Source organism: Chitinophaga skermanii (assembly GCF_003259335.1).
In the GTDB taxonomy this organism is placed as follows: domain Bacteria; phylum Bacteroidota; class Bacteroidia; order Chitinophagales; family Chitinophagaceae; genus Chitinophaga; species Chitinophaga skermanii.
Window position 1 is genome coordinate 519,042 of the sequence record NZ_QLLL01000005.1, and the last position, 57,671, is coordinate 576,712.

General features: G+C 42.0%; 45 protein-coding genes and 2 tRNA genes (2 of these 47 cut by a window edge). 28 read left to right on the forward strand and 19 right to left on the reverse strand.

Annotation, left to right across the window (positions count from 1 at the left end; genetic code table 11):
• The 8 genes from ffh to LX64_RS15475 form a co-directional block, all read left to right on the forward strand.
• Positions 1-398: the end of a signal recognition particle protein gene (gene ffh, locus LX64_RS15440; RefSeq protein ID WP_111598562.1), read on the forward strand. The gene continues 928 nt to the left of window position 1, outside the view; 398 of the gene's 1,326 nt are visible here — the last part of the coding sequence; its start codon lies off the left edge, out of view; the stop codon is at positions 396-398.
• Between the two features lie 117 nt (positions 399-515).
• Entirely contained in the window at positions 516-965 is a 450-nt protein-coding gene (gene rpsP, locus LX64_RS26490; RefSeq protein WP_111598563.1) for a 30S ribosomal protein S16, read from the forward strand.
• Between the two features lie 153 nt (positions 966-1,118).
• Positions 1,119-1,637, forward strand: a complete 519-nt coding sequence (gene rimM / locus LX64_RS15450; protein ID WP_111598564.1) for a ribosome maturation factor RimM — start codon at positions 1,119-1,121, stop codon at positions 1,635-1,637.
• 17 nt (positions 1,638-1,654) lie between these two features.
• Positions 1,655-2,326 carry a tRNA (guanosine(37)-N1)-methyltransferase TrmD gene (gene trmD, locus LX64_RS15455; protein WP_111598565.1) on the forward strand — a complete coding sequence of 224 codons (672 nt, stop codon included), beginning with the start codon at positions 1,655-1,657 and terminating at the stop codon, positions 2,324-2,326.
• Between the two features lie 108 nt (positions 2,327-2,434).
• Entirely contained in the window at positions 2,435-2,782 is a 348-nt protein-coding gene (gene rplS / locus LX64_RS15460; RefSeq protein ID WP_111598566.1) for a 50S ribosomal protein L19, read from the forward strand.
• A 238-nt stretch (positions 2,783-3,020) separates the two neighbouring features.
• Positions 3,021-3,251, forward strand: coding sequence for a Sec-independent protein translocase subunit TatA/TatB (locus LX64_RS15465; RefSeq protein WP_111598567.1), 231 nt, complete (start codon positions 3,021-3,023; stop codon positions 3,249-3,251).
• Between the two features lie 111 nt (positions 3,252-3,362).
• Positions 3,363-4,808, forward strand: coding sequence for an Asp-tRNA(Asn)/Glu-tRNA(Gln) amidotransferase subunit GatA (gene gatA, locus LX64_RS15470; protein WP_111598568.1), 1,446 nt, complete (start codon positions 3,363-3,365; stop codon positions 4,806-4,808).
• 12 nt (positions 4,809-4,820) lie between these two features.
• Positions 4,821-6,107 carry a lytic transglycosylase domain-containing protein gene (locus LX64_RS15475; protein ID WP_158538635.1) on the forward strand — a complete coding sequence of 429 codons (1,287 nt, stop codon included), beginning with the start codon at positions 4,821-4,823 and terminating at the stop codon, positions 6,105-6,107.
• A gap of 316 nt (positions 6,108-6,423) precedes the next feature.
• Here the strand turns inward: LX64_RS15475 and LX64_RS15480 are convergent, their stop codons facing one another.
• Positions 6,424-7,365: an ADP-ribosylglycohydrolase family protein gene (locus LX64_RS15480; RefSeq protein WP_111598570.1), complete on the reverse strand. Its 942-nt coding sequence runs from the start codon at positions 7,363-7,365 to the stop codon at positions 6,424-6,426.
• Between the two features lie 11 nt (positions 7,366-7,376).
• The gene (locus LX64_RS15485) at positions 7,377-8,816 is read right to left on the reverse strand and encodes a cation:proton antiporter (RefSeq protein ID WP_111598571.1); all 1,440 of its coding nucleotides are present in this window, start codon (positions 8,814-8,816) and stop codon (positions 7,377-7,379) included.
• A gap of 136 nt (positions 8,817-8,952) precedes the next feature.
• Between LX64_RS15485 and LX64_RS15490 the strand changes: the two genes are divergently transcribed.
• From LX64_RS15490 to LX64_RS15500, 3 genes are all read left to right on the forward strand, one after another.
• Positions 8,953-9,351 (forward strand): RNA-binding S4 domain-containing protein, encoded by a 399-nt coding sequence (locus tag LX64_RS15490; protein ID WP_111598572.1) that lies wholly within the window; start codon positions 8,953-8,955, stop codon positions 9,349-9,351.
• Positions 9,352-9,405: 54 nt separating this feature from the next.
• The gene (gene lysA / locus LX64_RS15495) at positions 9,406-10,632 is read left to right on the forward strand and encodes a diaminopimelate decarboxylase (protein ID WP_111598573.1); all 1,227 of its coding nucleotides are present in this window, start codon (positions 9,406-9,408) and stop codon (positions 10,630-10,632) included.
• 255 nt (positions 10,633-10,887) lie between these two features.
• Positions 10,888-13,242 carry a GAF domain-containing protein gene (locus tag LX64_RS15500; protein ID WP_111598574.1) on the forward strand — a complete coding sequence of 785 codons (2,355 nt, stop codon included), beginning with the start codon at positions 10,888-10,890 and terminating at the stop codon, positions 13,240-13,242.
• Positions 13,243-13,325: 83 nt separating this feature from the next.
• Here the strand turns inward: LX64_RS15500 and LX64_RS15505 are convergent, their stop codons facing one another.
• Together LX64_RS15505 and LX64_RS15510 are read right to left on the reverse strand one after the other, a co-directional pair.
• The gene (locus tag LX64_RS15505; protein WP_111598575.1) at positions 13,326-16,976 is read right to left on the reverse strand and encodes a BamA/TamA family outer membrane protein; all 3,651 of its coding nucleotides are present in this window, start codon (positions 16,974-16,976) and stop codon (positions 13,326-13,328) included.
• Positions 16,977-16,980: 4 nt separating this feature from the next.
• Complete coding sequence (locus LX64_RS15510) at positions 16,981-17,829, reverse strand: hypothetical protein (RefSeq protein ID WP_148707339.1); 849 nt, start codon at positions 17,827-17,829, stop codon at positions 16,981-16,983.
• An 80-nt stretch (positions 17,830-17,909) separates the two neighbouring features.
• Between LX64_RS15510 and LX64_RS15515 the strand changes: the two genes are divergently transcribed.
• The 5 genes from LX64_RS15515 to LX64_RS15535 are packed head-to-tail and all read left to right on the forward strand — an operon-like array spanning position 17,910 to position 23,732.
• Positions 17,910-19,148 (forward strand): Pycsar system effector family protein, encoded by a 1,239-nt coding sequence (locus tag LX64_RS15515; protein WP_111598577.1) that lies wholly within the window; start codon positions 17,910-17,912, stop codon positions 19,146-19,148.
• Positions 19,148-21,226 carry a polyphosphate kinase 1 gene (ppk1, locus tag LX64_RS15520; RefSeq protein ID WP_111598578.1) on the forward strand — a complete coding sequence of 693 codons (2,079 nt, stop codon included), beginning with the start codon at positions 19,148-19,150 and terminating at the stop codon, positions 21,224-21,226. The genes LX64_RS15515 and ppk1 overlap by 1 nt, the downstream gene beginning before the upstream one ends.
• A 12-nt stretch (positions 21,227-21,238) precedes the next feature.
• Positions 21,239-21,751 carry a thioredoxin family protein gene (locus tag LX64_RS15525; RefSeq protein ID WP_111598579.1) on the forward strand — a complete coding sequence of 171 codons (513 nt, stop codon included), beginning with the start codon at positions 21,239-21,241 and terminating at the stop codon, positions 21,749-21,751.
• 7 nt (positions 21,752-21,758) lie between these two features.
• A complete protein-coding gene (locus tag LX64_RS15530) occupies positions 21,759-22,289 on the forward strand; it encodes a PaaI family thioesterase (RefSeq protein WP_245952696.1) in 531 nt (176 codons plus the stop codon).
• Between the two features lie 42 nt (positions 22,290-22,331).
• Entirely contained in the window at positions 22,332-23,732 is a 1,401-nt protein-coding gene (locus LX64_RS15535; protein ID WP_111598580.1) for an MBL fold metallo-hydrolase, read from the forward strand.
• On the opposite strand, the gene LX64_RS15540 is transcribed toward LX64_RS15535, so the two are convergent.
• Together LX64_RS15540 and dctA are read right to left on the reverse strand one after the other, a co-directional pair.
• Entirely contained in the window at positions 23,733-26,858 is a 3,126-nt protein-coding gene (locus LX64_RS15540; protein WP_158538636.1) for a sensor histidine kinase, read from the reverse strand.
• Positions 26,859-27,044: 186 nt separating this feature from the next.
• A complete protein-coding gene (dctA, locus tag LX64_RS15545; RefSeq protein WP_111598582.1) occupies positions 27,045-28,298 on the reverse strand; it encodes a C4-dicarboxylate transporter DctA in 1,254 nt (417 codons plus the stop codon).
• Between the two features lie 218 nt (positions 28,299-28,516).
• Between dctA and LX64_RS15550 the strand changes: the two genes are divergently transcribed.
• Positions 28,517-30,049 (forward strand): S10 family peptidase, encoded by a 1,533-nt coding sequence (locus tag LX64_RS15550; protein ID WP_111598583.1) that lies wholly within the window; start codon positions 28,517-28,519, stop codon positions 30,047-30,049.
• A 75-nt stretch (positions 30,050-30,124) separates the two neighbouring features.
• Here the strand turns inward: LX64_RS15550 and LX64_RS15555 are convergent, their stop codons facing one another.
• Positions 30,125-31,159 (reverse strand): helix-turn-helix transcriptional regulator, encoded by a 1,035-nt coding sequence (locus tag LX64_RS15555; RefSeq protein WP_111598584.1) that lies wholly within the window; start codon positions 31,157-31,159, stop codon positions 30,125-30,127.
• A 973-nt stretch (positions 31,160-32,132) separates the two neighbouring features.
• Here LX64_RS15555 and LX64_RS15560 point away from each other — a divergent pair.
• Positions 32,133-33,653: a slipin family protein gene (locus LX64_RS15560; protein ID WP_111598585.1), complete on the forward strand. Its 1,521-nt coding sequence runs from the start codon at positions 32,133-32,135 to the stop codon at positions 33,651-33,653.
• A gap of 199 nt (positions 33,654-33,852) precedes the next feature.
• Here the strand turns inward: LX64_RS15560 and LX64_RS15565 are convergent, their stop codons facing one another.
• The 4 genes from LX64_RS15565 to nirB are packed head-to-tail and all read right to left on the reverse strand — an operon-like array spanning position 33,853 to position 38,946.
• Positions 33,853-34,695 (reverse strand): formate/nitrite transporter family protein, encoded by an 843-nt coding sequence (locus tag LX64_RS15565; protein ID WP_111598586.1) that lies wholly within the window; start codon positions 34,693-34,695, stop codon positions 33,853-33,855.
• An 11-nt stretch (positions 34,696-34,706) separates the two neighbouring features.
• The gene (locus tag LX64_RS15570; protein ID WP_111598587.1) at positions 34,707-36,029 is read right to left on the reverse strand and encodes an alginate export family protein; all 1,323 of its coding nucleotides are present in this window, start codon (positions 36,027-36,029) and stop codon (positions 34,707-34,709) included.
• A gap of 20 nt (positions 36,030-36,049) precedes the next feature.
• Positions 36,050-36,424, reverse strand: coding sequence for a nitrite reductase small subunit NirD (gene nirD / locus LX64_RS15575; RefSeq protein ID WP_211324824.1), 375 nt, complete (start codon positions 36,422-36,424; stop codon positions 36,050-36,052).
• A gap of 26 nt (positions 36,425-36,450) precedes the next feature.
• A complete protein-coding gene (nirB, locus tag LX64_RS15580; RefSeq protein ID WP_111598589.1) occupies positions 36,451-38,946 on the reverse strand; it encodes a nitrite reductase large subunit NirB in 2,496 nt (831 codons plus the stop codon).
• Between the two features lie 178 nt (positions 38,947-39,124).
• On the opposite strand from nirB, the gene cobA reads away from it, so the two are divergent.
• The 3 genes from cobA to LX64_RS15595 all read left to right on the forward strand — a co-directional run bounded on the left by cobA (position 39,125) and on the right by LX64_RS15595 (position 43,685).
• A complete protein-coding gene (gene cobA, locus LX64_RS15585; RefSeq protein WP_111598590.1) occupies positions 39,125-39,889 on the forward strand; it encodes a uroporphyrinogen-III C-methyltransferase in 765 nt (254 codons plus the stop codon).
• Between the two features lie 14 nt (positions 39,890-39,903).
• On the forward strand, positions 39,904-40,599 hold the full coding sequence (locus LX64_RS15590; RefSeq protein ID WP_111598591.1) for a Crp/Fnr family transcriptional regulator: 696 nt from the start codon (positions 39,904-39,906) through the stop codon (positions 40,597-40,599).
• Positions 40,600-41,117: 518 nt separating this feature from the next.
• Positions 41,118-43,685: an outer membrane beta-barrel family protein gene (locus LX64_RS15595; RefSeq protein ID WP_111598592.1), complete on the forward strand. Its 2,568-nt coding sequence runs from the start codon at positions 41,118-41,120 to the stop codon at positions 43,683-43,685.
• 74 nt (positions 43,686-43,759) lie between these two features.
• Here LX64_RS15595 and LX64_RS15600 read toward each other — a convergent pair whose 3' ends face one another.
• Complete coding sequence (locus LX64_RS15600) at positions 43,760-44,344, reverse strand: TetR/AcrR family transcriptional regulator (protein WP_111598593.1); 585 nt, start codon at positions 44,342-44,344, stop codon at positions 43,760-43,762.
• Between the two features lie 116 nt (positions 44,345-44,460).
• Here LX64_RS15600 and LX64_RS15605 point away from each other — a divergent pair, with 116 nt between their 5' ends.
• Positions 44,461-46,314: a glycoside hydrolase family 130 protein gene (locus tag LX64_RS15605; RefSeq protein WP_111598594.1), complete on the forward strand. Its 1,854-nt coding sequence runs from the start codon at positions 44,461-44,463 to the stop codon at positions 46,312-46,314.
• Between the two features lie 100 nt (positions 46,315-46,414).
• Positions 46,415-47,557, forward strand: a complete 1,143-nt coding sequence (locus tag LX64_RS15610; protein ID WP_158538637.1) for a serine hydrolase domain-containing protein — start codon at positions 46,415-46,417, stop codon at positions 47,555-47,557.
• A 96-nt stretch (positions 47,558-47,653) separates the two neighbouring features.
• Here the strand turns inward: LX64_RS15610 and LX64_RS15615 are convergent, their stop codons facing one another.
• The 3 genes from LX64_RS15615 to LX64_RS15625 form a co-directional block, all read right to left on the reverse strand.
• On the reverse strand, positions 47,654-48,043 hold the full coding sequence (locus LX64_RS15615) for a hypothetical protein (RefSeq protein WP_111598596.1): 390 nt from the start codon (positions 48,041-48,043) through the stop codon (positions 47,654-47,656).
• Positions 48,044-48,048: 5 nt separating this feature from the next.
• The gene (locus LX64_RS15620; RefSeq protein ID WP_111598597.1) at positions 48,049-48,576 is read right to left on the reverse strand and encodes a hypothetical protein; all 528 of its coding nucleotides are present in this window, start codon (positions 48,574-48,576) and stop codon (positions 48,049-48,051) included.
• 178 nt (positions 48,577-48,754) lie between these two features.
• Entirely contained in the window at positions 48,755-50,155 is a 1,401-nt protein-coding gene (locus LX64_RS15625) for a Fic family protein (protein WP_111598598.1), read from the reverse strand.
• Positions 50,156-50,456: 301 nt separating this feature from the next.
• Between LX64_RS15625 and LX64_RS26495 the strand changes: the two genes are divergently transcribed.
• Positions 50,457-50,750 (forward strand): AAA family ATPase, encoded by a 294-nt coding sequence (locus tag LX64_RS26495; protein ID WP_158538638.1) that lies wholly within the window; start codon positions 50,457-50,459, stop codon positions 50,748-50,750.
• A 200-nt stretch (positions 50,751-50,950) separates the two neighbouring features.
• Here LX64_RS26495 and LX64_RS15635 read toward each other — a convergent pair.
• Positions 50,951-51,022, reverse strand: a tRNA-Glu gene (locus LX64_RS15635).
• A gap of 61 nt (positions 51,023-51,083) precedes the next feature.
• Positions 51,084-51,155 (reverse strand) — tRNA-Glu (locus LX64_RS15640).
• A gap of 144 nt (positions 51,156-51,299) precedes the next feature.
• On the opposite strand from LX64_RS15640, the gene gap reads away from it, so the two are divergent.
• Both gap and LX64_RS15650 read left to right on the forward strand, forming a co-directional pair.
• Complete coding sequence (gene gap, locus LX64_RS15645) at positions 51,300-52,316, forward strand: type I glyceraldehyde-3-phosphate dehydrogenase (RefSeq protein ID WP_111598600.1); 1,017 nt, start codon at positions 51,300-51,302, stop codon at positions 52,314-52,316.
• A gap of 182 nt (positions 52,317-52,498) precedes the next feature.
• Positions 52,499-53,698 (forward strand): phosphoglycerate kinase, encoded by a 1,200-nt coding sequence (locus LX64_RS15650; RefSeq protein ID WP_111598601.1) that lies wholly within the window; start codon positions 52,499-52,501, stop codon positions 53,696-53,698.
• Between the two features lie 968 nt (positions 53,699-54,666).
• Here LX64_RS15650 and LX64_RS15655 read toward each other — a convergent pair.
• Both LX64_RS15655 and LX64_RS15660 read right to left on the reverse strand, forming a co-directional pair.
• Entirely contained in the window at positions 54,667-56,037 is a 1,371-nt protein-coding gene (locus tag LX64_RS15655; protein WP_111598602.1) for a dipeptidase, read from the reverse strand.
• A 90-nt stretch (positions 56,038-56,127) separates the two neighbouring features.
• Positions 56,128-56,592 (reverse strand): response regulator, encoded by a 465-nt coding sequence (locus tag LX64_RS15660; protein WP_111598603.1) that lies wholly within the window; start codon positions 56,590-56,592, stop codon positions 56,128-56,130.
• Between the two features lie 330 nt (positions 56,593-56,922).
• Here LX64_RS15660 and LX64_RS15665 point away from each other — a divergent pair, with 330 nt between their 5' ends.
• Both LX64_RS15665 and LX64_RS15670 read left to right on the forward strand, forming a co-directional pair.
• Positions 56,923-57,507, forward strand: coding sequence for a LemA family protein (locus tag LX64_RS15665; protein ID WP_111598604.1), 585 nt, complete (start codon positions 56,923-56,925; stop codon positions 57,505-57,507).
• Between the two features lie 85 nt (positions 57,508-57,592).
• On the forward strand, positions 57,593-57,671 hold the 5' end (the start) of the coding sequence (locus LX64_RS15670) for a TPM domain-containing protein (RefSeq protein ID WP_111598605.1). The gene runs 383 nt beyond the window's last position; the window shows 79 of its 462 coding nt (coding positions 1-79); its start codon is at positions 57,593-57,595; its stop codon lies beyond the right edge, outside the window.

Here is a 57,671-nt window from a genome sequence, read left to right on the forward strand (position 1 = left end):
TCGACGAAGAGCAGGCGAAGAAATTAGAGAAAAAGATTCGCCAAAACCAGTTCGATTTCGACGATTTCAAGGAGCAATTGCAACAAATCAAGAAAATGGGTAGCCTTAAAGATTTGTTAGGAATGATCCCGGGGATTGGTAAAGCGGTGAAAGATATCGATATTAGCGACGATGCCTTTAAGGGTATTGAGGCGATGATTAACTCGATGACGCCGGAAGAAAGGGGCAACCCGGATCTCATTAATGGCAGTCGCAGGCAGCGTATTGCGAAAGGAAGCGGTAAAAACATTACAGATGTGAACCAATTCATGAAGCAATTCGACCAAATGCGCCAAATGATGAAATCTATGAATAAAATACCAGGAGGAGCCCGCGGTTTCAAAGGCTTAGGTAGATAATAAACAACTTTTTTAAAACTTTTGCTGCAAGAGTTTTGATTTTTGAAAATTGTGGAGTACATTTGCTGCCCAATTAAAAATTATTTTTTAACTCGCAACAAATAATTCGACTTATTTATGCCAGTAAAGATCCGTTTACAAAGACATGGCGCTAAAAAGAGACCGTTTTACTTTATCGTAGTAGCAGACGCTCGCGCCCCAAGAGATGGTAAGTTCATCCAAAAGATCGGTACTTACAATCCATTAACAGTTCCAGCTTCTATCAACATCGACACTGAAAAAGCGTTACGTTGGTTACAGAAAGGTGCACAACCTACTGATACTGTTAGAAGAATTTTATCATTCAAAGGTGTTCTTTACTTGAAACACTTGTTGAGAGGTGTACAATTAGGTTTGTTTGATGAGCCTACAGCGTACAAAAAATTCGAACAATGGCAAGCAGATCACGAACAAAAAGTATCTTCTCGTCGTGAAGCAAACAAAAGAGCAAGAGTAGCTACTCCGATCGTAAGAAAAGTTGAAGATGCTCCAGCAGCTCCAGCTCCATCTGAAGGCGAAGAAGCATAATTTTTTGCTTACAAATACTTCAAAAAGGGAAATTTGCTCGCAAAGTTCCCTTTTTGCTTTTTATCCAGGGCTTGCTATATGCACCCTTCCAGGTAATGGCCGGCGGTAATTTTTTACCATGCCATTGAATGTACAAGCACCCTCACTCGCATCATGAATAATTACTTTAGCATCGGGAAACTTACGGCCGCCTTTGGTATCAATGGCGAAGTAGTTTTGAAGCATAGCTTGGGAAAGAAGACTTCCTTGAAAGGCGTGGAAGCGATTTTCGTGGAAGAAAAGAAGAATAGTTTTATCCCTTATTTCGTTACAAGTGCCAAAGCCAAAGACCACGAAAACGTGTATCTCAAACTAGAAGGCATCGAATCGCGCGAACAGGCCCAAAAGATCGTTCCAAAGAATGTATACCTATCGGAAGACGATTTTAAACAACAAGCGGCCAGCAGTTCGCCGTTATCGCTACTAGGCTTTATGGCAAATGACGAAGAAAGGGGCGAATTGGGAAAGATTGAAGAAGTGATTGAAATGCCTATGCAAGTGCTGGCAAAAGTGATGATCAACGATAAAGAGGTACTGTTACCATTGAATGAGCAAACCTTGGTGAAGGTGAATAAGAAGGACCAGTCGGTACTTTTACGCCTCCCGGATGGTTTAATCGACCTTTACCTGTAATATAACTGACTGAAAAGATGAGAATCGATATCATTAGCGTAATGCCGGAGTTATTGGAGAGCCCGTTTTCTCACTCTATTTTAAAGAGAGCGAAAACAAAAGGCTTGTTGGAAGTGAATTTACATCACCTCCGCGATTACTCCACCCAAAAGCAAAAGCAGGTAGATGACTACCAGTTTGGCGGCGGGGCAGGTATGGTAATGATGGTAGAACCTTTGGTAAATGCCATCGAGAGCCTTCAAAAGGAGGTTACATACGATGAGATCATTTATTTAACCCCGGATGGTAAAACCTTGAACCAGCGGATTGCTAATACCTTGTCGCTCAAAGGCAATTTATTAATGATTTGCGGTCATTATAAAGGCATCGACGAGCGTATTCGCGAGCATTATGTGACGTTGGAGATTTCGATAGGAGATTACGTGTTATCTGGGGGAGAATTGGCGGCTGCGGTGTTGGTAGACAGCATTGGCAGGTTGTTGCCGGGGGTATTGAACGACGAAACGTCGGCATTATTTGATTCATTCCAGGATGATTTATTGGCGCCACCGGTGTACACTCGGCCGGAGGAGTTTAGGGGATGGAAGGTACCGGAAGTATTATTGAGTGGAGATCATAGAAAAATCGAGGATTGGCGGCACGAACAGGCACTGAAAAGAACGCAGGAACGTCGACCAGACTTATTATAAACCAATTTTTTAAACCGGGTGGCAAATTATTTTTTATCAATTAGATGAAAAATTTACTTGGATTCTGGATTTTCTTTCCTACCTTTGCCGTCCTTAAATAATAGAAAGATGAACGCAATTTCATTTGTTCACGAGCAATTGACAGCTAAAAAAGAGTATCCTAAGTTTAAAGCAGGTGATAACATCACTGTTAACTATAAAATCGTTGAAGGTAACAAGGAGCGTATCCAGTCCTTCAAAGGCGATGTAGTTAAGATCCAAGGTGTTGGTTTCACAGCTTCATTTACTGTAAGGAAAATTTCTGACGGTATTGGTGTTGAAAGGGTGTTTCCAATGTACTCTCCGAACATCGATTCTATCGTACTTCACAAAGTAGGTAAAGTTAGAAGAGCTAGATTGTTCTACTTGCGCGACCGTCAAGGTAAAGCAGCTCGTATTAAAGAAAAAAGGGTTTAGTATATATACAGGGAAAATTAGTGAGAACGGGAACCGTTGTTGGTTCCCGTTTTTCTTGTAAAGTACCGTTTGTATAATATTCAACCGAAATAGGAAAACTATGCCAGGGTTTAGGCCCGCACCAGGCGAGAATGGGCGATTAAAAAGGAATTAAAAGTCTACCAATGGTACATTGGTGGAATATGAAAAACCGAATTAATAGCTATCTTTGTTTGATGAACATTTAAACACTGAGAAAATGACTGCAATTTTTGTAAAAGCACCTTTTTTATTATTTCAAGAATTAGGCATGACAGAACTACTTTTGATCGCGTTGGTGGTATTGTTGCTGTTTGGTGGTAAGAAAATCCCTGAGTTGATGCGTGGCCTTGGTAAAGGTATCCGTGAATTCAACGATGCAAAAAACAACGTACGCCAAGAAATCGAAGATGGCATGAAAGAAAAGCCAGCTTCTGAGAAGAAAGCGTAATTAGGTTCTAAGACCTTTTTCTTTTTATCCTCTCTTTTTAGATTGATCGACGGGGGTGTGAGATAATGTGGAAAAATCTTCCATTGTTAGATTTTTAAACTGGTTTGGGTTTTGACTGAATACAGCACTATAGCGTTTTACCAAGAAGCGTTATATGCCGGTAAGGTATCCTGTGAAATTACCGTACAGCACTATTTGCAAAGAATAGAGCAGTTCCGGCATCTAAATGCATTTATTGAAGTATATGCCAACGAAGCTTTAGAGCGTGCGCGCGAATTGGATCGTAAGATCCAGGCGGGCGAGCAATTAGGAGCTTTGGGAGGTGTTGTTATTGGTATCAAAGATGTCCTCTGTTATAAAGATCACAAAGTAAGCGCAGCTTCTCACATTCTTGAAGGTTTCACCTCTCTTTATTCTGCAACAGCAATCGAACGGTTATTGGCTGCAGACGCCATTATCATAGGCAATCTCAATTGCGACGAGTTTGCCATGGGCTCTACTAACGAAAATTCAACTTACGGAAAAGTATTAAACGCCTTAGACACTACCCGCGTACCGGGAGGGTCTAGTGGCGGTTCTGCCGTTGCCGTACAAGCCGATTTATGCCAAGTTAGCCTCGGTAGTGATACCGGTGGTTCAGTAAGGCAGCCGGCTGATTTTTGTGGTATTGTGGGCCTAAAACCTACTTATGGGCGTATTTCTAGGCATGGATTAATCGCGTACGCGTCATCTTTTGATCAAATAGGAATATTTGGCAAGAATGTTGCTGATGTAGGGGCAGTATTGCAAGTAATAGCAGGGCCCGACGAATACGATAGTACAGCCTCTCAAAAAGAAGTGCCCAATTATTTAACCAACCTTTCTCACAATAAACCGCGCAAATACGCGTATTTATATGATGCACTGCATCATGACGGGTTGGATGCAGAAATGAAAGCAGGTTTTGAATCTCTCTTTGAAAAATTAAGCGACGAAGGTAATACCGTAACAGGTGTTCCTTTTGAGTATTTGGATTATATAGTACCCGCCTATTATGTATTAACTACGGCGGAGGCTTCCTCTAACTTATCGCGTTATGATGGTGTTAAATTTGGCCATCGCACAGCCTTAGAAAATTTGGAATTGAACGATTTTTATAAGAAAAGTCGCTCTGAAGGATTTGGCAAGGAAGTGAAAAAACGTATTTTGTTAGGGACCTTCGTGTTGAGTGCCGGATATTACGATGCGTATTATTCTAAGGCTCAGCAAGTTAGAAGACTGGTAGTGGAGAAGCTGCAAGCAATATTATCGGAATATGACGCGATATTGTTGCCAACAGTTCCTACGACAGCTTTTAAGATCGGGGAAAAAATGGACGACCCAATCGCGATGTATTTGGCTGACATCTATACCGTGTTGGCGAACTTGACCGGGGTTCCGGCAATTTCCGTACCTTTGCACCGGCATTCGAATGGGATGCCATATGGTGTTCAAATAATAACTAAAAAGTTTGATGAGGAACAATTGCTTCAAATAGCAAATAACGTGTTGCAAATGCAACCGGTAAGTATAGGTTAAAACAAAATGTGTATGACGAAATTCTTTTTAACGCTCTTAGTGCCGGCTATGATGGGTATGGAACGTGCGTCCGCTGCGGGCAGCATGGAGCTTCGTAAAGAGATGGAGGCTATTCACCAAGTAGCACCCGCCGATACAGCAATTTTGCTGAAAAAAGCTCAATTACCGAAAGACACTGCAGTGCGCACTAATCCTACAGCCTTGGCTGTAAGAAAAGGAGCACAAGCTATGCCAGCTTCTGTAGCGCCTTCACAAAAGGTATACGAACAATTGAATAATCATTATGTAAATGGCTACATTAACGACTTCGCAACTCGTTATAGCGGTCACTTACAACAAATGATTTCTAAAGGTGAACCATATTTCGTGATGGTTGAAAAAGTGTTCAAAGAACATGGTATCCCGGAAGAAATGAAATATTTAGCCGTGATCGAATCCGGCTTCAACACGAACGCTATTTCCCGTGTAGGTGCAGTAGGTGCTTGGCAGTTTATGTCGGGTACAGCTCGCATCTTCGGTTTGAACGTTGGTAAAAAAGTAGATGAAAGAAGAGATTTCTATAAGTCTACTATCGCAGCTGCTAAATACCTCAACGAATTGCATGATCAATTCGACGATTGGTTGTTAGTAGTAGCGGCTTACAACTGCGGCGCCGGCGGCGTGCAACGTGCACAACGTATGAGCGGTCGTAGCGATTTCTGGGGCATTCAATACTTTTTGCCACAAGAATCTAAAAACCACGTATATAAATTTATTGCTACCGGTTATATCTTAGATCGTTTCAACTCATTCTTCGGTGTGGATGGTGACTACAAAACAGCGAAAGCTGCTGCAGTACCAAACAACGCAGCTCCGGCTGTAGCGAAAGCAGATTTAACAGACGAGGAATTATATAACACTGTAGTATTTAGCGTATCTGGTAAGTACCGCCTAGAAGCCATTGCTAAGAAATTATCAATGGACATCGAAGAGCTCGATCGCATGAACCCAGGCTTTGATAAAGTTATGGCCAGCGTAGACAATGCTTACGATTTACGTATCCCGAAAGATAAAATGAAAGCTTTCCAATCTGAGAAAGAAGAAATCTTGAAGGAATCACTCCAAATCACATTAGACGACAAAGCAACTACCGCAGATAAATCTAAATTCCCACCACCGGTAAAACGTTCAGAAGCAACGGCCGCGAAAGCACCAGCGAAGAAATATACCGGCACAAAGGCGAAATCTTCCAAGGCTCCTGTTAAAAAGAAGTCTACAGCGAAGAAACCCGCGGTGAAGAATACAGCTGCGAAAGGTTAATTGCTTTCATAAAGTTTTTTTAAGACACCCTGGTCGTTTTGGCCAGGGTGTTTTTGTTTTTATGATTAGCAGCGGCCTATTTTAGTTAGGTTATATCCCATCGTTGTTACTTTCTTTGCTCGCCAAAGAAAGTAACCAAAGAAAGGCGAAAAACGCGCCGAAACGGCGGGCGCGTTTTATCGGAGCCATGATTAGGCGGTTGGGGTACTGTGGTGCCGGGCGGTGGTATTTCGGATGTGTGTTTTGTTGGCTTGGAGGGTATGGGGATAATGTATAAAAACAAAAAGGCCGTTTCTGTTGAGACGGCTTTTTTGTTTTATGCATATCGTTTGTGGAGGAGCCAGGCTAGGTTTTCGATGTCGGATTTGCGGGCTAGGGCGTTGAGCCAGTCGAGGGGGATGGTATCGTGGCCGTAGAGGAGGGCGGCTAGGCCGCCGGTGATGGCGGCGTTGGTGTCGGTGTCGTTGCCGAGGTTGATGGCTTGTAGGATGGCATCTTTATAGGAGGTGGTGGTGAGAAGGCTCCAAATGGCTACTTCGGTGGCGTATACTACGTAGCCGTGGCCGAGCATGGATTCGGTGCTGGCTTGGGTGATGTCTTCTTTTAAAATGCGTTTATAGGTGTCGATTTCTGAGGGCAGGATGCCTAGGGTGGCTAGGAATGGGGGAATTACTTGTTGCAGGTCGGTGTAGATTGCGAATTTGTCTTCGCCAAATAAAAGGCGGCGGGCAAATTCCAAGTAGTAGAAGCAGCCGATTACTGCGCGGATATGTCCATGGGTGATGGAAGATATGTCGCGGGTAATGGTGAAGCGTTCTTCGATGGGGAGGTTTTTGATGTAGAGAACGAGGGGTAAGATGCGCATGAGCGAGCCGTTACCGTTTTCGCGTTCGTCTAGGCCACCGGCAAGCGTGGCTGGGGTACCACGGGAAATGCGTTGTATGGCTTCGCGGGTGGTAATGCCCACGTCGAATACTTCGCCGTTGGCTGTCCAGTATGAGCGGTACAGCCAGCGGGTGAAATATTTGCCTACTAATTCAGGATCCAATGTTTGTTCTGTGAGCGCTTCGGCGAGGCAAAGGGTGAGCGACGTATCGTCCGACCAGGTACCTGGCGGTAAGTTATATGTGCCGTATCCTTTCAAGCCTGTTAAAGGGTTGGCTTGCATCTTTGAGCGGTCTAGGAACTCTACGGGTACACCGATGGCATCACCAACGGCTACGCCTAATAGGATATCTTTAGCTGGATTAGTTGGCATATGTGCATAATTTAGGATAGTACTACGGTGGATTTCTTTCGTGTTACGTAGTTGACGATGTCGAGGGCTGGGCCGGTCATGAACGTGGTGGCGAGGGCCATCAATACCAACATGGCGAACATTTGTGCACTGAGGATACCGAGATCGTAGCCGATGTTCAGTACAATAAGTTCCATTAAACCACGGGTATTCATTAAGGCACCGATGGAAATAGCGTCGGTCCAGTTTTGGCCCATTGCTTTGGCGGTGAGGGTGCTACCGGCGAATTTGCCGCCCACGGCTACTAACATAATCATACCAAATACGGCCCATAAATGGCCTTCATTTAATAAACCGATTTGGGTACGTAAACCTGTGAAGGCAAAGAATATAGGCAATAACATGAGCACGCTCACATCTTCTAATTTATCGGTGAGGATTGACTTGAAGTTGCCTGTTTGTGGCATAATTACACCTGCTAAGAAGGCACCAAACAATGCGTGGATGCCAATTACTTCGGCTACATAAGCAGAGCCGAGTAATACGAAGAAGGCTAGCGCAATGGTTTTTTTCGCGTCTTTCGCATGAGCGTATTTCCGTAAGCGTTTGCCAACCCAAGGTTGTACAACGTACAGCATGGCGGCAACAAATACAGCCGCTAAAATGATAGTTAGTAAAGCACTTACAATGCTGGCAGCTTTGGCGATCGCTACTACTACAGCTAAAATACACCAAGCGGTAACATCGTCGGCAGCGGCGCAGGTGATAGCGAGTGTACCTAAAGGCGTGCCTGTTAACTTCCTTTCTTGTACTATACGAGCTAATACGGGGAAGGCGGTAACACTCATAGCAATACCCATGAATAATGAGAAAGCCAAGAAGCTAATACCAACGGGGGCAAAATCTTCATAGATGAAATAAGCCAGGCTTACACCTAGGAAGAAGGGGATAATAATGCTGGCATGGCTGATAACCACGGCATCGTGCGCTTTATTTTTGATTTTCGCTATATCGAGTTCCATCCCTACGATGAACATAAAGAAGGCGAGGCCGATTTGTGAAAGGAATTGTAAGCTACTGAGCGTATTAGTGGGAAAGATGGATTTCATTACATCGGGCGCTATTAAGCCTAATAAAGAGGGGCCTAATACGATACCGGCGATAATTTCACCTACTACGGCAGGTTGACCAATTTTTCTAGCTGCCCAGCCAAAAGCGCGGGCTACGCTTAGTACCACTATAATTTGTAATAACAAGATGCTAATGGGCAACTGTGCATGGTGTAAAAGGCCAGATAGAAAGCCTTCTTGTTCTGCAGGAGCAGCTTTTGCTACTTGTTCGGGTGTGATGATTTTTTCGGCCGGTAGGCTATGGCGTAGCTGGCTCAACATCTCTCCTTTATAGATAATGAACCAAATTAAAGCAGAAAAAATGCAAATAATCAATGGGTAAATCCAATAATTTTTCTTCATACAACTTACTAGGATAAAGGATTTTAGTGATTTGTGTAAGATACAACCATTCCCTGGAAAATGCATGTAAAATGAATGTAAACACGCAGTGGTATTGCGCCCGGCGTGTTTATTTTTTGAATATTTTTGTAAGGATATGAGTAACGAGAAATTAAGAGTAGATAAATATTTATGGGCGATCCGGGTTTTTAAAACCCGCTCCCAAGCCGCTACTGCCTGTGATGGCGGTAAGGTGAAATTAAACGGTGCCCCGGTAAAGGCGGCGAAGTCGGTTACAGTGGGGGATAAGTACGAGATTAAGACAGATGCCCGTAAATGGGTGATCGAGGTGGTAGAATTGCTGCCGAACCGGGTACAATATTCCGAGGCAATCAAGTATTACGTGGATATTACACCGGAAGAAGATAAATTGTTGCAAAGGGCTGCAAGCGTGTTCCATACAGGGAAACGGCAGAGTAAAATTGGTCGTCCGACCAAGAAAGAAAGGCGTGATTTGGATGGTTTTATGCAGGAAGATGGAGAAGAGGAACTTTAATACTACCATCTTAACTACAATTCTGTTAATTTTGCATTCTCAATTTTAAATTACATGCCTAAGCAAAGTGATGTATTATCAGCCGACTTTCTTGTTAAAGTAGCACAGGAATTTGGAACACCGGTATATGTATACCATGCGGAAAAGATTAAAACCCAGTACGAGAAGCTGCAAAATGCTTTTAGTAAGGCCGACACACACTTTTTTTATGCATGTAAGGCGCTCACCAACATCAACATCTTAAAGTACATTCGTTCTTTAGGTGCGGGGTTGGATACGGTTTCCATCCAGGAAGTGCAGCTCGGTTTGAAAGCTGGTTTCGAACCTAAGAAGATTATTTTTACACCTAACTGCGTGGATTTATCAGAAATCATCGCGGCAAAGGAACTAGGTGTGAATATCAATATCGACAATATCTCTATTTTAGAGCAGTTCGGTAACCAATTTGGTGATTCTTACCCTATTAACATTCGCATTAACCCGCATATTATGGCGGGTGGTAACTATAAGATTTCTACTGGTCATATCGATTCTAAATTCGGTATCTCCATCCACCAATTGCGCCATATCGAGCGTATTGTGAAATCTACGAAGTTGAAAGTATCTGGTTTGCATATGCACACCGGTTCTGAAATTAAAGACGTAGACGTGTTTTTGCGCGGTGTGGAAATCATGTTCGAATTAACCGAGCATTTCCCCGACTTGGAATCGATCGATTTGGGTAGTGGCTTTAAAGTAGCTTACCAACCGGGTGATCCAGAAACGGATATCGAGCTGTTGGGCAAGAAATTAACAGAAACGTTTACCAATTTCAACAAGAAATTGAAACGCCCATTGCAATTGTGGTTCGAGCCAGGCAAATACTTGGTAAGCCAGTGTGGTTACTTCATTGTAAAAGCGAACGTAATCAAACAAACTACAGCCACTGTATTTGTGGGTGTGAACTCTGGTTTCAACCACTTAATTCGCCCGATGTTCTACGATGCATTCCATCTTATTAAAAATATCAGTAACGTAAAAGGTCCAGAACGTATTTACACGGTAGTGGGTAACATTTGCGAAACGGATACATTTGGTTGGGATCGTAAGATCAACGAGGTGAAAGAGGGTGATTTCCTCGTGTTTTACAACGCGGGCGCTTATGGCTTTGAAATGTCGTCGAACTTCAATAGCCGCTTAAAACCGGCGGAAGTATTGGTAAAAGACGGTAAAGCTACCTTGATCAGGAAACGTGATACAATTGATGATTTACTGAAAAACCAAATTGAGTTACCACTCTAATTAGGTTTATTAATAATATTACACCAAAACCTTTGCAGTAGCGATATTGCAAAGGTTTTGTGCATTTATATAACGGTGAATTGTAAAATTTTACTTGACATATCAAATACTTGCATTTTTGTCTTAAATATCCACTAACTTTGCCATAACTATACGCCCCCTATCTCTTTTAATCCTGCAATTTGCTTACGCTGAAGTGACCTTTTCAACTTACGCCATTGAATAGGTGTTAGGTTATTTACTGATGATACAAATATGAAAATGTTAACAGCACATCCTAAAGTATTTGAAGATGAGGAACAAGTGATCGAAAGCCACGTTTCTTTTGAGCCTTTTATACGATTTATGAAAGAAAAGGCGGAAACTACGCCGGGGATACGCTCTTCATTCTACAACTACATTATTAAAAAATTCGAGAGCATGCCTTCATTACTGGGCTCGTTCGACGAAAACAGTGATTTAGTACAATACCAGGAATATTTAGACCTGTTAATTGCTACTTTATTTCCTGTTACCACCGACGAAGAGAACCGTGTGTATGGAGTAGGCGTGCCATATAAATATTCCATTTTCTACTATTCCGAAGGGTTTAAACAAATATTCGCCATCAACGATAACGAATTGAAAGCTGTTCCGGCAGGTATTTCGATCGAGAAAGTGAAACGTGACAAGTTGATTTGGTTGTATAAGTTGATCTTGGAAAGAGTGTATAATGCGCCGATCAACTTCGAGTCGGATGTATTGCAAACCGTTATTAACCCTGAAACAGGATTGAAGCGGTATGTGAAGGTGGATATCGACGCCCGTTTTGTTGACGTGAAGGTAAAAGGGAAATTACCCGAGATGGATTGTTCCAACTTCTGTTCAAAACCCTTCAAGGATAATAACTTGAAAACGTTGCAGGAAGTACTGCCGTTGGAGTTGTTTGCCTTGGAAGGATTCGTTATTTGGACAATTCAAGATGTAACGAAAGACGAGGTGGTTACCAACATCAAGAACATCGTACTGAACACCAATAAAGAAAACGAGGAGAAAAGTTATACGAAGCTCCGCGAAGGTTTACATACGCTTATTGAGCTACCAGATGTAAACATCAACTTGATGCCGTTTTTGAAGGTGAATGGTAAGTACGTGTTGGAAAACAACTTTGCCTACAATAGCATCATCTTGAATAATACGAAAGCAGATGCACAGTTGTACCAGCAGTTATTGAACTACCTTACGCAGAACCAGCAGCCGTTGGTGATTCCGAATGTGAATAGCGAAACGACGATGATGTATAGCTTTTTGAAGTATTTACCTTTTAAAGGTGTGAAGAGCTATATATTGATCCCGGTACTGCACAACGGGGAGTTATTGGGTATTATTGAAATAGCGACTGGAACGGAAGGCGCTTTGGGTTGGCAAATCCTCACGAAGCTCCATGCCGCGTACAGCCTGTGTGCTATGATGTTACGACGCTCTTTGGAAATTAATACCGAGCGCATCAACGAGGTGATTAAACTGAAGTTTACAGCATTACAACCTGCTGTAGAATGGAAGTTTAACGAAGCAGCTTGGAACTTCTTGCATAAAGCCGATGAACCAGAAGGAGAGATTGAGCCCATTCAATTCACCAACGTATACCCATTATACGGTGCTGTGGATGTAAGGAACTCATCCGTGGAAAGAGGCAATGCTTTGAAAGAAGATTTGCGTGAACAGATGGAACTGATTGCCGGTACTTTGCAGAAAATCAGAACAGGTGATGGCCCTTATTTACCGTTGCTCGAGGAATTAGAGTATAAGAACAATATGCTTGTTCAATTCTTGCGTGATGATAACTTGGTAGCTGAAGAAGAAGCAAAGATCAATGATTTCTTTGATCATGAAATTGCACCTACGTTCCGTCATTTGTACGATGGTTATCCAGATTTGAAGCCTATTTTGGAAGATTACTTTACAGCAATCGATCCTAAAACAAGCCATATCTTCAATCACCGTAAATCGTACGAAGAAAGCTTACAACAAATTAACCATGTCATCAACCAATACTTGGAAAAGGAAAGAGAAACGATTCAATTATCGTTCCCTTGCTACTTCGAGAAGTATAGAACCGATGGTGTGGAGTACAATATCTATATCGGTCAATCTATTTCACCCGATAAGAAATACGATGCCTTGTATTTGCGCAATCTTAGTTTGTGGCAATTAACGTCTATGGCGGCTATTGCTAAGTTGACGAATAAGCTGATGCCTACTTTACAAGTACCATTGCAAACCACGCAATTGATACTTGTGCACAGTAACCCCATTGATATTTCATTCAGAAAAGATGAAAGACGGTTTGATGTAGAAGGGGCATACAATATTCGTTACGAAATCATGAAGAAACGTATCGATAAAGTGCATATCAATGGCTCTACGGAACGTTTAACACAACCGGGCACTATTGCACTTGTTTATTCTTATGCACGTGAAGCAGATGAATACTTAAAGTACATCAACTTCTTGCAAGACAAGAAAGTGTTGTTGCCAGGTGTTGAAATGCTCGACTTGGAAGAGTTGCAAGGTATTAGTGGTTTAAAAGCTTTACGTGTTAAAGTGAATTTAGAAGATGATAAAAAATAAGGAATGAATTGATTTTATACTCCTCATAAAAAAAGCGGTCTCTACATAGTAAAGACCGCTTTTTTGTTTTGTTGATATGTCAATTAAAACTTAAATCCGAACGTAATATAAGGTAAGGTGCCTTCTTTAGAATGGCCTAATACCGCTGTAAGTACGAATAAATTCACAGGCGTTACATAGATACCACCGCCATAGCCGTCGTGCCATACACCAGATTTTTCACCGGGTTGCCATACACGGCCAACATCGTTAAAAGCAATAATACCCACGCTGCCAGGAATAATATACGTAGCAAAGTCGAACAGTTTAGCACGTACTTCCATGTTATTGTACACCATGCTTTCGCCGGCAAAGCGGTAGTTGCGGTAACCGCGTAAGTTGGTATTGCCACCTAGGCTCATTGCTTGAAAGAATTCTGGGTTGCCCCAAGTAGTACCACCGCCGAAGCGCGCTACTAATACTACGGAAGCAGGATCACTGAAACTCATGTAGATACTCATATCTGATTTGAGTTGCAAAAGATCGCGGCTATTGTGGTTGAGACCTAAGTTACCTTGTAGTGAGGTTGACCAAATTACACCACGAGATGGGAGAATTGGGTTGTTCCTTGTATCTACAGTAGCAACGAGGCGACCGCCGGCATAATATTTATCGCGGAAGATGCTGGTGCTATCAAGACCGTTTTGGGAGAAATTAGTCACGAAGCGATCATCGTTTTCGTCTTTATCCAGTGCATAGTTCTCGAACGTTGGACCAAATGCAAGGTTGAATTTAGGACCGAAATCGTGGCGGAGTAAAGCTTGGAATGTGTAGATATTGAAGCGTGCCCGGTAATAACGAATAGCGGGATCACTGATCTCTTTATTGTATTCGGTTTCGTTACCGAAGCCAAAGAAGTTGATCGTATTATGTGGTGCACGTGCACGGGCCATAATTTCCAAATCGTTCTTCCCGATTAAATCGGTGAAAATACCTTCGTAGCGGAAGTTATAGGCTTTCGTCGCTAAGGCATGCGTGGCCGTTAAAGTGTGCTTCACTTTGAACGGCGATTTTCTAAAGCCTTGTTTCGTGATTTGGATACCTAAACCCAAGCTCAAACCATCGTCTAAATTATATCCTGCAGCCGCTAATGGCATTATTTTATCGTATTGGAATGCTTTACGATCGTAGGCAATAATATCGGCTTTATTAGAGCGGAATAGCTTTTCGTTATTATTAATCGCGAAGCTATCTGCAGGTGATTTTAAGTCGTATATTTTGATCTTCTTACCACGGTGTATAGTGGAAGAATCTATGTATGTGTCTTTTCCTGCACCCCCAATAACGCGGATTTGAATAGGCAAGCGGTGGTCGCCTTTCATGGTATACACATCTTCTCCACCTAAGCCGTAAATACGAATTTCTTTCGTGTGTTTAGCATCGAATACGCGGGAATAGAGGTTTTGTTGTACTTCACCTTTCTTGCTGATTTTATAGCTGTTTACGCCTACTTTTCCATCTCCCAATTTTTCGATAACGAACAGTTCGTTTTTCGCTGTACCGGTTACATCTACTTGTTTGGCGAGGAAACGATAGTATTTCATCATGGTAGATTCGTAGGTAGAGCGGCGCGCTTTCAAGGTTTCGGCGATGCGGCCGTTGTCTATTTTTTGAATAGGTTCGGGCAGGTGCTTAACAGCATTGTCGATCGCGGTGTCGGTCATAGTAAGGAGGAAGTCGTGGGATTTCGTTTTCCACGTTTGTTCATCCAAGCTATTAAGGAATGAGCGATCGAAGTATTTCGCGTTATTATTGAAGCCGATGATGTCGACGAAGTATTTACGGAAGCCTTGGATATTAGGTAATAACCAGCGTCTTGCTGCTGCTCTTGGGATAAAGCCTTCGTTGATAAAGAAAGCTTGATCGCGATCGCGTGGAACGGGGTAGAAGGTGCGCGTTTTCTCCTTCTTGTTTTTAACATCGTACCAACGCCATTGATCGTCGTGTCGATCCCAATCGGAGATATACATATCGAACAAGCGGGCTTGCAGGGTAGCATGTTGATCGATGGAGTTATCGTTATCGCCGAGATAGTTGTCGAGCATTTTTTCCGTGTTGTAGGTTTTGCCATACTTCACGGGTTCCCGTTCTTCGAAGAGGTACATTTGATCGCCGAAGAACTGTTGGTATACGCCTAGGGCAGTATCTTTCGGTAAGTATACAAAGCTGGGGTTTGTATGCGGTACGCCGGCCACTTCTGCCAATTGTGCTACTACGAGCGGGGCATAAGGGTTGGCGGCGGAGATTTGATCTTGCACTACATCTTTCGCGAATGTTTCGCGAAGTTCTGCAGGAATGGCTGCTGTAGGATCTTTTTGCATAGAACGCAGAACGTACTCATCGCCTGTTTTATTGTTTTCTAAGCGAAGCGAGCGGGTTTGTTGACCACCGCCTCGTTTGATAATGCTGAAGTCGCGTTTGTGCAGGTCGAAAATGGGGATTTTTAAAGGTTGTGCCCATTCTCTCCGGTAGTTTTCGCCCAGAAGCCAACGGTGGAAGTTGGAGATGGGCAGGTATTGTGTATCTGCGGCGATGGTTAGCGAGTCGCCTTCTATTTTCCTAGACGCTAAAGAACTGCGTACCGGGATGTGATCCGGTAATTGGAACATTTGTTTGGCGAACATCACCGTATCTTGTCCTGCGTTGAAATAGCGAACACGTACGCTACCATCTTCCAATTGTTCTAGGGCGGTGAAGCCGTGTACTTTTGAGGCAAATTGGGATTTCTTGCCTTGTTTTACACGGGTATCTTTTGCGCCGCTACCGCTAACAATGTAGTGGCGACCAGCATCTTCGATATATTGCAACGTATGTTCATGGCCTGCCACAAATACAGTGGGAACATCTTTGGGTAAAGCATTTTCCACCCCTTTAATTAATTTTTGATAGAGCGGGTGAGGGATATCTTCTTTTGTGCCAAATACACCGCGGGTAACGGGGTATACTGACCCGATAACAGGTAACGGCAAATATAACCAAGGCTTCAGATCTGTTAAGGGAAAAATGTGTTGTTTAAGGGTATAGTAACCACCGTGCGGGCCGTAGCTTCTGAACGGGTGGTGCGCGGCAAAAACAACCATTTTATGTGGATAACGGGCCGCCATTTCGCTCACCGAGAGGATGACATCTTCCGGGGTTTTGCAATCGCATCCCGAGGTGCGATCGGGCTTATCGTAAGGGAAAAGCCACCATTCTGTATCCATCACAATCAGCAAGATATCATCGCCAATCATGTAAGCTACAGGGCCGGGGCAACCATCCTTCGGTTGGAATTCCACGTTGGGAAGGTGTAATGAATCGACATATTGTTGTTGGCGACGGATTTGATCCCAGCCGCCGGGTTTGGATTTATTCCAGTCGTGGTTACCGGGTACGAAAATACCTTTGGCTTTTCCGCCTTTGAGGAGGGAAACTTGGTAATCGAGGATTTCCTTCGCCTTTGGATATTTGCGGGAGAAGGAATCGGGTACGCCGCGAGGGTATACGTTATCGCCGAGGAATAGAACGGTATTGGTAGTATCGTTCATATCGAACGTACGTTTAATAGCGTCTATTACGGGGTTTACATCTTCGTGTACTTCGCCGGCATCGCCTATTAAGATGATGCGTTGTTTGACTTTGTTATGTTGTTGTGCCGTGGCTGCGTTATAGGATAAAAGCAGGGCTAGGGCACATAGGATTGGTTGGAGTTTCATATGCCTATCGTGAAGGGTGATAAGTAAATTTTAAAATATTGGCCATCGTTTCTTCTGTTGCTTCGTTCGAAATATACATATCGCCGTTCGGGGCAAACGTAATGCCTTCGGGCTGTTTGAAGTTTTTGCCACGTAAGTGATATACCTCTTGTACATTCCCTTGGAAATCCATGATCACCAATAACCTATTTAAAGAGGCCACTACATACACCCGCTTTTCTATAGGGTGAACGGCAGCCGCTGAAGGGCGGAAGTTCTTGAATTGATAGTCACCTATGCGTGAAATTTCTTTGGTAGATATACGAAAACCATCCGTTTCTTCGTATTGATAGGTTTCGAGGTTGAAACGGTAGGTGGAAGTATGGCTTTTACCTTTATCGGCCTCGCAGTTCTTACAGAGTAAAACAATTGCCTTGCCGGTACTGTCGAGGTATGCCGCTTCGAATTCATTCTTGCCTTTGTGGGGGAAATGGTACTCGGTAGAGGAGGTACTATCGGTGAATAGGTTGTGTACTTGGTATAATTTACCATTGCTTTTCACCACGAACCAATCTTTACCGGCTAATAACATTTCTTCATAATCGCCGCTTTTGGCGAATTTCCAGAAGCGATACGGGCGGTCGGTATCGAGAATTACTTCGTAAATACGGCCTTCTTCGTCGTTATGTCCAATGAAATGCCCGTTATAGTAAACTAACCCGGAAATTTCTTGCATAGATTCGCGGATGGTATAGCGAGTGGGTTTAGCAAGGTCGTATCCCTTGGGGGAATGGTATTTTCGCTGATCTTTGTCGTATGAAGCCTGGCAAGATAGCATGAGCAATAGAAAGCAGTAAATAAGTGCAACTCTCATGAGTTATAATTTGTTAAATAAAATTAATTCAAAAATTGGGTAAATTGCTGATTCACCCGGTGTACATTTAATAGAATCTTATGGAAATAACATCCATCGTAAACGCGGCGCAAACTTATGTTACGCAACAGTTCCAGGCAAATCCGAGCCCGGCGCTTACTTATCACAATCTTTTGCACACACAACAAGTAGTAGACGCGGCTTCGAAGATGGTAGCTTATTACCGCCTCACGGAAGAGCAGATGATGATCGTAATGGTGGCGGCTTGGTTTCATGATATTGGTTATGTTATTGGCGTTCCGGCCGAACATGAAAGTGTAGGCGCTGCAGAGGCCAAAAAATTCATGCTTGCTCAAAACGTTTCCGAAACCCTCGCCGATCAAGTAGCCGGTTGTATTTTAGCTACCCGCATCCCGCAATCTCCCAACAACCTATTGGAACAAATTGTTTGCGATGCCGACCTTTCCCATTTCGGATCGAAAGACTTTAAAGAACGAAATAAGCTGTTACACAAGGAAATAGAATTGCGTACGGGTAAAGAAATCCCAGGCATTCAATGGACCCAAGGTTCCATTACTTTCCTCGAATCTACTTCTTTTCATACGGCCTATGCACAAACATTGTACCGTCAACAGAAAGAAGAGAACTTACAGAAGCTAAAAAGTAGGCTTCATAAAAAAGAAGCGGAGCAAATAGAGGAAGCACAACGTGCCGAGAAGAAAGCAAAAGTGGCGGCTGTAGAAGAAGTGAAAGACAAGAAAAAAGAAGAGAAAGAGAAAAAGCCAGAGCGTGGTATTGAAACCATGTTCCGTACTACCAGTACAAACCACATCCGGCTTAGCTCTATGGCCGATAGCAAAGCGAACATCATGATTACGGTAAATTCGCTCATTATCTCCTTAATGTTATCGATCCTATTCCGTAGACTAGAAGACAACCCGAACCTCACCATTCCAACCATGATATTTTTAGTGTCGAGCGTGGTTACGATCATCTTTGCCGTTTTGGCAACAAGACCCAACATTACGTCAGGTCGTTTTACAAAAGATGACATCATGAAGAAGCAGGCGAACTTGCTTTTCTTCGGGAACTTCCACCAGATGAGTTTTGATGAGTATGAAGAGGGGATGGAAATGATTATGAGCAAAGGGGAGTATTTGTATAGCAATATGACATTGGATGTATACCATTTGGGTGTTGTATTGGGTAGGAAATATAAGCTGTTGCGGATTTCCTACAATACATTCATGTTCGGTATTATTATTTCGGTGATCGCTTTCGTGGTAGCCATTTTATTTTTCCCTAACAATCCACAGTAATGCTATCAACTCGTACTGACGCGAATGAACAAGTGCTAAGCGGGAAACGATATTGCGACCGGGATTTGAGCTGGTTGTCGTTTAATTACCTCGTATTAAAAATGGCTGGAAGGCAAGAAGTGCCTTTATATGAAAGGATAAAATTCTTATCAATATTCTCATCAAACCTCGACGAATTTTACCGTGTACGTATCTCTGCATTGTTAGCAGTGAATGCAATAGGCGATGATTCGGACTTGGAAGCCATTCAATTACTGAAAGATATTCAAACAGAAATCGCGCGCCAGCAGCAGGTATTTGGTGATATTTTAAGAAACCAATTACGCCCCTTGCTAGAAGAAAAGAACGTGCATCTTTACTTCGCGGAGGAGTTAATGCCGGCACACCAAGCAGCTGCGAAATCTTATTTTTTCAATACTGTATTAGGGTTTTTAAAACCCATGTGGCTTGATCCACAACGTAGCGGCGAGTTATTTCTAGAGAATAATACCCTCTACTTCGCGGTAGCGCTACAACCCAACCAAGGCGGGCACGAACAATATGTGATCGTTAACATTCCTTCCACCAATTTGCCACGATTCACCGTGCAACATACCGATGGTAATATGCACATCCTTTGGTTGGATGACATTGTGCGTACACACTTGCCAAAGATATTCCCCGGTTACAAGGTAAATGGATGTTATGCTGTGAAGTTGACACGTAACGCGGAAATTGATTTATATGATTTCCCGGGCGATTTATTGGAGCAAGTGGAAGAATTAATTGTACAACGTGAATTAGGATTGCCTACTCGCTTTTTGTATGATGCGCAGATGCCGGAGAATATGCTGCAAGCATTGGCCTTGTATTTCCACATTCTTCCCCAAGAAATGGTGGCCGGTGGGCATTACCATAATTTAAAAGACCTAAACGATTTGCCTTTACCGCTGAAAGCGGAAGGCTTGTTGTATGAAAAATGGCCTGCGCAGCCGGTTCCACAGGTGGAATCGAGTGATGGGCTGTTAGATACTTTGTTACAGCAAGATGTGTTGTTACACACACCCTACCATAGTTATAACCCAGTATTACGTTTCTTCAACGAAGCAGCGACCGATCCTAATGTAACAGAGATTTACGTTACACTTTACCGCGTAGCTTCGGGTTCGCAGATTGTGCAATCTTTGATTAGCGCTGCGCGTAACGGGAAACAAGTAACGGTGCTGGTGGAGCTGAAAGCTCGGTTCGACGAAGCGAATAATATTCGTTGGGCGAAGCGTATGAAGGAAGCCGGGGTAAAAATAATCTACAGTATTCCTGGTTTGAAAGTACATGCGAAAATAGCCTTGGTGAAGCGGAAGAAAGGTTGGCAACATGAGTACTTTGCTTTATTGGCCACCGGTAATTTGAATGAAACGACCGCAAGATTTTATACTGATCATATTCTATTGACTTCGCATGCTACGATAACGCAGGAAATGGAATTACTTTTCATGTACTTGCAAACAAGGGAGAGTCCGCGTGATTATCACTTCATTCCATTTAAAGAATTGATAGTAGCGCAATTTAACATGGTGGAGCGATTTGAAGGATTGATTGACCGGGAAATAGCACATGTACAAGCAGGTAGGAAAGGGCATATTATCATTAAGCTGAATAATTTACAGGAGCGGAAAATGATTGATAAGCTATACGAGGCTGCAGATGCAGGTGTACGAGTGGAGCTGATAGTAAGGAGTATTTGCTGCATATTACCGGGTTATTCGCCTAATTTAACCGTGCATCGTTTGGTGGATCGTTATTTAGAGCATGGCCGCGTGTTTTGGTTTGCGAATAATGGGGGAGAGGAAATGTATTTAGGATCGGCAGATTGGATGTCGCGTAACTTGTACCATAGGATAGAAGTTTGTTTCCAATTGCACAACCCGGCATTCATACAGCAAATGAAGGACATGCTGCATTTACAACTAGCAGATAATACAAACGCGGTGATATTGGATAACGACTTAATTAACCAGCCAATCGCTCATACGCAAGGAGAACCGTTAGTAAACGCGCAATTGGGTATGTTCCAATATGTGCGTAACTTAAATACATAAACATCATTAGCCATGAAGAAATACTTAGTATTGCTCGCCTGTGCCATTCTCACGAGCTTAACAGCCGTTAAAGCACAAGAAGTTATTAAACCAATTGATAGCATATATACACCTACTGCCGATGCTGCTGCTGATTTAAAAGCTGCTTATAAGAAAGCTGCCGCTGAGAAGAAGCATGTTTTAGTGCAAGTGGGCGGTAATTGGTGCATTTGGTGTAAGCGTTTATATAAATATGTGAATGATCACCAAGAGTTGAAAGATGCCATGCATAAGAACTATGTAGTGTATCATTTGAACTACAGTAAAGAGAATAAGAACTTACCGATTTTGGCGGAGTTAGGATTTCCGCAAAGGTTTGGGTTCCCGGCGTTGGTAGTGTTAGATGCGAAGGGGAAAGTGCTGCATATCCAGGATTCTGGCTTATTAGAGTCGGGTAATGGCGAGTGGTATGATGAGAAGAAGGTAGCGGGATTTTTGCGTAATTGGACGCCGGCTGCTATTAACCCAGTTAACTACGAGAAATAAGTTTGTTATGAATACAACCCCATCGCACAACAACCTCATGAATGATGCTGCTGTGCAACGTTTCATCCATACAATGCGGCAAAAACTGAAATTCAACGCATTTCTATTTTATAAATTACCCGCGGCATGGCTCGCCGGCGTTCGAATTAAACATATCGACGAAGGCAGGTGTAGTGCCGCGGTTCCTTTTAAGTGGCTTACACAAAATCCATTTAAATCTACCTATTTCGCTTCTTTATCAATGGCAGCAGAGTTAAGCACGGGAGCTTTAGCCATGATGTATGCACAAGCCGCTAAACAACCTGTGAGTATGCTTGTTACTAATATAGAAGCATCTTTCCTCAAAAAAGCAACCGGCCTTACTACGTTTACTTGTTTCGATGGAGAACTGATCAAACAAACCATCCTCCAATCATTGAAAGATGCTGATGCAAAAGAATTAACAATTCATAGTACCGGCGAAAGTGAAGACGGCACTATAATTGCCACGTTTAAAATTACATGGTCGTTCAAACCAAAAGCTGCAAAAGCTTCATAGGAGCGACTGTACGACAATAAATGAACGCTAAAACTAACCTTTATGAAGATTGCATTTCATGGAGCCGCTAGGACGGTTACTGGTTCAAAGCACGTGATTACACTAAAGAATGGCAAGAAGATTTTATTAGATTGTGGTATGTACCAAGGTATGGGCAAAGAAACGGATTCCCTGAACCGTGATTTCGGCTTCGACCCCAACGACATTACGTACATGATTTTATCCCATGCGCATATCGATCACACGGGGTTAATTCCGCGCCTCATTAAACTTGGCTATAATGGTCATATCTATTGCACACCGGCTACGCGTGATATGGCAGAAATACTCTTACTCGATTCTGCCGAAATCCAAGAAGATGATGTGAAGTTCGTGAACAAACGTTATCACAAAGAGGGGCGGCCTTTGATTGCACCGCTTTACACGGTAGCGGATGCTAAAAACAGTATTCAGCACTTGAAAGCTGTAGGCTTAGGTAACTGGTTTAGAATTGATGAAAATATTGAAGTGTTGTTCACAGATGCGGGGCATATTATAGGAGCTGCATGTATACACTTACGTATTACCGAGAATGGTAAAACACAACAAATTACTTTCAGTGGCGATATTGGTCGTTACCGCGATCAAATTCTAAAATCACCCGATATATTTCCGCAATCGGATTATATCTTAATGGAATCTACCTACGGTAGTTCGTTGCATGAAGATATTGCACCGATGGACAACGAATTGTTGGATTACATTCGTACCACTTGCGTGGAGAACCGCGGTAAGTTAATTATTCCTGCATTTAGTGTAGGACGAACGCAAGAACTTTTATATTCTTTGAACGTAGCACAGATGAACGGGAAGCTACCTAAAGTGGATATTTTCGTAGATAGCCCGCTTTCGATGGAAGCTACAGCCGTAACACGCAAACACCCGGAATGCTTCAATAAAAACGTAGCCCGTATTATGAAAACGGATGATGATCCATTCGATTTCCCGGGTTTACGCTACGTTAAAAGTGTAGATGAGTCGAAACAGCTTAATTTCCGTAAAGAACCTTGCGTGATTATTTCGGCATCGGGGATGGCGGAAGCCGGTAGGGTGAAGCACCATATTGCAAATAATATTGAGGATAGTAGGAATACTATTTTGATTGTAGGGTATTGCGAACCGGAATCGTTAGGTGGTAGATTGATGCGTGGTGCGAAAGAAGTATCCATTTATGGCAACAAGTATCCTGTTAATGCACGGGTAGGTGTGATTCGTTCGATGAGTGCCCATGGTGATTATGAAGACTTGAGCCAGTGGTTATCGTGCCAAGATCCACAACACGTAAAGAAACTATTCCTTGTACATGGTGAATACGAAGTACAGTTAATATTTAGAAACTGGTTATTGAAGAAAGGATTCAAGGATATTGAAATCCCGTCACGCCATTACGAAATTGGTCTATAATCAATCCTCAACAAGAGGAAACCATAAATTTACCCGCGTGCCACTCGCATTACCTTGGTTGTCGTATAAGTCTTCAATATCAAAAGAAGCATTCATCCCGAAACGACTATTGTAAAGCGAGAGGCGATCGCTGGTGATCTGCAAACCTTTCGACAAGTGTACTTGCCCATTCATTTGCTTTAACGCTGTAGCGGCTTTCCTGCCGATACCATTGTCTTCTATCACGCAGCGAATTTTCTGCTCTACTTTATAGAATGAAATATGTAGCCAGCCGCCATTTTTCTTGTGCTGTAGGCCATGCCAAATAGCATTTTCTACAAATGGTTGAATAACCATGGCCGGTATTTCTGTGAAGTCTTGATCTAAAGATGTATCTACCTCTATCCGGTAGCTGAATTGATCGGCTAAGCGAAGTTTTTCCAAAGCCAAGTAATTCTCCAACATGCTTACTTCCCTGGAAAGTACGATAGTATTACGTTGCGAGTGATCCAATACACTCCTGATTAATCTTGCAAAACGACTCAAGTACGCTAATGCTTGTTCCGTTTCATTTTTCATCATGAATGTTTGGATGGAGTTGAGCGCATTGAAAATAAAGTGTGGGTTCATTTGAGCCCTGAGCGCTTTCATTTCGAGCTGCGCGATTTGGTGTTGGAAGGAAGATCTTTCCCTTTCACGTTTTTTTACAATGGATAATCGAATTCTAAAATAGCCGTAAATCAAGCAGCCTAACAATACGATACCTAATAGTTTGAACCACCAAGTTTGCCAAAAGTTGGGTTGAATGATAATTTGCAAGCTTGTAGTATGCGAACTGAAAGTGCCACCTGTATTTACACTGCGAACATGGAATGTATAATCACCAGGAGGTAAATTGGTATAACGCGCCACGAGTAAGCCTTCGGCATTTACCCAATTTTCGTTGATACCATCTAAACGGTAATAATATTTCACCCGCTCGTTATGATATTGTAAGCTCTTAAATTCAATATTGATAAAGTTTTCCTTCGGCGATAAAACAACGGGTGTTCCAAGTAGCAACGCGGAATCAATCATAATCGTTTTATCCAACGCTTTAAAGGCAACAATTGTAACATCGGGTGGTGGCGGGGCTACTTGAAGCTTCTCGGGAGAGAAAACGTTTAAGTGGTCGGAAGCACCAACGATCAAGCGGCCATCTTGTAAGCAGGCGATGGTACGACGTACTTTGCGACTGTTATCGATGATATCGTCGTTTTGAACGAAGGTTTCCAGTTTGCCGGTTTCCAATTGGAAGCGGTAAAACCCGAACTGCGTAGTTATCCACACACTCTTGCGGTTTTTGCAAGCACGCATATTCAATACCCATTCATCAAAGAAATCGTCGTTGATTTTTACAGGTGTATAGTTCGAAGTATGAAGGTTGTATTCGAATAGGCCATGGTCGGTACCTACGAGTAAACTAGTATCATTAAACTTGTGAACATTACTGGTGTTGCGTATAACATTAAATCGGTCCAACCAGAAATTAACTTGTTTTACAATTTTCTCGCGTTTCGTGTTAAATAGTACAATACCGGAAGTGTTAGTTGCCAACCAGAGGAGGCTATCATTTTGGGCTGTAATATCCATCACGGAAATATTGCGATGCAAGGCACTGGATAGTTCTGGGAAGGCTTTAACGGCATTGGTTTTTGGGTTCCATTTAACCAGGCCATATTTGTACAAGCCAATCCAAACCGTTGTATCGGAAGTTGGATAGATCTTTAGTAGGGTTTGTTCTTGGAATTCGCTTGGCCTGAAGTGTTTAAAGCGTTTAGTGCTTGGGTTGAAGATGGATAGCCAGCCGTTTTCTTGGCCGATTAATATCCGCTGATCGGGTAATTCTGCAAAACTCCATACAAGACCATGCTCTTCGGGTATGCTGCGAGTGGAATCGCCTTGTATGTTGGTATAATTATCTAATAGTTGTAAATGGTTATTCAACCTACTAAATCCTTGTCCCCAGAAGCCGACATACACATCTCCTAATGAAGATTGGAATAATCCCGTGATTTCGGAACGAGGTAATTGGGATTTCGTGGTAGCAAAGCTGGTACGATGATCGATCCGGTGGAAGGCTTGTTGGTGAAGGCTCAATATATTGATCCCCCGATCTGTTCCTATCCAAAGATGGCCATCGCGGTCACTCAAAAAGCAATTGGTTTCGTAGTCGTAATGCAGGCCTAGGTCATCGTCGTTATTACGGAGGATGTTGATATTAAACTTTAGCTGTGCACTGTCGTACCGCCAAATACCGGCTTGTTCTGTACAAATCCAAATGTTGTTGTTAATATCGGTGGCGAAATCGAATGTACGTTCACCAACGTAATTATTGACGCCCGGGGTTTGATCGGGATCGAGGAAGAGGTATGATCTAAGTTGGTTTGTTTTGAAGGAATACTTGTAAAGATGGTTATTACGGCTAGCGATCCAAACATTTCCGCGGTGGTCCTGGTAGTATTTTTTAGTAGAGAATTGAATATTAAGAAAAGCCCAATGATGCGGGTTGTTCGTAGCGCTATACAATGTTTTCCGGTCTTTCGACAATACCACGTTGCCACTTTGCACACTTATCCACAATTGCCCGCGATCGTCTTCGAATAGGCCGGCATTCATTTGTATACGCAGGCTTTCTGGGATGCCCGGTGCTTTTTCGAAGGCATCTTTTTGTTCGTTATAGCGAAGTAACCCATTTTGCGTAGTGGCCCAAATAATGCCGTTATGATCTTGCTTGATGATATTGCAGCCTAGGTTGTACGATGGGCTACTTTTACCAAGAAGAATGCGGGTTTGCCGAACTTTCCCTTGAACGGGATCGTATACAGCAATATAATCAGGTGTACCAATCCAAATGCGGCTTTTATTATCCTCGCATAAAAAGATATCCTCGTAATATATTGATCCTGGTAACCGGTTGAAATCTGCAATGGTTACGAAGTTGGTACCGTCGTATCGTTGAAGGGCGGTGCTGGCAATCCAAATAAAACCTTTCTTGTCTTGCAGAATGGCCGATACGTGGTTGCTAGCCAATCCATCTTCTATGGTGAGATGTTTGAATGCGAACGCGTAATGTGGAGGCAGCTTAATATCGTGCGCTATAGCCATATTAGGAGCTATGCACAAGCAATACAAGCAGCAGAAAAGTGCGGAAAAGAAGCGTCGCATTAAAAAATAGTTGACATACAAATAATATGTACAGCAATAGATAATTTCAACGGCACAGGATGCGTAAGGTGTTTACGCACATCAACAACGACGCTTTAAAAATAAGGAATGTTTGGAAATATATTGTTAAGCAGCCTTTTGGCCGAGCACATTGGTTTGATAAAGTTCTTCATCGAACTCTTTTTCGTGTTTAGCAATAACGATGGTCGCTACACCATTGCCTATAAGGTTGGTAATGGCCCGGGCTTCAGACATAAACCTGTCGACCCCTAATAACAAGGTTAAACCCTCGATAGGAATCACCTTTACCGCTGCCAAGGTAGAAGCTAGCACAATAAACCCGCTTCCTGTGATGCCGGCGGCTCCTTTGGAGGTGAGCATTAATATCCCGATAATCGTTAACTGCTGCGTGATGCTGAGATCTACATTACTTACTTGTGCCAGGAATATGGCTGCCATGGATAGGTAGATACTGGTGCCATCTAAATTGAAAGAATAGCCAGTTGGGATAACCAAACCTACTACTGAGCGGGAGCAACCAAACTGTTCCATCTTTTCCATCATGCCCGGCAAAGCCGATTCTGATGAGCTGGTGCCTAGTACAATCAAGATTTCACTACGGATAAAATGGAGGTACTTGAGCAACTTCACCCCGTAAAAACGACAAATCATCCACAATACACCGAAAATAAAGATGGCCATGGTAGCATACACACAAAGCATGAGTTTGCCGAGCGGGATCAATGCTTTCAGACCAAAATGTCCCACAGTATAGGCCATACCACCAAATGCGCCAATCGGTGCAAGCTTCATAATAAACTTCAAAATCACGAAGAATACGTTCGACAGCTTTTCGAACGATTGGATAAGGGAATTGGAATTCGGTAACAACTTCGTAATGCCCCAACCAAATAAAACGGCAAAGAACAAAACTTGTAGGATATCGCCTTTGGCAAAAGCTTCTACGATGTTGCTGGGAATACTATGGAGGAAGAAGTCACCCCAGTTGAACGCGGCGGCTTGTTGTTCAATTTGGTGAACTTGGTTTAAATTTTCCTTCTGGATACTAATGCCTTCGCCGGGTTTGGAGATATTGGCAATAATAATCCCAATGGTGATGGCTAGCGTGGTAATAATCTCGAAGTACAACAAAGCTTTACCGCCTACGCGGCCCACCTTTTTCATATCACCCATTTTGGCAATACCCAGCACGATCGTAAAGAAAATGATCGGGGCAATGAGCATGCGGATTAAATTGATGAAAATATCGCTAAGCACTTTCGCACCATCGGCGAACTTCGGGAAGTATAAACCTACTAACACACCCAGGAAAATAGCGATGAGCACCTGGATATATAAATGTTGACGAATCAATTTCATAAGTGGACCGTAAAGGCGCTAAGATAATTAAAGCAGGCGCAGCTAGTATTTAAAAGTTTTGCAGCAGGACAAAGAATTTTTTAAAAAGTATTTACCGATCAACCTAATTTATTTGCATATTCCCCGTTTTTGCAGGAATTTTAATGCATTGTACCAGCCAACGGTACTATTCACCAAGATCAACAATAATCGTAACGTACTTAAACCACGCACCCTGCATGAAGAAAGTTTTAACGCTGGCTATAGCATGCTGTAGTAGCTTCTCATTGCTTGCGCAACCAAAACCCGCAGCAGCACCACCGCCACCGCCAAAAGAAGAAAAATCTGTATTGCCTTTAAATGTCATCAATCCCGAATCTGCTGTTGTAACAGAGCACGAGGTAACCATTAAAGGTCAACGTATTCCTTATAAAAGCACTGCCGGTACTTTACCTGTTTGGGATAGTGAAGGCAAAACCATCGCCGGTCTTTTTTACACCTATTATGAAAGAACGGATGTAAAAGACCGCGCAAACCGTCCATTGGTGATTTCGTTCAATGGCGGACCGGGTTCTGCATCGGTTTGGATGCATATTGCATATACGGGTCCTCGTGTATTAAACATCGACGACGAGGGGTACCCAGTGATGCCGTATACCATCAAAGAAAACCCTCACTCCATCTTAGATATTGCCGATATCGTGTACGTAGATCCTGTGAATACCGGTTATTCTAGGATTGTGGGTAAAGATGTACAACCAACCACCTTCTTTGGTGTTCGTAACGACATTAAATACCTCGCAGAATGGATCAATACATTTGTAACACGTAACAACCGTTGGGCATCTCCGAAATACTTGATTGGTGAAAGTTATGGCACTACACGTGTTTCGGGTTTAGCATTGGAATTGCAGAATTCACAATGGATGTACTTCAACGGTGTTATTCTTGTATCGCCTACAGAATTGGGTATTGCCAGGAGTGGCCCTGTAGAAGCTGCATTACGCTTACCATATTTTGCAGCCACTGCATGGTATCACAAAGCGCTTCCACCCGATTTGCAATCGAAGGATCTTACAGCTATGTTGCCAGAAGTTGAAACCTTTACGATGAACGAATTATTACCGGCCATCGCTAAAGGAAACTCTTTGCCTGGGAATGAAAGAGACGCGATTATCGCTAAGTTCGCCCGCTACAGTGGTATTGCTGAAACAGTGGTACGCCAAAGCAACTTGGATATTTCTACCAACTACTTCTGGAAAGAATTATTGCGCAATAAAGGTGTAACCGTAGGACGATTGGATTCTCGCTACATAGGTATCGATAAACAAGATATTGGCGATGGACCTGATTACAATGCCGAGTTAACCTCGTGGTTACATTCTTTCACCCCGGCGATTAATATTTACCTCCGCGGTGAGTTGAACTATAAAACTGATTTGAAGTACAATATGTTCGGTAGCGTTTATCCTTGGGATAGAAGTGGTGATAGAACAGGCGAAAACTTACGCCAAGCCATGGCTGCAAACCCTTATTTACATGTAATGGTACAAAGCGGTTATTACGACGGAGCTTGCGATTACTTCAACGCTAAATACAATATGTGGCAAATGGATCCAGGTGGTAAATTAAAAGACCGTATGGTGTGGAAAGGCTATAGAAGTGGCCATATGATGTACCTCCGTAAAGATGATTTAGCTACGGGGAATAATGATATCCGTGACTTTATCTTGAAATCGGTACCGAAACAAGGTCAACCCGCTAAGTATTAAACCAAGTTTTACCTGCTAAAAGTAAAAAGGTCCCTAGTAATCTAGGGACCTTTTCTATTATAAAGAGTTTGAGCATTACTGCGCTGTTTGATTATTCAGCTCGCGTTCATAATTGAGGTATCCCAACTTCATACGTTCGCTGATTTTACGTTTAAGCATACCTGGCGCAATCACAATCATGCCATCACCAAAGCCGAGGATTTCTTTTTCCAATTCGTAGTTGATTTGTACTTCTAGTTGAATAACGATACCTTCTTCTGTTTCTTCGAGAATGATTTGCGAAGGGTGGAGCGGTTTGGTTTCTACGTAAGGTGCGTGTGTTTTGCTTACAAATAATTGTACCGTGCTTGGACGTACGTTATGTGATACCGTTACACCCACTACATCTTTATAATATTCCTGTGCGTTTGTATTTGCCGGGATATAAGGCAACGTTTCATCGATCGTAACTTGGTGTAGGCGATCGAGCGCAAGGTTTAATACCATGCCGCCTTCCTTCCTGATACCCACCACGAACCAACGGTTTTTATATTCTTTTAACCACCAACCATGAAACGCGAATGTTTCAGCTGCTTTTGCTTTAAACGATTGGTAGGTAAGCATTAATACTTTCTTCTGAATAATAGCATTGTATAGCGTACCTAGGTATTCTAAGCCTTTAAGATCGTCGTTTTTCTCGAAATCGATAATGGGCGATGTATTATGTGATGCCGTGTAAACGTGATCTTCCAGTTTTTGCACGATTTCGTGTAAATCGTAGAAATGCGAGAAGCCGCGGAACTGTTTCAATACCTCCACTGCTTCGCTCATTTTGTTGAGATCTTGCGGGTTAAGCGGGATATTGATGATACTGTAGTTCGGGTCTTCGTAGGTGTAATATTTTTTATTTACAATGACGATGGGTGCATTATAACCCAACTTGTCGCTGCGCATAAATTGAATATCCGCTTGAATGGAACGCTTACTGATACCTTTATCAATTCCCTCGTATTCGTACAGGGCGTCGGATACGGCTTGGATAAGGTTTTCTAAAGTCCATCTTCTCTGGCGATTTCTAAGGCAAAGGTCGATCGTCTTATAGCGTATAAGGGCATTCTTGTTTACAGGCATCCTAGGTTTGATTATTGTTTTCGGGACAAAAAAAATAAAAATATTCCAGCTACGCAAAAAAACTGCGTAATGTTCCGGTTGAGTGGATCGCAATTTTTGGTTTATCGTATGAAAATGAATTCATTCTGAAGATGTGAAATTATTGTTGCCCGTCCACATTCTATCCTTATTAGCATTCATTTTTTGCAGCTGCATGACTATCATAAGCGAAGGCTTACGTTGGGCGTAAATGTATTTAAAAAATGTGTAATGCTATATTATTTGTTTTTCGGAAGAAGATTTTATTTGAATTGAAGTTCTTTACTGTATTGGGTTTTGAAGATATATAGAAAATATTTTTAAAATTATTTTTCAATACGCAGAAACAGTGCGTAGGGTGTTTTCAACTTTGTATTGTCAAACGGCGAAGGGGATTCCGGAGGGTTTGGCAAAAGAAAGTCCTTTGAAAATAGGCAGTAGAAAAACATCAACCTTTGGCGCAGGTTTCAGAGAGCCTCGCAGTGTTGTACATACGTAATGTATAATATGCTGTTGGTGCGAGTATACGAAAATTGGGTTCCAACGCGGAAATGTGTAAAGCACGCCGTGTTCCATTAACATGCCTTGTATTTGGGATACAATCAGCAAACACAGGTTGAGCGACCTGTATAAACATCGCTTTTAACACATTAACAATAAAAGCCGCCTAACCGAAGCAGCAGCCTGGGTTGTAAAGGCGAAAGATCAAAAGGATCCTTCACTGGCACAATATCAACTGTTGGCCGCTTCTACAAGCGAATCGATTGCGCGTAAAGGCATTCAAACCGAAAAAGCTACTATTCATGTAACAGCATCAATGTAGTTGGTCGTAAGAACCCCGTTACGCTACATCGCCTCAAATGTATAACCCGCTTATGGGTGATTGGTTCCTGCCCGGTAACGACGGCTTTTATTACAAACAAACAACCATTTAACACTTATATAAATCTATACTATGAAACAAGTTATCATCAATACCGGCACAATTGGCATTCTCTACAAAGAAAAACGTTTCGAAAAAATCCTAACAGCAGGTTCGTACCGTTTTTGGAGCAATAACAACGAGGTAGAGGTGCATAACTTGCAAGATGTTTTTAACCCACGCATCCCGTTAAATATTGCCTTACAGGAGCAAGCATTAGCACAAGCGTTGCAAGTGATTGATGTAGCATTCAACGAGATTGTACTCGTATACGAAAACGCGTTGTTGAAACGTGTACTGTCGGCCGGTCAATATGCATTCTGGAAGGACTACACTGCGTATTCTTTCGTAACGGTGAATACGGATGAAGTAGATATTACACAACTCAAAAATAAAGCGGAATCAGCGCATAACTTGTTGGCGCCATATGTTTCCCGTACGATGGTAGATGCGCATGAAAAAGTGTTGTTTTTTATCGACAATAAATTCGATCGTATCCTAGGAAGCGGTATGCATGCTTTCTGGAAAAATACAGCGTCTATCCATACTTTTCACCGTATCGATACACGACAATTGATGCAAGAGAATCCTATGGTGGGTGCCTTACAGCTCGACTTATTGATGCAATATCCTGCAATAGCGGAAGCATTAGCTTTAATTGTGGTAGAGGAAAACCAGTTGGCGATTTTATTCGATAAAAAGAATATCAAGCACGTGTTGCCAATGGGTAAATATGCCTACTGGAAAAATATACAGCAATACCGTATTGAATACGTGGATATTGCGGCGATCGAGATTGCACCTAAATACAATCGCTCGTTGTTAGCCGTTCCAATGTTGAATGCTTATGTACGCTCTTTTGTAGTAGAACCATACGAAAAAGGTGTGTTGTATGTTGATGGTGATTTTCATTCAATAGCAGCGCCTAATGTGTATAACTTTTGGAAGAATGAAACACGTATTCTCTTGCATAAAGTGGACACACGTCAACAACAATTGGATATGAATGGCCAAGAGATATTGACGAAGGATAAAGCCAATATCCGTATCAATTTTGCCTGCCAGTACAAGGTAATAGATATTCTGAAAGCAGTGGAAAATAAAGAGTACGAAAAACAATTATATGCTTTAGCGCAATTATCGTTACGTGAGCAGGTGGGTGCGTATACACTAGATGAATTACTAGATAAGCGAGATGCGATAACGCCATTGATTTTGGAAAGCTTGCGAGCGAAGGTGACGGAGCTAGGTGTGGAAGTGGCTTATTGTGGTATTCGTGATATTATTTTACCAGGTGATGTAAAAGAAATCTTGAACCAAGTGTTAATTGCTGAGAAAACAGCACAAGCCAACGTGATTATGCGCCGCGAGGAAACTGCGAGCACCCGTAGCTTAATGAATACAGCGAAATTAATGGAAGACAATGCCATGCTGTACAAATTGAAAGAAATGGAATACGTGGAGAAAATAGCCGATAAAATCAGCAATATTTCATTGAACGGTAGCGGCGACGTAATTGGTCAATTGAAACAGATTTTCATCCCGCATCAATAGTCTTACAAACGATCAACGGTGCGACGCAAGCAACGTTGCTAAGAGATACAAATGTTGGCCCCAAAACATTTAACCTACACACATATGCAAAAACAAAAAGAACCGCTATCTGAGCGGTTCTTTTGCTTTGTATCGTGGTTGAGTATATCGTTGAAACGAGCCCCCATTTTCATAACCAGTTGTGAAATTTACAATATGATTATTCAACGTCGCTAGTAGTACCAACGGGTTGATGAATATGTTTAGATTGTATTGATTTCTTTTTTGAATATGTAATATACAAAGCTAAAGCAGTAAATATAACACCTCCTGCGATATTTCCAAAGGTTACAGGCAATTGATTTCCAAACCACCAGTCTCCAAAACTCACTTTTGCACCTAGCATCATCCCGGCAGGAATTATAAACATATTGACTACAGCGTGTTCGAAGCCTTGGGCGAAGAAAATAAAAATGGGCAGCCAAGCTGCAAAAATTTTTCCTAGGGTAGAAGTGGACGTCATGGCCATTACAACACCGAAAGTAACCATCCAATTACAAAGGATGCCCTTGGTAAAAAGCGTAATAATACCGTCGCTCCCGAAATGCGCATAGGCCCCCGTTTTTGTTTCAGCGATTTTGACAATAGCTGCCGCAAGGGGGCCGCCAGAATCGTGGCCTAGTTGCGTAAGCGAAATCCAAAACAGCACAGCATACAATAGGCCGCCTAAAAGATTCGCAAAAAATACCAACAGCCAATTTTTCAAGGTATCGGCAAGGGTAATTTTTTTCGCTAAAAAAGCCGTGGGCAATATAGCAAAGTTGCCTGTTACCAATTCGAAGCCCATTAGTACAACAATGATGAAGCAGGCAGGGAAAATGGCCGCACCAATCACCGGTAAACCTGTTTGTATACTTGCCGTGATGGCTAAAGTGGTACCAAATCCCAGGATGGCCCCGGCTAATATTCCGCGGATCATAAGATCGGTAGTACTGAGTTGTACTTTATCGATGCCCGATTGCACCATTACGGAAACTACTTCACTTGGTTTTTTATAATCCATGATACAAATATTTATTTGATGAAGAATGAAGGTGTAATATTCAATGAAACATAAGCCCAGTTACTGTTTGAGCTTGCATTTACTAAGTTTTTTACCGTAGCCGAGGTGAGGGTGTTGGTACTCCAAAAATGACTATAACCTATGTCTACGTTTACAAAGGAGTTGATGTTGAATTGTGCTGTGAGATCAGCTTCTGTGCCAAATTGCTTATGGTGGTTAACAACTTCGCTAGCGCTATAGAATTGATGTATATCTAAGAGTAATAAACATTTGGCGGCAGGTTTGTATTTCATTTTTAAATAATAATCTTGTAATCCTTTTTGTCCGAACCCACTGGCAGCATAGAAGTAATCCATATATCCCCAAAATTTGTGTGCTGTGCCGTACAATGGATCAAAAGCTTTGTTATCACCGCCGGAAGTGTAATCCGCTCCCAAGCAGGTTGATAATTGTTGCGTGATGCTATAAGCTATATTGCCATTGAAGCTAGTTGCAAGTAAATTTTGCCCAGCGGGTGTTTTGCCGAATTGATAATAAGCCGATGCGTTGTAAGTGAATTTGCCAAGCTGTTGTATGTAGTACAAACCTGTTGTGTACCGCGCATATGTTCCCTCGTCCCATTTCTTTGTTTGTACCTGGTCAACCAATTCGAAATGGTACTTAGAGAAATGGTCGTTTAGGAATAAATAGGTAAGATTGCCTTGTTGTAATTTTTTATTGAGATGGACGTACGCTAATGCTTTATATGCAGATCCACCATTTGTATTAGCCGTGTAATTTCCAGGTGGTTGCGCATTATAAATCGTGTTGGTGGAATTTTCTTTATTTTGGTTGAAGGCGCCACCGATGTGTGCTTGGAACGTTTGGATTTCATATTTCAAAACTGCTGCATCATGCCTACGGCCTTGTTGCAGCCAATCCAAGTTGCCGAGTAAACGGCTATCGTCGTACACTAACTCTTGCCGGCCCACTTTTAGTCCCCAATAACGCGTTGTATGCAAACTGTCGCTTAAGTTTACTTCTGCCCATGCCTCGTGCAGCATAAACCCATTATTATCTTGCGTGGTGGTACGGTTGATGGTAGATACATCTTGTCCCCAAACTCTTACATCTTGTATGGCAATATGCACCTTTACACGGTTACTATTGTACTTCGCCATTAAGCGCGTTCGTTGCGAATTAAAGAAGGCTGGGTGAGCGCTTTTGGGCAAGGGAGCACCTTGTCCATCGCGAAATTCGGAACGCGTACGCAGTTGTGCACCGATAGAGAATTGTGCAGTGGCGAAAATTGGGATACTACTAGTGAATATAATTCCGAGGAATAGTTTTTTCATGGTAGCGTTGGTTTATATGCTTAATGGGTTGAAGTTTGGATGAAGGCCGGTTGTGCTGTAAAACCAATGAAAATATCATCGCCTTCTATGCGAACAGGATATGTTTGAATGTGGCATTCCGTTTCGTCGGAAATACAACGTCCATCCTTTAGTGAAAATGTTTTCTTATGAAAAGGGCAAGCTACTTTGGGTTCACCTGCATGGGAGCCAATCATCCCACGACTCAATGCCATCTGGTGTTTGTGTGGACAAAGATTTTGCGTAGCAAACCATTGTCCAGTGCGGGTGAAATGAAAGAGCGCAATTTGGGTATTGGCATACTTAACACATACGCCACCATTAGCAGGTACATCTTGTACACGGCAAGCGAGGAACCAAGAGAATTCAGACGACATATAAAGCGATTTAGTTGATAGATCAATTATTTCCATTCTACCGCGCGTTTTTGATCGCGCATTTGTTCGAAGTTTACGGTTGGGTCTTTTTCAGCGGGAGCATTTACGAAATGCGAAAAGCGTTTGCGCAGGGCTGGGTTTTCAACAACCTCTCTCCATTCGCATTTGTAATGATCGACTAGATGTTGCATACTAGCTTCCAACTCAGCAGCAACACCCAGGCTGTCATTTACCACCACGTTTCGCAAGTATTCAATGCCACCATCCAGTTTATTCAACCAAGTAGCCGTACGTGTAAGTGGATCGGCTGTTTTGATGTAGAACATGAGGAAGCGATCAATGTAACGGATGCAGGTGTCGGAATCTAGATCGGCAGCAAGGAGCTTAGCGTGCTGAGGTTTGGAGCCACCATTACCGCATACATACAAGTTCCAGCCCTTATCAGTAGCAATTATCCCAAAGTCTTTCGACTGAGCTTCAGCACACTCACGAATACAACCCGATACGGCCGATTTCATCTTGTGTGGAGCTCTAAGTCCACGGTAACGCTCTTCCACGCGAATAGCGAAGCTAACGGAGTCGTGCAGCCCAAATCGGCACCATGTGGAGCCCACGCAGCTTTTAACAGTACGCAAAGCTTTGCCGTATGCATGCCCGCTTTCAAAACCGGCAGCAATAAGTTCTTGCCAAATATTGGGAAGGTCGTTGACGTGGGCGCCAAACATATCGATGCGTTGACCGCCGGTTATTTTGGTGTAGAGATTGTACTTTTCGGCCACTGCTGCAATAACAGCCAACTTTTGAGGTGTAATTTCTCCGCCGGGAATACGCGGTACAACAGAGTAGGTGCCACCTTTTTGGATATTTGCTAAAAAGCGATCGTTCGAGTCTTGTGCAGTTTCGTTGCCTTTTTGGAGAATCATATCATTCCACAAACTGGCTATAATTGAACTGATAACAGGCTTGCAGATTTCGCAACCATCGCCATGTCCGTAAGTATCCAGCACTTCGTCGTAAGCATGGAGATTTTTAATTTTAATAAGATCGAATAGTTCTTGCCGCGAGTATTGAAAATGTTCACATACAACGTTGCGAATGTATTTGCCTTCCGCAATCATGGTGTATTGAATAATATCTTTCACCATTGGAGTACAGCCACCACAGCAACTGCCTGCTTTTGTACATTTTTTAACCGCGTTGAATGTTTCATGCCCGTTTTTAACAGCAGCGACAATGTCGCCTTTGGTTACGCTCTCGCAGCTGCAAACAATAGCATCATTGGGAAGGTTTTGTACACCGGCATTTTGTGCGCCTTCACCACGTGGACCAATTAAAATATCTTGGGGGTTAAGGGGAAGTTGGATCTTATTTTTTGTTGTTTGTAATAGCATGTTGTAATCGGCTGCGTCGCCAATTAGAATACCGCCTAGCAAGTATTTACCGTCGTTGCTAACATTAATCCGCTTGTAAATACCTTGCAAACTATCTTCAAAAACGATAGCCCTAAATTCAGTGGAGGGAGGAAAGGGATCGCCAAAGCTAGCAACGTCTACACCAATTAATTTCAACTTCGTACTCATATCGAACCCGTTGAATTGAATGGGTTCGTCTATGATAGTGGAAGCAGCTACTTCGGCCATTTCGTAACCGGGTGCTACTAACCCGTAAATCATGCCTTTGTGTAATGCACATTCCCCGATCGCAAAAATGTGAGGGTCGGTGGTTTGCATATGGTCATTCACGATGATGCCTCCACGCGAACCAGTTTCCAGGCCGGCCAATTTGGCTAACTCATCGCGGGGTTTAATACCGGCTGAAATAATCAGTAGATCTAACTCCATCGTGCTTTCATCTGCAAACTGGATACCGGTAATAGCTTGCGCGCCGGTAATTTCGATGGCAGCTTTATTGGTATGAATTTCCAATCCCAAAGCTGCTAGCTTACTTTGTAAAACAAGGTGACCATTATGATCTATTTGCCGGGGCATTAACCGCGAGGCATATTCAATTACATGTGTATTCTGCACACCCAAATCCAGTAAAGCCTTCGCAGCTTCAAGACCCAATAAACCGCCGCCCATAACAGCCGCTTGGGTAGCCTTGGGGGCATAATCCTTGATTAACTCTAAGTCTTCAATAGTTCTATATACAAATACGCCTTCTTTTTCAATACCTGGCAGCGGCGGAACAAAAGCCGATGACCCGGTAGCAAGCACAAGGTAATCGTATGATTCTTCGCGGCCTTTGTAGGAGTGTACAACTTTATTTTCCCGGTCTATTTGTACAACAGGGTCGCCGGTATATAATATGATATGTTGTTCGTTGTACCAGGAGCGGGGTTGCATTTCCAACTCGTTAGGGGAGGCGTGTGTGAAGTAGTCGGTAAGATGAACACGGTCGTATGCAACGCGGGGTTCTTCACCAAATACAATGAGTTCAGCTTCTTCAAAGGGAAGTTTTGCGCGTAACTTTTCGCAAAATTTGTAGCCGACCATCCCGTTTCCTATTACTACAATTTTCATGGAGCGTGATTTAGAAATGAAAAATTATAAAAATATATATATAATATAATTTCTTTCGATCACCCAATAAAAATCGTTTTGGTTATGATTTGAATCATGAAAATATGAATTATTTGAGTACTTTTATATCAGGCTAAGTATTATTCTTGATATAATTATTTATTTAATACGTTTGTTTATGCCATTTCCCTATTTATCTTTAGTCGGCGCAGGACCTGGTGATCCCCGTTTAATCACCTTAAAAGCTATCGACACGCTCCAAGTAGCAGATGTAATATTATATGATGCACTTGCCAACGATGCACTGCTTGCTTACGCACCCAGTGCATTGAAGATTTTTGTAGGCAAACGTTTCGGTGCCCATGCTTTACCGCAGGACGAAATCAATGCTTTGATTATCCAATACGCATTTTCGCATGGGCATGTGGTGCGATTAAAAGGTGGAGATCCTTTTGTATTTGGACGGGCTACAGAAGAAATAATCGCAGCGCAGCAAGCCGGTATCCCGGTTAGCATTATTCCCGGTGTATCTAGTGCACTCGCCGTTCCGGCGAACTGCATGATCCCGGTTACAAGTAGGGGAATTGCGAATAGCTTTTTTGTTATAACAGGTACTACTTGCCATGGCGGCATTTCGGAAGATCTCCGCCTAGTGGCTCAAACAAACGCAACAATGATCATTCTAATGGGTATGCAACAGTTACCTGCTATAATGGACATATTTATAAGCCTTGGCAAGCATGCATTGCCCACGGCGATTATTCAAGAAGGAACAACAGAAAATGAAAGAATGGTAGTTGGTACGGTGAGCGACATTGTTGCAAAATCCCGCGCAGCTTGTATTACAAACCCTGCAATTATTATCGTAGGTGATGTTGTACATGCACACTCCAATGCTGCTATAAGGCAACTCGCCCGCGAACATACGCACCGTGTTGCCTAGTCTAAACCGAGTTTATGAAGAAGGAAAAATTTGCTTGCGATGGAAGCGCCTGCACGCTTTGCAAGTTGTGCTTACCGGAATGGTTACCGGCTATTAATGCTCATAAATCTGTATTCTCATTAAAAAAGGGTGAAGTGCTTTTTAATGAAGGCGATACTGTTAACGGGATTTATTTTGTTACCAAAGGCAAAATGAAGGTGCATAAACAATGGGGCCAAGAGAAAGAACTTATCGTGCGTTTTGCCAAGGAAGGAGATATAGTAGGACACCGGGGTGTAGGAGGAAGCGAACTTGTGTTTCCCGTATCGGCCACGGCTTTAGAACCGGTTGTGGTTTGTTTTATTCCCCTAGATTTCTTTATCGCTACTTTAAAAGTAAATACGGCTTTCTTGTACGATTTAATGATGTTCTACGCCCGCGAACTCCAAGCCTCCGAAAGAAAAATGAGAAACATGGCTCACATGCCAGTAAAAGGTCGCCTCGCGGAAGCCTTCCTTTCCTTGCAAGAAAAATTCGGGATCGATAAAAATGGCTTCATTAACCTATCGCTCAGTAAGCAAGACATTGCCGCCTATGTTGGTACCACGTATGAAACGGCTTTTAGAATGATGAATGATTTTGTGGCTGAAGAAATACTACTGGTGGAAGGAAAGCAGTATAAAATTTTACAAGAAGAGCCTTTAAAACAACTCGCTTATTCAACGCATTAACAGTCACGGAATTTCAATTTTCCCAAATCCATAAATCGTTTTCCCAATCCGCATACACTATTCGGCATACTAGGTGCATCTTTGACGCGTCTTTTGGGTGTCAACTAACCGGTATGCATTCCTAACTATTGCTAAGTACCGCCAATTTATTCTCCCAAAAGATATACCCTTACAGCGTATGCAGGCTTGGTGTCCTCCTAATCCTGCCTTATTTTTTACTTTAAAAGGAAACCCAGTGCGCATTTTTTACACACTACGCAAAGTGTCTTAATGGTGAAACGTTCACTTTGCAACTGGTACATATTGTACTATCATGCCCCGCTAGTTCGATGCAGAGAGTTTACTAGTTCCCGCATGCTGCTTTTCACCTGTTGTTCTACATACAATCATAGCGAAGAAATGTATGCGTTGCTTGGCATCCAGCTAACCTATTGTGCATTTTTTATGATGTTAACGAACGTCAACAACATATTCATCCTAGTCTAAACAGTTTATCATTTAACAATACAGTCGATCTTATGATCCAATATCCACAAGAAAAGTTTTCACCTATTAATATCGATCAGCATGCTAATGCCTATTCAATAGGTTTTTGGAAGAGGCAACAGTATTTATGTACGCGTAAAAGTTTAATTACTGTGGCTGCAATTTACATGTTGCTTTTATTAACTAATAAGGCTTCTGCCCAGCAACAACCTACCCATACAGTAAAAGGAAAAGTAGTACAAGTAAGTCAACAACCGGTAGAATTTGCCACTGTTGCATTGTACCGTGCAAAAGATTCGAGCTTAGTGAAGGGTACTTTGGGTGATATGAATGGCGATTACGAATTGCAACAAGTAAGCATTGGTCATTATTATGTACAGGTAAGCAGTATGGGGTATAAAACCCAACTTTCATCCTCTTTCCATATTACAAATTCAACTACCACTATTGATGTGCCAACGGTTGTGTTGGAAAAGAATGAACAACAGTTAGGCGGAGTAACCGTAACCGGCACGGCTCGTAAACCACTAGTAGAACAGCATTTAGATAAAACGGTCCTCAATATAGAAAACAGTATTTTATCGGAAGGAAATACCGCTTTGGAGTTGTTGCAAAAAGCACCAGGCGTAAGTGTTGACGACAAAGGTGATATTACCTTGAAAGGTCGCCCTGGCGTAAGCGTGATGATCAATGGAAAATTGACCTACCTATCCCAAGGCGAGTTGATGCACTTGCTGCGTGGAACAACCTCTAGCGCCGTCTCTAAAATAGAAGTTATTACCAATCCCCCGGCACGCTACGATGCAGCTGGAACAGGTGGTATTATTAATATCGTACTGAAGAAAAGTGCCAAGCAAGGCTTTAATGGGAATGTGTATACAAACTATGCTCGTAGTCGCGATGATCGCTATGGCGCTGGTTTTAGTGCTAACTATGGTGGCGAAAAATTCAATATCTACGGTAGCTACAACCACGCATTCCGCGGTGAAAAGGAATATATGGATAACAACCGTGATTTCTACGCCGAAGAACATGGTAAAGGCGAAATTGTACAGTCGTCTAAGTTGAACAACGGTACCACTGAACCACTATACACCAACAACTTCAAGCTTGGTGCCGACGTGAATTTGAATAAGCATAATACGATTGGTTTCTTAATGAATGGCAACATTGGTACATATACCAACAATAGCACCACACACAACAATTGGTATAATAGCCAACAAGCCTTTATGTACAAAGCTTTCTCAAAAAGCAAGAACGACCAGCAATGGACGAACCTTACCTATAATTTGAATTATCTACATAAGTTTAATAAACATAACGCGGAAATATCAGCAGATGTCGACTACGCTTACAACGATTTTAAAGGCGATCAATTGTTGCATACACGTTATATAAACCAAGCAGGGGGGGATTTATGGACACCTTCTTCCCGCCAAGGAAAAATTCCTTCTCAAACCAATGTATATGTAGGTAAAATCGACTATACCCAAACGTTTTGGAAAGATGGTAAGTTGGAAGTTGGTTGGAAAACCAGCTACGTAGAAGTGAACAATGATTCCCGCTTCGACACTTTGTTGCAGCAGAATTGGATCAAAGATCAATCGAGCAGCAACCATTTCAAATACAAGGAAACAATTCATGCCAGCTATATTCAATTGAGTAAAGATTGGAAGGGCTGGAAAGCACAAGTAGGGGGGCGTGGTGAGTTCACTAATACAAAGGGCCACCAAGTAACGATTGATTCTGTGAATACTCGTCATTACTTCCAATTCTTCCCCCAAGCCAGCTTATCGCGGGAGATCAATAGTAATAACCTTGTACAGGCGTCGTATAGCAGGAGAATTGAGCGCCCAGGTTACGATGAATTAAACCCATACCGCGTATACCGCGATCCAAATTTATATTACCAAGGCAATCCATATTTACGCCCACAATTAACCAGTAATATCGAATTGAGCCATGTTTGGCAACAAAAGATTACCACCAGCATATATTACAGCATCACGAAAGATGTAGTAAACTGGACGATCTCCCAAGTGCCCAACACCAATACCAGCTACGAATATGCCGTGAACTTCAAGAACATGGTGAATTACGGCGCCAGCATTAGCCTACATTCAAACGTAACCAAATGGTGGGCTACTAATTACTTCTTTAACCTCTATCGCACAAGCTACGATCCAGGTGAAGTAAAGGCAACAGTATTGGATGGTAGAACCGTATTCGCTTTCAACTTACAAAATGCATTCACCTTCAAGAAGGGATTCAGTGCTGAATTAACGGCGAATTATCAAAGCGCCGCCATGTACGGGATTTACGAAACAAAACCTGTAACGATTATCTCGGCAGGAGCCCAAAAAACATTCTTGGATAATAAGTTCACCGCGAAATTAATGGTGAACGATATCTTCCAAACCCGCCAATGGCGCAATGTTGCGAAGTACGATAATATTATTATGCGCGAACATATTCGCTTTGATAGCCGTATGGTAACCGTTAGCTTATCTTATAGGTTTGGTAAAACAACGAACCAATTACGGGAAAGAAAACAAGGAAATGAAGATATCCAAAGCCGCGTAAAATCGGGTGGATAATTGTTATAGTGTTGATGATAGAAAGAGAAAAATCCCGGTATTAACCGGGATTTTGTGTGTATATAAAACTTGAATTATTCGCCTAAAACTTCCAATTGTACACTCATCACCTGTTTCAATATTTTTTTATCCGGGTATATGCGGCGTGTAATATTAATCCCGTTCCACACTGTTAACAAGTATTTGGCTAACACTTTCGGCTCGTGGTGCGTGTGCAAATAACCGCGTTCTTTAGCAATTTTAAGATAATGATGAAAAATTTCTTCAAATGCTTTTAAATAAGCGGTGGCTTGTTCTTTCAGTTCTTCGTCTTGGTTAGAAAGCTCTGCCAATGTATTCCCTACAAAACAGCCTTTAAAGTGTGTTTCGAGGTCGGTCGATGCTATGTCGAGGAAAAATTGACGAATGGCCGTAACAGGATTGTCTGCAGGTTTTAATAAATCGTGCATGGCCTGCGAGCCACGTGTATGAAAGTGCTGTATAGCGCGGGAAAACAATTCCTTTTTGCTACCAAAGGTGTTATATAAACTGCCTTTGTTCAAGTCCATTGCTTGTAGTAAATCTTCTGTACTGGTTGCTGTATAGCCCTTCTTCCAGAATAAATCTATCGCTTTATCAAGCACTTCTTGTTCATCAAATATTTTTGGTCTGCCTGCCATTTGCTACCTGTTGTGCATATAAAGTTATATGTTTTATACTGAATAGTCAAAAAGCTACTGTAGTACGAACAATCAAGGTGCGTAAGTGTTAGTAATGTTGTCCAACAAACCCACACATGAGTATTAAAGTTAATCGCAAAAGCATCCGGTTTAATAGTGATCCTAAGAGAGTGATTACCCGCTTCTTCTTCCCGGCACCCGAAACCCGCGTGCACTCTATTCTTCACAAGGTGGATCAAATGCCCGAACAAGCCGCAGGTTTAGTGTTGAATCAAACTTTACGAGAGTTTGCCGGCCGCCATAGGAACGTTTCCCGGATATTTAAGAAGCATTTCAAACGTGTTGTAGAATTGATGGATGGCGATATTATTGATATGGAGCATTTATCGCCCACGAAGAAATTGCTCATCGGTGCCTATTTCACTTCGGAATACTCCATAGAATCGGCCGCCTTTTTCAATCCTAGTATGGTGGAAGACCCCGATCAAACAGGCTTACGCATGGGTGAAAAACGTGTGATTATTAGCTTCCGTGCTACGGGGGAAGGACATATTTCTTCTATTGTATTCCGGGGTGGAGTGTTGGACGAAAACAACCACTTGGATATAATTCCCACCGGGCGCCTCATCGAGGAGGCGGAATTAATTCGCAATTATGTGTACGACAAAGAAGAATTCTTTTCCGGGCTTACGATCGATAGTCCTGTTGTGCAACAGTTAATGTCGGTACTCAACCGGGAATTCGATTATTACCAATTACATACGGCCATCGACGAACGATTGGCCGATAAAAATATCGACGAACATACCCGCAGTTTGCTCCACCGCATTCGTGCCATGGGTGATGCTTATTACGAAATCTCTTTTTCCTTAGATACAGGTATTAGCGACCGCGTAATTTTCCCTATTACAGCCGAAGAGCGTAACGGTATTGAAGATGCGCGCTTTGTGAAGTTTATGGATGAAGATGGACTTACCCGCTACTACGCCACTTATACGGCCTATAACGGGGTGGATATTCTACCACGACTAATTGAAACAAGGGATTTTTATAAATTCCGAATATTACCCATTCACGGGGAGCATATCAGGAATAAGGGGTTGGCCTTGTTCCCACGAAAAGTGAATGGTCGTTATGCTATGCTCGGCCGGATTGATGGTGTGAATAACTACGTCCTTTATTCTGATCATATTAATGTTTGGGATGAAGCTGTGCGCATCCAGGAGCCTATGTACCCATGGGAATTCATCCAGGTAGGTAATTGCGGTTCCCCTATTGAAACTCCTTATGGCTGGCTAGTAATTACACATGGTGTAGGTACCATGCGGAAGTATTGCCTAGGCGCTATTCTCCTCGATTTAAATGATCCAACGAAAATAATTGGGGAACTAACAGAACCCCTCATTTCGGCTAATGAAGAAGAACGCGAAGGTTATGTGCCGAACGTGGTATACTCTTGTGGTTCCATTGTGAATAACGAGGAATTGGTGATTCCTTATGCTATGTCGGATACTGCTTCCACTTATGCTACCGTTTCTATCAACGAGCTATTAAAGCGTTTACTTCCATCTGAATTCACTACCAACCAAGAAAAGCATGCTCACAAAGGACGTGTTTTAATTGTGGAAGATGAAGTGATGAGCCAACAAGTAATTGCCAATATCCTTAAACAAGCACACTATGAAGTGGATGTTGCCCCCGATGGTATTGCCGCGCTGATGAAAATCGCCAAGAATAATTTCGACTTAATTTTATCCGATATTTCCATGCCCAACTTCGACGGTTACCAATTACTCGACTTCTTACGCCAACATAATATCAATATCCCAGTCATGCTATTAACCAGTTATACGAGCGAACTCGACGAAGTGAAAGGGCTCGAAAAAGGTGCAGTAGAATACCTGCGTAAACCCGTTACGAAAGATGTATTGTTGTTGCGAATAGAAAAAGTGTTGGAAAAATTTACCTAATATTTGCAATGATTTTTTGCATGATGATGATACCATGATGCAACCTTTATCTCAATGTACTGTCTTTAATTTTATCTTACAATATTATTAAATGGATCGTATGTTGATGAAAAATTATTCCCCTTTCTTGTTAATATTCTTATTGTTTGCATTCAATAATTGTGGCGGGCAGAAGCGTATTCGTTCCACGGAATACACATACACAATACCTGCACAACTTGCAGATAGTATTGCCATTGGTAATCTACAAGAAGTGGGCATCGATTCTCTTCCCATTATTCAATTAACCCAATTAATACTGGCAGATACTTTCCCTAATATTCACAGCTTATTGATCTATAAGAACAATAAACTCGTATACGAAAACTATTTCGCTGGAAAAGATGAAGAAATAGGGAGGAAACTCGGTTATATCGAACATGGGTTAAACGACCTCCACGATTGCCGTAGCATCACAAAAAGCATTACCTCCGCCTGTATAGGCATTGCTGTTAAAAATGGCTTCATCAACAATATCGATCATCCTATTGCCTCTTACTTCCCCCAATACGCAAAGCATTTCACCGGTCAAAAACAACAAATCACGATCCGCCATTTACTCAATATGACCAGCGGCCTAGAATGGAATGAAGATATTTCTTACCGTGATCCACGCAATAGTGAATTACAAATGGACGGAAGTGCAGATCCTATTGAATTCATTATTAGCCGTAACATGGTAGCTGCACCGGGAACTACTTGGAACTACAATGGAGGTAATACACAATTATTAGCGCAAATCATACAAAAAGTAAGTGGTCAAAATATTGCTAAGTTCGCAGAACAGCATTTGTTCAAACCACTTGGTATACAGCAATACGAATGGAGATCATTATACAAAGATGTTCCTGCTGCCGCTTCTGGCCTACGTTTACGTTCGCGCGATTTACTGAAATTCGGCACCCTGTATATGCATGAAGGTGCTGGAATTGTTACGCCTAATTGGGTGAAACAGTCGTTACAAGAGCCCATCAAGCGCCCATCTAAGCGAGATAGTGATGCTGGTTATGGTTTTCAATATTGGACATACACCATTAATGGAATCCCCATTCAAGAAGCAAAAGGCAACGGGGGACAAAGAATTTTCTTCTGTCAACAATACCAACTGTTAGTAGTAATAACCGCGGGTAATTACAATAACTGGGATATTATAAACGATTCTAAAGCCGCATTTGAAAAGTATATTTTGCCGGCCATGCAATAATGCACTAGCCAGCTAGTATACCTGGTGTAAATTGCAATCCATGCAGGTTCTCGTAATTGGAAGTTTCGATTTGCTTTATCACTGCCCGTGTTACCATTAAGCCGTGAAATTGCCAGGCTGTACATGCATTATTTTCACCAGCTTCAATGGCCTCCTTTGCAATTTGTTGCCATGTTTGATGATCTCTAGGGGTAATGGTTCGCAATGAATGTCGAAGTATCCTTCAATATGTTTGCCTAGCACCCTATCATAAATAATAGCGGGTTTGGGTTGTAAATCTATCCTTATTATATTGGTTAATAAACGCAAAAAGCGTTCGCGTACAAGTACTGTATTCCTATATGGTATGATGTCTGAATCATCTCCAGCTACAATAACAAAGTAAGTTCCATCATCTAGTTTAGTGAGTGTTCTTCTTATAACATGTTCATCTATGGTCCATATTGGATAGTTGTGATCGATAAGAGAATTTTCATTTAGTATCATCTAGTTTACTTTTTCTTTTTCTTTTTCCATTCCGTTAATAATAATACGATAGCTACAAACGCTCCCGTACCGCAACCTATCCATAGTATCTCTTTCTCAATAGGATTAGCTGTTGTCCAACTCGAAGGCAAATAATCGCGGTTAAATGTAACTAATAACCAGCCAATTATAGCCGCTCTATACTGAGCATATAATAATGCACCTACCATATAAAAGCTAGTGCTCCATTTCCGGCGTAATGATTTGAACAAAGGAAATATCGCCGCTATCAACATAATCAGTATAGACGAAAGTATCGGTGCTAACCGTATATACTCAAACACCATTACCGCACCGGAGAAGTAAGGAAGCAATAACTCGCAACCATAAAAAGCAACATGTAAACAAATCAGGATCGAAGTCAGTACATTGGCTGTTGCAATGAATTGTGTGGAAAGTTTTTGTGGATAAACCTTAGTGATAACATAATAACCCAGCATAGCCAGGCAAAAGCCCGTTATCATATAGGGAAGGAAAACAGCAAAAGCGTACATAGGTAATAAGTATGAGATAAAAATACTTCTCTTATCACAATATTCTTCGCATAAAATGAATAATAACAAAATAGCTAAATGTCTGTTCGTGCGAATGTTCCTAAAAGTAAGTAGTATCACAACAAGCATGCGATGGTAACATCACACACTTGTTATGATACAAACATCGCCAGCATACTTATAACTTTCCCCATTTTTTCTTCCACTGTTCATAAGCAGTAGGTGGTATAAAATACATAGCAAAGGTGTTATCATTCAATGATAGCAATTCCGTGTCTACATATTCCATAAATTTTTGTTGGTCTTTTAAAGGAAACTGTTTGGAAGCTTGTTTGATATAATCATTCGCTTGTTGGATAGTCATTGCATTAGAAACGATATGAGTAATCAATGAATGGATTTCCCGAGTATACCTGAATTTAAATAATGCCGGTGCTTTTACAGTTTGGCGTATAGTTGCATAACGGGCAGCAGAACGTTCATACGCCCACATAAATACATCTTTTAGCAAGTCGACACGGTTAAGTTCATATACTCCCAAGGTGCCTTTGAGATACATATCCCGGTCTACTTCCACAAACGATAATGGGGATAGGTTGTGTTGATTGAGTGAAATATTTGCAGCTAGGCGCGATACGCGTTTATTTACATCGTCGAATGGTTGTAAATAGGGAAGGTGTACCATAAGAAAGAATGCTTGCTCAAATGGGTTTTTTATTGCATTTACTTTTGCTAGAATAATGTTGAACATTTCCTCCACTTGTTGAGGTATGGTTAAGGGGGTATATACAGAAGCGCCTATTCCTACCATTATCGTACGTAACCTGCCTCTCGCTTCATTATCCAGTAAATTGTCGGCTAATATAGCATGCAGGTTAGTGATGGTAAAACGATCAAACTTTATGTCATAAGGTGATTGAACAAGAAATTGAATGGCATACTTGTGGTTTAAAATCATTTGAGATTCCAGTACCGATTTATTATCGGCTGTTTTGCCATCTGCGATCAATAGGTGTGTATCTAGTAAGCTATATGTGTTATCTTCTAATCGACTCGAGTTCCAAGATAAATCTATCAAAAGTCTTTGTAGTATTTCTTTTGCATAAGTGCCTGGTAGTTGGTTAATGGCTGTTGTTTTACCTAAGCCAGCCAACTTTTCTAATTCTATAGCAGATAAATAGCTATCTATATTCGGGCGATACGATACTAAGAAGTCGGTATTGTAACCAACGGGTTTGCGCATAGTAATAGGCTGAGAAATTCGCCGTAATACATCCATGCCTTCCTGGGTTAAAGGGATAGATGGTGTACTTTCATCATGTAGTACATTCCCAAATACACCGGGCGAATAATAAGGTACCTGTTGAACAAGTTGATAGAACGTAGCACCGGGCCTTCCATTACTTTCTACGAGGCCTTGTGCTATCATTTTCGTTAACCTTCGTAATAACGTACGACGTTGTAATGATAAACCTGTAGACTTTTCAATATCCTCTATAGTAGCGCCGTAAGAATAGGTTTGAAGCGTGTTGCAAATCACACCAATTTCATAGTTGATGTTTGCCGGGGTTGGTTTCATTGTAAAGTATTAATTTGATAAATGTGTATTGAATGTACACGCGTATGAATTAATATTTACAATTAGGATAGTATATTTTGACTAATGCCCTAATACCCGCCATGGTAAAGAAAACAATTTTCACATGGCTATTATCCCATTATTGCACAGGAAAAAGCGTCAATATATATTAAAGATTTAAGTTTACGATATACATGAAATTTTGTTGACTTTAATTAAAGTTTACGATATACATGAAACTTATACAAAGGCCACTATATACTGAACGAGTAATTCCATTTATTCAAAAGGTGGTATTAAGGTGCTGACTGGCCAAAGGAGGGTAGGTAATAGTTATGTAATGCTTCAATTAATGGAACATATACGTAATACAGATCAGAAGGCTAACATTATTTATATTAATATGGAATTGGATAACTATATTCATATTAAGACGCATACAGACTTGAGTGCTTATCTTGAAGGTAAATTCATTGAAGATAAAAGCAATTATTTCTTAATAGATGAGGTGCGGGAGGTGCAGGAATTCGAAAGCAGTTTTGTCTTATTAATATGGATGAAAGCACTGCCGATAGAGAATTCGGTAATCTGCTAAAAATAGAAGACAATTATCCTAAGTATGTAATTACGTTAAATGATGTGTTTATTGGTCAGGGTAATAATGGAATAATTCAGCAAAATCTGATGGACTTCCTTACAAGCGAATTGTAAAAAATATTAAGATTGCAGATCTAAAAGAACAGGTCTGAAAACAAAAAAGGGTTACACATCGTGTAACCCTTTTTAAATTTTTCGTACCGCGTACGGGAATCGAACCCGTGATTCCTCCGTGAAAGAGAGGTGTCTTAACCCCTTGACCAACGCGGCATTTCAATTGAAATAACTCCATAGGCTTATGAAGCAAAATTATAGGTATAGAAACCGCTTGTACCGCGTACGGGAATCGAACCCGTGATTCCTCCGTGAAAGAGAGGTGTCTTAACCCCTTGACCAACGCGGCGGTTCCGTTATTGGGATTGCAAAGGTAATATTCTATTTCAAATTTCCAAAAAAAATATTGATAACTTAAATTTCTATTGATTAATCCCAGCATTGCTTGTAAATTCGCTACTCAATTTTTTCAACTTCAAATCACAGTGTAAAAATGGGAACTTCTCTTAAAATTGGTATCAACGGCTTCGGTCGTATCGGTCGCTTGGTTTTCCGCCAGATCTACAACATGCCAGGTATTGATGTAGTAGCTATCAATGACCTTACTAGCCCACAACAATTAGCTCACCTTCTTAAATATGATTCTGCACAAGGTCGATTTGAAACAGAAGTAAAGCATACCGACAAATCTATCATCGTGAATGGTGAAGAAGTTAACATATATGCACAAAAAGACCCTGCTCAAATTCCTTGGAAAAATCACGACATCGATGTAGTTATCGAATGTACTGGTTTCTTCGCGGATAAAGACAAGGCTTCTGCTCACTTAACTGCAGGTGCTAAAAGGGTTGTTATTTCTGCCCCAGCAACTGGCGATCTTAAAACAATCGTATTCAATGTTAACCACAACTTGTTAGACGGTAGCGAAACAGTTATCTCTTGTGCTTCTTGTACAACAAACTGCTTGGCGCCAATGGCAAAAGCGTTGAACGATAACTACACGATCTTAGTAGGTTCTATGACAACCGTTCACGCTTACACGAACGATCAAAACACATTGGATGCTCCACATCCAAAAGGTGACTTACGTCGTGCTCGTGCAGCTGCTCAAAACATCGTTCCTAACAGTACAGGTGCTGCAAAAGCGATCGGCTTAGTATTACCAGAATTGAAAGGTAAATTAGATGGTAACGCACAACGTGTTCCAACTATCACAGGTTCATTAACTGAATTAACTGCAGTAGTATCTAAGAAAGTAACTGTTGAAGAAGTAAACGCTGCTATGAAAGCTGCTTCTAACGAATCTTTCGGTTACACTGAAGATGAAATCGTAAGCTCTGATATCATCGGTATCCGCTTCGGTTCTTTGTTCGATGCAACACAAACGAAAGTAATCACTGTTGGTGACAACCAATTAGTGAAAGTAGTTTCTTGGTACGATAACGAAATGAGCTACGTTTCTCAATTGGTTCGTACTGTGAAATTCTTCGCAGAACAAATCCAAAAATAAGCTACCTATTATCGCTTAGGCGGTGCGCAAATCACCGCCTTGGGGCGATAAAATTCATACACCACCGCGCAAACGCCCAGTTTATTGTAGTTCTTACGCCAGCCTAAATTGTGCGTAGCAATTGCTATAACCAGGTCGCTTACGCGGTTTTTTGTTTCATGTTATAAATACCTGGTATAATTATGAGCCAATTCTCCACTCACAACTTCAGTGGCCAAAAAGCCCTCGTGCGCGTAGATTTCAACGTGCCGCTCAACGATAAGTTCGAGATCACCGACGATACACGTATGCGCGCCGCAGTGCCTACCATCCAAAAAATCTTGAAAGACGGTGGCGCTGTTATTTTAATGTCGCACTTAGGACGACCAAAAGATGGTCCTACCGATAAATACTCTCTTAAACACCTTACTTACCACCTCGTTAAATTACTCGGCGGTACTACGGTTAAATTCGCTGAAGATTGCGTAGGTGAAGTAGCTACTACTGCCGCAGCTAATTTGCAAATGGGCGAAGTATTGTTGTTGGAAAACTTACGTTTCCATAAACAAGAAGAAAAAGGTGACCGCGATTTCGCACAACAACTCGCTACTTTAGGCGATGTGTATGTGAACGATGCGTTCGGTACTGCTCACCGTGCACACGCTTCTACAGCAATTATTGCTGAATTCTTCCCTAGCGATAAACGCATGTTTGGTTTATTGATGGAAGCTGAAGTGGGTAACGCTGAAAAAGTAATGCACAATGCAGAAAAGCCTTTCACGGCTATTTTAGGTGGTGCGAAAGTGAGCGATAAAATCCTCATTATCGAAAACTTGATGGATCGTGCCGATAACATCGTAATCGGTGGTGGTATGGCTTATACCTTCTTCAAAGCAATGGGCCACGAAATTGGCGGTTCTTTATGCGAATTGGATAAGTTAGACCTCGCGAACGAATTAATCGCTAAAGCGAAAGCAAAAGGCGTTAAATTGATTTTGCCGGTAGACTCTATCGCAGCCGACAAGTTCGCTGCCGATGCTAACACGCAAACAGTAGATAACACCAATATCCCAACCGGCTGGATGGGCTTAGACATTGGCCCTAAAGCGATCGCGGAAATCAGCGAAGTAATCGCTAACTCTAAAACAATCTTATGGAACGGCCCAATGGGCGTGTTCGAAATGCCTGCCTTCCAAGCCGGTACTAAAGCGGTAGCAGAAGCTATCGTAGCAGCTACTGCAAAAGGCGCATTCTCGCTCGTGGGTGGCGGCGACTCTGTAGCGGCTGTTAACTTATTCGGTTTCGCCGATAAAGTTAGCTACGTATCTACAGGCGGCGGCGCTATGCTCGAATACTTCGAAGGCAAAACCTTACCTGGTATCGCAGCTATCAAAAACGCATAATCTTATTTCAATACACTCTTATTGGGAATATACCCCGTGCAGCTAGCCTGCCCGGGGTATTGTTTTATAACTCATTGATAAGCCTATCCCTTACATAGCCCGACCCTATCCTAAGCCTATCTCCAGCCTATCTTTACCCTATCTAAACCCTATCTAAAGCCTATCCTAAGCCTATCTCAAGCCTATCTCCACCCTTTGCCAGCTTGAGTTTCGCCATTTTTGCCCTTTTAACGAACTTATTCACAAGTAATTACAAAAAGCCTGCTCAACAGAATTTCACTTTTTTCGCAGTGAAAACGCCTGTTTGTGCTCTTTGTTTCGGTCATTTTCCGAGAGTTTCCCAGGGCTTCACCGACATCTCACCGACTCTCCACCGACTCGTACCCAGTATTTGTAAGGGGTTAGTAAGCCTTTTATCGACACTTTTCCGACATTTTGCCCACTTTTCCCAGTGTTTTCAAGGGCTCAGTAAGTCGTTTGTCGACATTTTTATGCTGAAAGCCTTGATTTTACTCGATTTTTTGAGTGTACTTCATAACGCAGTAATGGCAAAAAACGGCATTTTCCGGCACATTCCGGCATAAACCGGCACTTTTCGGCATTATTCGGCATAAACCGGCATAAAGCGGTTAAAAGCGGCACATTCCGGCACGCCGTTTTTTAAAACCAAAGGCTTGGCCTACATTCGTTGAGTAACCGGTGTAAGTTCTTTGACATGATTGTTTGTTTCCGCCAACTAGGAATAGCAAAGGGGCTGTAGTGGTAGATTGTCGCTACTATGTAAAGGGCACATGGTTGATGTGTTTAGCTGCTTTGAACACAGCCCAATAGCGCCAAATCCTACAAACGGAGCGCCGCAAGTAAAGTAGGTGAGAGGTGAAAACGCTCACACCCATCACCCTCAAATACAAAAGCCACCTCCGAAGAGATGGCTTTTGTCCCAATTAAATTCAATGATTGCTCACTGTTTATTTACTTAACTCCGCAAAGTGTTTGTGGAAATAAGGTATAGTTTCGATGCCTTTATAGAAATTGGCTAAATCATATTTCTCGTTCGGCGAGTGCAAGTTATCACTATCTAGGCCAAATCCAAGTAATACAGTTTTCAATCCTAAAGTTTTTTCGAATAAGGCTACAATCGGAATACTACCGCCACCTCTTACTGGAATAGGGGCTTGACCGAATGTAGATTCGATGGCTTGGCTAGCCGCTTTGAAAGCGATGCTGTCTGTTGGTGTTACATAAGGGCTACCACCGTGGTGTGCCGTTACTTTCACTTGTACAGATTTAGGTGCAATAGCTTCAAAATGTTTTTTGAAAAGCTCGGAGATGTTAATCCAATCTTGCCCAGGTACTAAGCGCATAGAAATTTTCGCAAACGCTTTAGATGGCAATACTGTTTTTGCTCCTTCGCCAGTGTAACCACCCCAAATACCGTTCACTTCCAAGGTAGGACGAATACCGGTACGCTCAATAGTGGTATAACCTTTTTCACCCCATACATCGTTCACGCCTAAGTCTTTCTTGTACTCTTCTACGTCGAACGGTGCTTTGTTCAAGGCTTCTCTCTCGGCTGCCGATAATTCTACTACACCATCGTAAAAACCAGGGATCGTGATATGGTTGTTTTCGTCGTGTAATGAAGCTATCATTTTAGCTAAGATCGTAGCAGGGTTCGCTACAGCACCACCGTATACACCTGAGTGTAAATCGCGGTTAGGGCCGGTTACTTCTACTTCCATATACGCCAAACCACGAAGGCCGGTGTCGATAGAAGGTGTTTCCAAGCTAATCATTGAGGTATCGGAAATCAATACCACGTCGGCTTTTAAACGTTCTTTATTTTGCTCGAGGAATGGACCCAGGTTCGATGAACCTACTTCTTCTTCCCCTTCAATCATAAACTTAATGTTGCAAGGCAAAGTATTCGTAGCCATTAAGGTTTCGAATGCTTTCACGTGCATGTAGAATTGTCCTTTATCATCGGCGCTACCGCGGGCGTAGATTTTACCGTCTTTAATAACGGGCTCGAACGGACCGCTATGCCATAAATCCAATGGATCTGGCGGCTGTACGTCGTAGTGACCGTATACTAATACTGTCGGCAAAGCCGGGTCAATGATCTTTTCGCCGTAAACAATGGGGTGACCGGGCGTTGGGCACACTTCCACGTTATCTGCGCCAGCTTTTATCAATTGCTCTTTTACCGCTTCAGCACAACGTTTTGTATCGTCGTTATGACGTGAATCTGCGCTTACAGAAGGGATTCTCAATAAATCGAGTAATTCTTGCAGGAAGCGATCTTTGTGTTGTGCTTGGTATTCTTTCCAAACTTGCATGATGCTATGATTAATCGTTCACAATGGGTGCAATTTAAAGGAAAATGACAACCCAATGCGCGATCAGTAAAAAAATCGGTGGAGAAAGTACTATGAAATTAATTTTTGGCGGAGCAGGAACTCTAGCTTTTCATTCACATCCAATAACTTCTCGGTTAACTCGCGGTTTTCTTTACGCAAAGCATATACTTCATACGCCTTTTCGATATTGTGTTTCAGCTCATCTTCGTTCCAAGGCTTAGAGAAATATTTATACACTTGGCCTTTGTTAATGGCATCAATCACCGCGTTAATATCGGCATAGCCGGTTAACAATATGCGGATAGGTTCCGGGTACTTGTCAAGAATAGACTCGAAAAACTCGATCCCCGTCATCTTTGGCATTCTTTGATCGGAGATAATAATGTGAAATTCATTCGTTTCTAAAATCTTGTAAGCGTCTTCGGCAGATTCTGCTGTTGTAACGGTATACAATCTTCTGAATGAAGCCTTAAAAGCATTCAAGTTATGAATTTCATCATCAATGTATAGGATGCGAATATGTTGAGCACTCATTCTAATTAGGTGGTAGTACTGGCTAGTAATTTAATAAAAATTAATGAGTTACAAACAATGAAATCCACTGGATTGTTAATTAAACGGAAGCGTATGCTGAACGTGCGAAATGTTGTCGGCTACTCAAGATACAATTCACTGTATTCAAATGTACGTAATCATATAAATAATTCACATTGAATTTGTGCAATTTGGAGATTCCACCCAACAAATTAAGTGAAATTAACATTACATTTAGACTGAATATGAGAGAAGTATGTTGAATTTTACGTAATTTCAATCAGTTCGTTACAATAACCTTTTATCTGTATACAATTTAAATTTAGGAATATGAAAGCTGGTATTATTGCCATTGTTGTATTAGTTCTCCTAGGATTCGTCGGATGTAACAAATACAACAGTTTAGTAAAATTGGAAGAAAATGTGAAGCAAAAGTGGGGTCTCGTGGAAACACAATACCAACGCCGTGCAGATTTGATCGACAACCTCGTAGCTACTGTTAAAGGAGCTGCTAACTTCGAACAATCTACACTTACGCAAGTGGTAGAAGCACGCGCAAATGCTACGAAAGTGCAAATCAATGCCGATGATCTTACACCAGAAAAAATCGCAGAATTCCAGAAAGCACAAGGCGCCTTAAGTCAATCTTTAGGTCGTTTATTAGCCGTAGCAGAAAGCTACCCAACCTTGCAATCTGTACAAAACTTCCGCGACTTACAAGCACAAATTGAAGGTACAGAAAACCGTATCGCTACCGTAAGAGGCGATTTCAACGTATCTGTTACCGAATACAACAAAGCCGTGCGCGTATTCCCTGGTAACATTATCGCAGGTATCAGCGGGTTCAAACAAAAAGGTTATTTCGCCTCAGACCCAGGTGCTGAAAAAGCGCCGAAAGTTGACTTCGGTAAATAATCGTTTTTCACATATAGCATTTTTAGGAAAGGGAATAGCGTATGCTTTCCCTTCCTTTTATTTATTGCCTCTTAATTTATTACCTATGGGTTTATTTTCCTTGGGAAAGAAAAAGCCACTCTTCAACGACCAAGAACAAGCGCACATCGTACAAGCGATCCGCA

Bases quoted from the DNA above. Each gene is read 5' to 3' on its own strand.
- LX64_RS15530 (WP_245952696.1), top strand. From the start codon at position 21,759: ATGAATACAACCCCATCGCACAACAACCTCATGAATGATGCTGCTGTG.
- LX64_RS15490 (WP_111598572.1), top strand. From the start codon at position 8,953: ATGAGTAACGAGAAATTAAGAGTAGATAAATATTTATGGGCGATCCGG.
- LX64_RS15550 (WP_111598583.1), top strand. From the start codon at position 28,517: ATGAAGAAAGTTTTAACGCTGGCTATAGCATGCTGTAGTAGCTTCTCA.
- LX64_RS15625 (WP_111598598.1), bottom strand. From the start codon at position 50,155: ATGAAACCAACCCCGGCAAACATCAACTATGAAATTGGTGTGATTTGC.
- rplS (WP_111598566.1), top strand. From the start codon at position 2,435: ATGAACGCAATTTCATTTGTTCACGAGCAATTGACAGCTAAAAAAGAG.
- lysA (WP_111598573.1), top strand. From the start codon at position 9,406: ATGCCTAAGCAAAGTGATGTATTATCAGCCGACTTTCTTGTTAAAGTA.
- LX64_RS15610 (WP_158538637.1), top strand. From the start codon at position 46,415: ATGTTGATGAAAAATTATTCCCCTTTCTTGTTAATATTCTTATTGTTT.
- nirD (WP_211324824.1), bottom strand. From the start codon at position 36,424: ATGTCGTCTGAATTCTCTTGGTTCCTCGCTTGCCGTGTACAAGATGTA.
- LX64_RS15620 (WP_111598597.1), bottom strand. From the start codon at position 48,576: ATGTACGCTTTTGCTGTTTTCCTTCCCTATATGATAACGGGCTTTTGC.
- LX64_RS15615 (WP_111598596.1), bottom strand. From the start codon at position 48,043: ATGATACTAAATGAAAATTCTCTTATCGATCACAACTATCCAATATGG.
- LX64_RS15510 (WP_148707339.1), bottom strand. From the start codon at position 17,829: ATGAGAGTTGCACTTATTTACTGCTTTCTATTGCTCATGCTATCTTGC.
- LX64_RS15540 (WP_158538636.1), bottom strand. From the start codon at position 26,858: ATGGCTATAGCGCACGATATTAAGCTGCCTCCACATTACGCGTTCGCA.
- LX64_RS15590 (WP_111598591.1), top strand. From the start codon at position 39,904: ATGAAGAAGGAAAAATTTGCTTGCGATGGAAGCGCCTGCACGCTTTGC.
- LX64_RS15665 (WP_111598604.1), top strand. From the start codon at position 56,923: ATGAAAGCTGGTATTATTGCCATTGTTGTATTAGTTCTCCTAGGATTC.
- LX64_RS15505 (WP_111598575.1), bottom strand. From the start codon at position 16,976: ATGAAACTCCAACCAATCCTATGTGCCCTAGCCCTGCTTTTATCCTAT.
- LX64_RS15555 (WP_111598584.1), bottom strand. From the start codon at position 31,159: ATGCCTGTAAACAAGAATGCCCTTATACGCTATAAGACGATCGACCTT.
- LX64_RS15525 (WP_111598579.1), top strand. From the start codon at position 21,239: ATGAAGAAATACTTAGTATTGCTCGCCTGTGCCATTCTCACGAGCTTA.
- LX64_RS15535 (WP_111598580.1), top strand. From the start codon at position 22,332: ATGAAGATTGCATTTCATGGAGCCGCTAGGACGGTTACTGGTTCAAAG.
- trmD (WP_111598565.1), top strand. From the start codon at position 1,655: ATGAGAATCGATATCATTAGCGTAATGCCGGAGTTATTGGAGAGCCCG.
- rimM (WP_111598564.1), top strand. From the start codon at position 1,119: ATGAATAATTACTTTAGCATCGGGAAACTTACGGCCGCCTTTGGTATC.
- nirB (WP_111598589.1), bottom strand. From the start codon at position 38,946: ATGAAAATTGTAGTAATAGGAAACGGGATGGTCGGCTACAAATTTTGC.
- ppk1 (WP_111598578.1), top strand. From the start codon at position 19,148: ATGCTATCAACTCGTACTGACGCGAATGAACAAGTGCTAAGCGGGAAA.
- LX64_RS15660 (WP_111598603.1), bottom strand. From the start codon at position 56,592: ATGAGTGCTCAACATATTCGCATCCTATACATTGATGATGAAATTCAT.
- LX64_RS15605 (WP_111598594.1), top strand. From the start codon at position 44,461: ATGAGTATTAAAGTTAATCGCAAAAGCATCCGGTTTAATAGTGATCCT.
- LX64_RS15465 (WP_111598567.1), top strand. From the start codon at position 3,021: ATGACTGCAATTTTTGTAAAAGCACCTTTTTTATTATTTCAAGAATTA.
- LX64_RS15560 (WP_111598585.1), top strand. From the start codon at position 32,133: ATGAAACAAGTTATCATCAATACCGGCACAATTGGCATTCTCTACAAA.
- LX64_RS15600 (WP_111598593.1), bottom strand. From the start codon at position 44,344: ATGGCAGGCAGACCAAAAATATTTGATGAACAAGAAGTGCTTGATAAA.
- LX64_RS15475 (WP_158538635.1), top strand. From the start codon at position 4,821: ATGACGAAATTCTTTTTAACGCTCTTAGTGCCGGCTATGATGGGTATG.
- LX64_RS15500 (WP_111598574.1), top strand. From the start codon at position 10,888: ATGAAAATGTTAACAGCACATCCTAAAGTATTTGAAGATGAGGAACAA.
- LX64_RS15485 (WP_111598571.1), bottom strand. From the start codon at position 8,816: ATGAAGAAAAATTATTGGATTTACCCATTGATTATTTGCATTTTTTCT.
- gap (WP_111598600.1), top strand. From the start codon at position 51,300: ATGGGAACTTCTCTTAAAATTGGTATCAACGGCTTCGGTCGTATCGGT.
- cobA (WP_111598590.1), top strand. From the start codon at position 39,125: ATGCCATTTCCCTATTTATCTTTAGTCGGCGCAGGACCTGGTGATCCC.
- LX64_RS15595 (WP_111598592.1), top strand. From the start codon at position 41,118: ATGATCCAATATCCACAAGAAAAGTTTTCACCTATTAATATCGATCAG.
- dctA (WP_111598582.1), bottom strand. From the start codon at position 28,298: ATGAAATTGATTCGTCAACATTTATATATCCAGGTGCTCATCGCTATT.
- LX64_RS15650 (WP_111598601.1), top strand. From the start codon at position 52,499: ATGAGCCAATTCTCCACTCACAACTTCAGTGGCCAAAAAGCCCTCGTG.
- LX64_RS15565 (WP_111598586.1), bottom strand. From the start codon at position 34,695: ATGGATTATAAAAAACCAAGTGAAGTAGTTTCCGTAATGGTGCAATCG.
- LX64_RS15515 (WP_111598577.1), top strand. From the start codon at position 17,910: ATGGAAATAACATCCATCGTAAACGCGGCGCAAACTTATGTTACGCAA.
- LX64_RS15570 (WP_111598587.1), bottom strand. From the start codon at position 36,029: ATGAAAAAACTATTCCTCGGAATTATATTCACTAGTAGTATCCCAATT.
- rpsP (WP_111598563.1), top strand. From the start codon at position 516: ATGCCAGTAAAGATCCGTTTACAAAGACATGGCGCTAAAAAGAGACCG.
- LX64_RS15655 (WP_111598602.1), bottom strand. From the start codon at position 56,037: ATGCAAGTTTGGAAAGAATACCAAGCACAACACAAAGATCGCTTCCTG.
- LX64_RS15480 (WP_111598570.1), bottom strand. From the start codon at position 7,365: ATGCCAACTAATCCAGCTAAAGATATCCTATTAGGCGTAGCCGTTGGT.